General features: G+C 72.1%; 54 protein-coding genes and 1 pseudogene (1 of these 55 only partly in view). 39 read left to right on the forward strand and 16 right to left on the reverse strand.

Going from position 1 to position 55794, the window contains the following annotated elements; genetic code table 11:
• Positions 1-93 (reverse strand): annotated as a pseudogene (locus tag ABZW30_RS28595) (histidine kinase); the annotation flags it as partial.
• 43 nt (positions 94-136) lie between these two features.
• Here ABZW30_RS28595 and ABZW30_RS28600 point away from each other — a divergent pair.
• The 9 genes from ABZW30_RS28600 to ABZW30_RS28640 all read left to right on the forward strand — a co-directional run bounded on the left by ABZW30_RS28600 (position 137) and on the right by ABZW30_RS28640 (position 8174).
• Positions 137-1714, forward strand: coding sequence for a condensation domain-containing protein (locus tag ABZW30_RS28600; protein ID WP_355674081.1), 1578 nt, complete (start codon positions 137-139; stop codon positions 1712-1714).
• A gap of 12 nt (positions 1715-1726) precedes the next feature.
• Positions 1727-1939, forward strand: a complete 213-nt coding sequence (locus ABZW30_RS28605; RefSeq protein WP_355674082.1) for an MbtH family NRPS accessory protein — start codon at positions 1727-1729, stop codon at positions 1937-1939.
• 68 nt (positions 1940-2007) lie between these two features.
• Positions 2008-2670, forward strand: a complete 663-nt coding sequence (locus ABZW30_RS28610) for a response regulator transcription factor (RefSeq protein ID WP_355674152.1) — start codon at positions 2008-2010, stop codon at positions 2668-2670.
• 153 nt (positions 2671-2823) lie between these two features.
• Positions 2824-3549, forward strand: coding sequence for a hypothetical protein (locus tag ABZW30_RS28615; RefSeq protein WP_355674083.1), 726 nt, complete (start codon positions 2824-2826; stop codon positions 3547-3549).
• A gap of 122 nt (positions 3550-3671) precedes the next feature.
• On the forward strand, positions 3672-4874 hold the full coding sequence (locus ABZW30_RS28620) for a histidine kinase (RefSeq protein WP_355674084.1): 1203 nt from the start codon (positions 3672-3674) through the stop codon (positions 4872-4874).
• An 87-nt stretch (positions 4875-4961) separates the two neighbouring features.
• Positions 4962-5375: a hypothetical protein gene (locus ABZW30_RS28625; protein ID WP_355674085.1), complete on the forward strand. Its 414-nt coding sequence runs from the start codon at positions 4962-4964 to the stop codon at positions 5373-5375.
• 32 nt (positions 5376-5407) lie between these two features.
• Positions 5408-6310, forward strand: a complete 903-nt coding sequence (locus tag ABZW30_RS28630) for an ABC transporter ATP-binding protein (RefSeq protein WP_355674086.1) — start codon at positions 5408-5410, stop codon at positions 6308-6310.
• Positions 6307-7929: a hypothetical protein gene (locus ABZW30_RS28635; RefSeq protein WP_355674087.1), complete on the forward strand. Its 1623-nt coding sequence runs from the start codon at positions 6307-6309 to the stop codon at positions 7927-7929. Before ABZW30_RS28630 ends, ABZW30_RS28635 begins: the two co-directional genes overlap by 4 nt.
• Before the next feature lie 35 nt (positions 7930-7964).
• Positions 7965-8174, forward strand: a complete 210-nt coding sequence (locus tag ABZW30_RS28640; RefSeq protein ID WP_355674088.1) for a hypothetical protein — start codon at positions 7965-7967, stop codon at positions 8172-8174.
• 111 nt (positions 8175-8285) lie between these two features.
• Here ABZW30_RS28640 and ABZW30_RS28645 read toward each other — a convergent pair whose 3' ends face one another.
• Entirely contained in the window at positions 8286-8774 is a 489-nt protein-coding gene (locus ABZW30_RS28645; protein ID WP_188309827.1) for a hypothetical protein, read from the reverse strand.
• Between the two features lie 464 nt (positions 8775-9238).
• Here ABZW30_RS28645 and hemL point away from each other — a divergent pair, with 464 nt between their 5' ends.
• The 7 genes from hemL (at position 9239) to ABZW30_RS28680 (ending at position 16272) form a co-directional block, all read left to right on the forward strand.
• Positions 9239-10567, forward strand: coding sequence for a glutamate-1-semialdehyde 2,1-aminomutase (gene hemL, locus ABZW30_RS28650; RefSeq protein ID WP_355674089.1), 1329 nt, complete (start codon positions 9239-9241; stop codon positions 10565-10567).
• Between the two features lie 64 nt (positions 10568-10631).
• Positions 10632-11279, forward strand: a complete 648-nt coding sequence (locus tag ABZW30_RS28655) for a histidine phosphatase family protein (protein ID WP_355674153.1) — start codon at positions 10632-10634, stop codon at positions 11277-11279.
• 203 nt (positions 11280-11482) lie between these two features.
• Positions 11483-12097: a TlpA disulfide reductase family protein gene (locus tag ABZW30_RS28660; RefSeq protein ID WP_355674090.1), complete on the forward strand. Its 615-nt coding sequence runs from the start codon at positions 11483-11485 to the stop codon at positions 12095-12097.
• 35 nt (positions 12098-12132) lie between these two features.
• The gene (locus ABZW30_RS28665) at positions 12133-12867 is read left to right on the forward strand and encodes a cytochrome c biogenesis protein CcdA (protein WP_355674154.1); all 735 of its coding nucleotides are present in this window, start codon (positions 12133-12135) and stop codon (positions 12865-12867) included.
• A 2-nt stretch (positions 12868-12869) separates the two neighbouring features.
• Positions 12870-14609, forward strand: coding sequence for a cytochrome c biogenesis protein ResB (locus tag ABZW30_RS28670; RefSeq protein ID WP_355674091.1), 1740 nt, complete (start codon positions 12870-12872; stop codon positions 14607-14609).
• Positions 14610-14612: 3 nt separating this feature from the next.
• Positions 14613-15743: a c-type cytochrome biogenesis protein CcsB gene (ccsB, locus tag ABZW30_RS28675; protein ID WP_355674092.1), complete on the forward strand. Its 1131-nt coding sequence runs from the start codon at positions 14613-14615 to the stop codon at positions 15741-15743.
• A 121-nt stretch (positions 15744-15864) separates the two neighbouring features.
• Complete coding sequence (locus ABZW30_RS28680) at positions 15865-16272, forward strand: hypothetical protein (protein WP_355674093.1); 408 nt, start codon at positions 15865-15867, stop codon at positions 16270-16272.
• 66 nt (positions 16273-16338) lie between these two features.
• On the opposite strand, the gene ABZW30_RS28685 is transcribed toward ABZW30_RS28680, so the two are convergent.
• Entirely contained in the window at positions 16339-17415 is a 1077-nt protein-coding gene (locus ABZW30_RS28685; RefSeq protein ID WP_355674094.1) for a ScbA/BarX family gamma-butyrolactone biosynthesis protein, read from the reverse strand.
• 352 nt (positions 17416-17767) lie between these two features.
• On the opposite strand from ABZW30_RS28685, the gene ABZW30_RS28690 reads away from it, so the two are divergent.
• Positions 17768-18397 (forward strand): ScbR family autoregulator-binding transcription factor, encoded by a 630-nt coding sequence (locus ABZW30_RS28690; protein ID WP_355674095.1) that lies wholly within the window; start codon positions 17768-17770, stop codon positions 18395-18397.
• A 19-nt stretch (positions 18398-18416) separates the two neighbouring features.
• On the opposite strand, the gene ABZW30_RS28695 is transcribed toward ABZW30_RS28690, so the two are convergent.
• From ABZW30_RS28695 to ABZW30_RS28710, 4 genes are all read right to left on the reverse strand, one after another.
• Positions 18417-19034 carry a ScbR family autoregulator-binding transcription factor gene (locus tag ABZW30_RS28695; RefSeq protein WP_355674096.1) on the reverse strand — a complete coding sequence of 206 codons (618 nt, stop codon included), beginning with the start codon at positions 19032-19034 and terminating at the stop codon, positions 18417-18419.
• Positions 19035-19242: 208 nt separating this feature from the next.
• Positions 19243-19452, reverse strand: coding sequence for an acyl-CoA carboxylase epsilon subunit (locus ABZW30_RS28700; RefSeq protein WP_355674097.1), 210 nt, complete (start codon positions 19450-19452; stop codon positions 19243-19245).
• Between the two features lie 94 nt (positions 19453-19546).
• Positions 19547-21148 (reverse strand): acyl-CoA carboxylase subunit beta, encoded by a 1602-nt coding sequence (locus tag ABZW30_RS28705; protein ID WP_355674098.1) that lies wholly within the window; start codon positions 21146-21148, stop codon positions 19547-19549.
• Positions 21149-21599: 451 nt separating this feature from the next.
• Positions 21600-22049 carry a PLD nuclease N-terminal domain-containing protein gene (locus ABZW30_RS28710; RefSeq protein WP_355674099.1) on the reverse strand — a complete coding sequence of 150 codons (450 nt, stop codon included), beginning with the start codon at positions 22047-22049 and terminating at the stop codon, positions 21600-21602.
• Positions 22050-22143: 94 nt separating this feature from the next.
• On the opposite strand from ABZW30_RS28710, the gene ABZW30_RS28715 reads away from it, so the two are divergent.
• Positions 22144-23595, forward strand: coding sequence for a menaquinone biosynthesis decarboxylase (locus ABZW30_RS28715; protein ID WP_355674100.1), 1452 nt, complete (start codon positions 22144-22146; stop codon positions 23593-23595).
• Entirely contained in the window at positions 23592-24491 is a 900-nt protein-coding gene (gene mqnP / locus ABZW30_RS28720; protein ID WP_355674101.1) for a menaquinone biosynthesis prenyltransferase MqnP, read from the forward strand. The genes ABZW30_RS28715 and mqnP overlap by 4 nt, the downstream gene beginning before the upstream one ends.
• A 287-nt stretch (positions 24492-24778) precedes the next feature.
• On the opposite strand, the gene gcvH is transcribed toward mqnP, so the two are convergent.
• The 3 genes from gcvH to ABZW30_RS28735 all read right to left on the reverse strand — a co-directional run bounded on the left by gcvH (position 24779) and on the right by ABZW30_RS28735 (position 27295).
• Entirely contained in the window at positions 24779-25159 is a 381-nt protein-coding gene (gene gcvH / locus ABZW30_RS28725) for a glycine cleavage system protein GcvH (protein ID WP_355674102.1), read from the reverse strand.
• An 89-nt stretch (positions 25160-25248) separates the two neighbouring features.
• A complete protein-coding gene (locus tag ABZW30_RS28730) occupies positions 25249-26004 on the reverse strand; it encodes an alpha/beta hydrolase (RefSeq protein WP_355674103.1) in 756 nt (251 codons plus the stop codon).
• A 64-nt stretch (positions 26005-26068) separates the two neighbouring features.
• Complete coding sequence (locus ABZW30_RS28735) at positions 26069-27295, reverse strand: FAD-dependent oxidoreductase (protein WP_355674104.1); 1227 nt, start codon at positions 27293-27295, stop codon at positions 26069-26071.
• Positions 27296-27399: 104 nt separating this feature from the next.
• On the opposite strand from ABZW30_RS28735, the gene ABZW30_RS28740 reads away from it, so the two are divergent.
• Together ABZW30_RS28740 and ABZW30_RS28745 are read left to right on the forward strand one after the other, a co-directional pair.
• Complete coding sequence (locus ABZW30_RS28740; RefSeq protein WP_355674105.1) at positions 27400-28185, forward strand: TetR/AcrR family transcriptional regulator; 786 nt, start codon at positions 27400-27402, stop codon at positions 28183-28185.
• A gap of 17 nt (positions 28186-28202) precedes the next feature.
• Complete coding sequence (locus tag ABZW30_RS28745) at positions 28203-28571, forward strand: VOC family protein (protein ID WP_355674106.1); 369 nt, start codon at positions 28203-28205, stop codon at positions 28569-28571.
• Between the two features lie 97 nt (positions 28572-28668).
• Here the strand turns inward: ABZW30_RS28745 and ABZW30_RS28750 are convergent, their stop codons facing one another.
• The 3 genes from ABZW30_RS28750 to ABZW30_RS28760 form a co-directional block, all read right to left on the reverse strand.
• On the reverse strand, positions 28669-30747 hold the full coding sequence (locus ABZW30_RS28750; protein WP_355674107.1) for an LPXTG cell wall anchor domain-containing protein: 2079 nt from the start codon (positions 30745-30747) through the stop codon (positions 28669-28671).
• 255 nt (positions 30748-31002) lie between these two features.
• Entirely contained in the window at positions 31003-31719 is a 717-nt protein-coding gene (locus ABZW30_RS28755) for an MOSC N-terminal beta barrel domain-containing protein (protein ID WP_355674108.1), read from the reverse strand.
• A 71-nt stretch (positions 31720-31790) separates the two neighbouring features.
• Positions 31791-32531 carry a cyclase family protein gene (locus tag ABZW30_RS28760; RefSeq protein ID WP_355674109.1) on the reverse strand — a complete coding sequence of 247 codons (741 nt, stop codon included), beginning with the start codon at positions 32529-32531 and terminating at the stop codon, positions 31791-31793.
• 115 nt (positions 32532-32646) lie between these two features.
• Between ABZW30_RS28760 and ABZW30_RS28765 the strand changes: the two genes are divergently transcribed.
• From ABZW30_RS28765 to ABZW30_RS28790, 6 genes are all read left to right on the forward strand, one after another.
• Positions 32647-33330 carry a UbiX family flavin prenyltransferase gene (locus tag ABZW30_RS28765; RefSeq protein WP_355674110.1) on the forward strand — a complete coding sequence of 228 codons (684 nt, stop codon included), beginning with the start codon at positions 32647-32649 and terminating at the stop codon, positions 33328-33330.
• 119 nt (positions 33331-33449) lie between these two features.
• Positions 33450-33908: an Lrp/AsnC family transcriptional regulator gene (locus ABZW30_RS28770; protein ID WP_030055719.1), complete on the forward strand. Its 459-nt coding sequence runs from the start codon at positions 33450-33452 to the stop codon at positions 33906-33908.
• 3 nt (positions 33909-33911) lie between these two features.
• On the forward strand, positions 33912-34919 hold the full coding sequence (locus ABZW30_RS28775; protein ID WP_355674111.1) for a threonine/serine dehydratase: 1008 nt from the start codon (positions 33912-33914) through the stop codon (positions 34917-34919).
• A 152-nt stretch (positions 34920-35071) separates the two neighbouring features.
• Complete coding sequence (mqnE, locus tag ABZW30_RS28780; protein ID WP_355674112.1) at positions 35072-36235, forward strand: aminofutalosine synthase MqnE; 1164 nt, start codon at positions 35072-35074, stop codon at positions 36233-36235.
• A 537-nt stretch (positions 36236-36772) separates the two neighbouring features.
• Positions 36773-37576: a L,D-transpeptidase family protein gene (locus tag ABZW30_RS28785; RefSeq protein WP_355674155.1), complete on the forward strand. Its 804-nt coding sequence runs from the start codon at positions 36773-36775 to the stop codon at positions 37574-37576.
• Between the two features lie 121 nt (positions 37577-37697).
• Positions 37698-38645: a beta-ketoacyl-ACP synthase III gene (locus ABZW30_RS28790; RefSeq protein ID WP_355674113.1), complete on the forward strand. Its 948-nt coding sequence runs from the start codon at positions 37698-37700 to the stop codon at positions 38643-38645.
• Positions 38646-39019: 374 nt separating this feature from the next.
• Here the strand turns inward: ABZW30_RS28790 and ABZW30_RS28795 are convergent, their stop codons facing one another.
• Positions 39020-39667 carry a TetR family transcriptional regulator gene (locus ABZW30_RS28795; RefSeq protein WP_031063307.1) on the reverse strand — a complete coding sequence of 216 codons (648 nt, stop codon included), beginning with the start codon at positions 39665-39667 and terminating at the stop codon, positions 39020-39022.
• Positions 39668-40095: 428 nt separating this feature from the next.
• Here ABZW30_RS28795 and ABZW30_RS28800 point away from each other — a divergent pair, with 428 nt between their 5' ends.
• Positions 40096-42528 (forward strand): PQQ-binding-like beta-propeller repeat protein, encoded by a 2433-nt coding sequence (locus ABZW30_RS28800; protein WP_355674114.1) that lies wholly within the window; start codon positions 40096-40098, stop codon positions 42526-42528.
• 51 nt (positions 42529-42579) lie between these two features.
• On the opposite strand, the gene galE is transcribed toward ABZW30_RS28800, so the two are convergent.
• Positions 42580-43566, reverse strand: a complete 987-nt coding sequence (gene galE, locus ABZW30_RS28805) for a UDP-glucose 4-epimerase GalE (RefSeq protein ID WP_355674115.1) — start codon at positions 43564-43566, stop codon at positions 42580-42582.
• A gap of 223 nt (positions 43567-43789) precedes the next feature.
• On the opposite strand from galE, the gene ABZW30_RS28810 reads away from it, so the two are divergent.
• Positions 43790-44884, forward strand: a complete 1095-nt coding sequence (locus ABZW30_RS28810) for a trypsin-like peptidase domain-containing protein (protein ID WP_355674156.1) — start codon at positions 43790-43792, stop codon at positions 44882-44884.
• A 138-nt stretch (positions 44885-45022) separates the two neighbouring features.
• Here the strand turns inward: ABZW30_RS28810 and ABZW30_RS28815 are convergent, their stop codons facing one another.
• Positions 45023-46192, reverse strand: coding sequence for a sensor domain-containing protein (locus ABZW30_RS28815; protein ID WP_355674157.1), 1170 nt, complete (start codon positions 46190-46192; stop codon positions 45023-45025).
• Between the two features lie 342 nt (positions 46193-46534).
• Between ABZW30_RS28815 and ABZW30_RS28820 the strand changes: the two genes are divergently transcribed.
• The 10 genes in view from ABZW30_RS28820 to ABZW30_RS28865 are tightly spaced (at most 56 nt apart) and all read left to right on the forward strand, a layout consistent with a single transcriptional unit that may run on beyond the window.
• The gene (locus tag ABZW30_RS28820; RefSeq protein ID WP_355674116.1) at positions 46535-46951 is read left to right on the forward strand and encodes an NADH-quinone oxidoreductase subunit A; all 417 of its coding nucleotides are present in this window, start codon (positions 46535-46537) and stop codon (positions 46949-46951) included.
• Positions 46942-47580, forward strand: coding sequence for an NADH-quinone oxidoreductase subunit B family protein (locus ABZW30_RS28825; protein ID WP_355674117.1), 639 nt, complete (start codon positions 46942-46944; stop codon positions 47578-47580). Before ABZW30_RS28820 ends, ABZW30_RS28825 begins: the two co-directional genes overlap by 10 nt.
• The gene (locus ABZW30_RS28830) at positions 47577-48626 is read left to right on the forward strand and encodes an NADH-quinone oxidoreductase subunit C (protein WP_355674118.1); all 1050 of its coding nucleotides are present in this window, start codon (positions 47577-47579) and stop codon (positions 48624-48626) included. The genes ABZW30_RS28825 and ABZW30_RS28830 overlap by 4 nt, the downstream gene beginning before the upstream one ends.
• Positions 48627-48640: 14 nt before the next feature.
• On the forward strand, positions 48641-49582 hold the full coding sequence (gene nuoH / locus ABZW30_RS28835) for an NADH-quinone oxidoreductase subunit NuoH (protein WP_355674158.1): 942 nt from the start codon (positions 48641-48643) through the stop codon (positions 49580-49582).
• On the forward strand, positions 49579-50160 hold the full coding sequence (locus ABZW30_RS28840) for an NADH-quinone oxidoreductase subunit I (RefSeq protein WP_355674119.1): 582 nt from the start codon (positions 49579-49581) through the stop codon (positions 50158-50160). Before nuoH ends, ABZW30_RS28840 begins: the two co-directional genes overlap by 4 nt.
• A complete protein-coding gene (locus ABZW30_RS28845; RefSeq protein WP_355674120.1) occupies positions 50157-50897 on the forward strand; it encodes an NADH-quinone oxidoreductase subunit J in 741 nt (246 codons plus the stop codon). Before ABZW30_RS28840 ends, ABZW30_RS28845 begins: the two co-directional genes overlap by 4 nt.
• Positions 50897-51271 carry an NADH-quinone oxidoreductase subunit NuoK gene (gene nuoK / locus ABZW30_RS28850; protein WP_355674121.1) on the forward strand — a complete coding sequence of 125 codons (375 nt, stop codon included), beginning with the start codon at positions 50897-50899 and terminating at the stop codon, positions 51269-51271. The genes ABZW30_RS28845 and nuoK overlap by 1 nt, the downstream gene beginning before the upstream one ends.
• Positions 51268-53301, forward strand: a complete 2034-nt coding sequence (locus tag ABZW30_RS28855; protein ID WP_355674122.1) for an NADH-quinone oxidoreductase subunit L — start codon at positions 51268-51270, stop codon at positions 53299-53301. Before nuoK ends, ABZW30_RS28855 begins: the two co-directional genes overlap by 4 nt.
• A 53-nt stretch (positions 53302-53354) precedes the next feature.
• A complete protein-coding gene (locus ABZW30_RS28860; RefSeq protein ID WP_355674123.1) occupies positions 53355-54935 on the forward strand; it encodes an NADH-quinone oxidoreductase subunit M in 1581 nt (526 codons plus the stop codon).
• Positions 54936-54991: 56 nt separating this feature from the next.
• Positions 54992-55794: the 5' portion of an NADH-quinone oxidoreductase subunit N gene (locus tag ABZW30_RS28865; RefSeq protein ID WP_355674124.1), read on the forward strand. 766 nt of this gene lie beyond the right edge of the window; the window shows 803 of its 1569 coding nt (coding positions 1-803); its start codon is at positions 54992-54994; its stop codon lies off the right edge, out of view.

Here is a 55794-nt window from a genome sequence, read left to right on the forward strand (position 1 = left end):
GCGCAGCACGCCCAGCAGGCGGCGCATCTCGACCAGGGCCTGTCGTCCGGTGGAGGCGATCGTGCCGAGGGCCTCCTTCGCCTGCTGGGGGGAGTGGTACGAGCGGCACAGCGACACCGCCCCGACCCTGGTCAACATGTACGGGATCACCGAAACCACCGTGCATGCCTCCTTCGTCGCGCTCGACGAGGCCGGGGCGGCCGCGGCCGTCGGCAGCGACATCGGCACGGCCAGTCCGGACCTGGACTTCCGCGTGCTGGACGCCGGCCTGCGGCTCACCTCCAAGGACCTGTTCCGCCGGCCGACCGTCGCCGAGTTGGCGGACGGGCTGGAGCCCGGGCAGCCGGCTCCGGCGCCGTCCGGGACCGACCGGACGACGGAGCCCGCGCCGCTGACGCCGATCCAGCACCTCTACTTCGAGCACGTCCACGCCGACGGCGCGGCGGCCTTCAACCAGTTCGTCACCGTCGAACTCGCCGAGGCCCCGGACGAGTCGGCGCTGCGCACCACCCTGACGGCCCTGCTCGAACAGCACGACGCCCTGCGGATGCGCTTCGCCCGGCCCGACGGCCGCTGGTCGCAGCGGCGCACCGCCGAGGAGGACGCCGCCGGCACCGGCGCCGAGCTGCTGCGGGTGGTGGACCTCGCCGGGCTCCCGGACGCGGAAGCCGCGGTCGCCGCCGCGACCGGGCAGGCCCAGCACGGCCTGGACCCGGTCGAGCTCGGCGCGCGCGGCGGTTCGGTACGGGACTGGGCGCGCCGCTTCACCGCGCTGACCGCCGAGGGGCACTTCGACGGCGAACTCGACGGCTGGCAGCGGGTCTTCGCGCACGCCGGGCACCGGCTGCCGCAGGACGCCGACGGCCCCAACCCGGTCGCCGCGACCGGGGAGGTGCGGGTCCGGCTGGACGCCGGCGGCAGCGTGCTGTTCCACCCCTGGCGCATGCGGGTGCGCGCCGCGCTGGGGGCGCGCACCGCCGAACTGGAGTCACTCGCCCAACAGGCTCCGAACTTAACGGATTTGATCGAACTGTTGGGGCCGTCCCGGTGCGGCGAGGGCCAGATCACTTCGGCGGCGCTGCTGAGCAGGTTCACCCAGGTCGCGGTCCTGCCCTACTGGGCCGACATCAGGCCGCAGTTGGAGCGGGTGCGGGACGCCCGTGGCCGGATCGCGATCGCCCAGGGGGCGGAGCGGCCGCTGAGTGCCATCCACCCGAGGCTGCACTGGAACGCGCCGGTCCTCGAAGTCCGCGGCGGGCCGGACCGCGATGTCCACCTCAACGGCCGGGGGCTGGTGTTGAGCCCTTCGTTCTTCCTCAACGACCCGTCCTGCGTGTACATCGACGACGACCGTGAGGCCGGCGGGCCCGCCGTGGCCTTCCCGATCGGCTCGGCCGTCAAGCCCGGGCTCTGGGAGGCGTGGGAGCCGGGCGAGCAGGCGCTCGGGGCCCTGGTCGGGCACACCCGGGCCGCGGCGCTCCAGGCACTCACCGACAGCTGCACCACCGGCGAACTCGCCGAACGGCTGGGCATATCGCTGGCCGGAGCCAGCAAGCACGCGGCGGTCCTGCGCAGGGCGGGCCTGATCACCACCGCGCGCAACCGGAACACCGCACTGCACACCCTCACTTCGCTCGGCATGGCCTTGTTGCAGAGCCGCGAGCTCGCGCCGGTGCCGTTCCACAGCCACCAACGAACCGAGATCCCGGCCTGAGGAGGCGCAACCATGAGCACCCCCAACCCGTTCGACGACCCCGACGGCTCCTTCCACGTCCTGGTGAACGACGAGGGCCGGCACTCGCTGTGGCCGGTCTTCGCGGACGTGCCGGCCGGCTGGCGCACGGTCCTGGCCGACGCCGACCGTGAGGCCGCGATCGCCTACGTCAACACCAACTGGACGGACATGCGACCGGCGAGCCTGGCGGCCCAGCAGGGCTGACCGGGCCGGGGCTCCACCCGGCGGACCGGGATCATCCGGTCCGCCGGTGTATGCCAGAATTCCTGGCTGTGACCATTCGATTACTGCTCGCGGACGACCAGGAGATGGTCCGCCGCGGCATGCGGCGAATCCTTGAGAACCAGCCGGACATGGAGGTGGTCGGCGAAGCTGGGGACGGTGTCGCCGCCGTGCAAGCGGCGCGCCAACTCCGGCCTGACGTGGCGCTGGTGGACATCCGGATGCCGCGCATGGACGGTCTGGAGGTCGTCCGTCTGCTCGCCGGCCCCTCGGCGACGCCGCCGATCAAGGTCGTCGTCGTCACCACCTTCGATCTCGACGAATACGTGTATCCGGCGCTGCGCCACGGCGCCTCCGGATTCCTGCTCAAACGCTCGGGCCCGACGCTGCTGGTCGAGGCGGTCCGGGCCGCGATGGCGGGCGACAGCCTGATCAGTCCGTCCATCACGGTCCGGCTGCTCAAACACGTCACCGGCGTCCGGCCGGGCGGCTCGGCCATGGTCGAGTCGCTCACCGATCGGGAAGTGGAGATCGCCGGGAAGGTGGCCGAGGGGAAGACCAACTCCGACATCGCCGGTGAACTGTTCATCTCGGCGGGCACGGTGAAGACCCATGTGGCCAGCATTCAGCGGAAGCTGGGCGTCAGGAATCGGGTCGGAATCGCCGTGCGCGCTTTCGAGATGGGATATGCGACCGGTCGATTGGCAGAGTGAGGAATTCCTCCGGCCGACGGGTGCCGAAGAAATCACGGATCAGGGGTGGCCGGTCCGGTGCGCACACAGCACCGAAACGGCGAAAGGCATCCCGTGCTCAATCGACAAAGCGGAATCCGTCTGGATTCACTGACCGGTCTCCGGTTCCTCGCGATGATTCCGGTCTTCCTCTTCCACAGCTCACTGGAGGGAATCTTCAGCGACACTCAGGCGGACTGGGACTTCCTGAACGGTCTCGGCACCTCCGGACACGTCGCGGTCTCGGTGGCCCAGAACTTCGTCCACGACGACCGGCCGATGCCGCTCTTCGGGGTGTCGATCGACCAGTACTGGCTGGTGTACTTCTTCCCGCTGGCCCGCATGGTGGAGTGCCTGCTCGGCATGTCGCCGGCGCGGATCGTCCTGACCGACCGCTGGATCACCTGGATGCGGCCGTACGTGGCCGCTCCGCTCGTGGTGGTCGGCTACTGGGTCGGACAGCAACTGCCGTACCTGTACCGGATGAGCGCCGCCACCGTGATCCCGATCGCTCTGCTCACCGCCTCCCTCGCCGTCGCCGACATGGCCGGTCGGCGCACTGTGCCGAACCACCGCATCGTCGTCCGCCTCGGCGAACTCTCCTTCGCCTTCTACCTGTTGCACAACCTGGTGCTCAAGTACGGTCACCTGGTCCTGGGCGCCGTGGAGAAGGACGGGGACCTGGTCGGCCCCAACTGCGGCATGCCGGCCGGCATCGCACTCATCGTCGCCGCCTTCCTGCTGTCGCTGCTGCTGGCCTGGGTGATGAACGTCCTGGTGGAGCGGCCGGCCATCCGCCGCTGGTCCCGGCCCCGGCCCGTACCGGGGCCGGCGCCGACCCCGGTGGGCGGGACGGCGTGACCGCCCGCCCGGCCATTGTGCCGTCCGCACGCGTCCGAAAGATCTGTCGAACGGCAGCTGTCTGATCATCGGTCATCTGCACGGGGCCGCACCGGTCCTGCGTCGTGCGTAGGCTCGGCCCGGTGCAGACCGAACTGATGCCTGACTCGCATCGCCGTCGCGCGGTGTGCGCGACGGCGACGTTCCTGGTCGCGGCTCCGGCGGCGATCGCCCCACCGAGCGCGTGGATCGTGGCCCTCGTCGCCGTCCTGGCGATGGCGGTCGCGATCCTGCGCCGACCGCTGGTCCCGGTCTCCCCGGTCCTGGCGGCCGGCCTGGTCGCGGTGCTGTCGGTCGCCGCCGACATCGGCTACCCCGGCCGGCAGGGGCTCGTGCTGCCGTGGCTCCCGTTCGAGTTCGCGTCCATGCTGGTGCTGGTAGGGCGGGTGATCCGGCGGGCGGACGTCCGCCGCGCGGCGCTGGTCGGCTCGGCGCTGACCCTGGCGCTGATGGCGCTCCCACTGCGCTTCACCCTCCGGCTGCCACAGGCGGTGCTCGCGCCTTCCGTGGTCGCCGTCGCGATGGCGATGTTCCCGGCGGCCTGCGCCGTGGGCGTCGGGCTCTACCTGCGGGCGAACGACGACCGCCGGGCCCGCGCGGTCCAGCGGGCCCGCCGGGAGCAGCGGCTCGAAGTGGCGAGGGACCTCCACGACTTCGTCGCCCACGAGGTGACCGGCATCCTGCTGGAGGTGCAGGCGGCCCAGGTCAGCGCGTACGACGAGGAGCAGGTCAGGGAACTGTTGGACCGGCTGGAGGCGGCCGGCCTGCGAGCGCTGGACTCGATGGACCACACCCTGCAGGCCCTGCGCGACCCGGAGACGCCGGCTGCCGCCGAACCGCCGCCGACCAGGGTCCACGGCCTCGCCGACCTGCCCGAGCTGGTCGACCGCTTCCTGGCCTCCGGCCCGGTCGGCGGCGTACTCGACCTGGAGCCGGGCCTGGCCGGGACAGCGCCGCGGGAGATCGAGGACGCCGCCTACCGGGTCGTCCTGGAGGCGCTGACGAACATCCGCCGGCACGCCCCGAGCGCCGGCCGGTTGGACGTGGAGGTGGTCCGCACCCACGGACCCGCCCTGCGGGTCACCGTGACCGACAGCGGACGCCGGCGCGGCTCCGGCGGCCTGGCGGCCCGCCGTCCCGGTGGCGGCGGCACCGGCCTGGCCGCCCTGGCCGAGCGGGTCACCACCCTCGGCGGTGACCTGGCCGCCGGCCCGCACGCCGGGGGCTGGCGCGTCTGCGGCGTGCTGCCGCTGCGCCCCGACCCGCCCCGACCCGGCCGGGCCTGACCGGTCGGTCCAGCCGGGACGGCGACAGCGGCAATATCTGCCGAACGGCAGATGGCAGCGGGCCGCGGATCGGCGAAGCTCTCAACCGTGCCCAATCCCAGTCTCCCGGAGGAACCGGTGGTCTCGCGCAAGAAAGCCGCACCCGCCCTGCTCGCCCTCGCCGTCGCCGCCCTCATCCCGCTGACCGGCTGCGCCAAGGCCGGGGACGCCAAGCCCGAGGACAAGACCATCGAGTTCAGCGGCAAGTCCCTGAACGTCAAGTCGCACGGCATCCCCACCGACCTCGTCCCGGCCGACCGCAAGGACGTCAAGGTCACCCGCTGGTTCGACAAGGGCTCCAAGGTGGGTGACATCAAGGAGACCTGGCAGTTGGAGGACGGAACGCTCGAACTCCAGGCGCAGTGCACCGGCTTGGCCAACTGTGACGCCAAGTTCCGGGTGGAGGTCCCGCGCGGCGTCGCCGTGACGCGCGACGGCAAAGAGACGGATCTGAAGGGCTGAGACCGACCGGTCCGACGGGGAAGAAGACGACAATGCTCGAACTGATCGACATCACCAAGGTGTACAAGGGCGGCAAGCGCGCCGTCGACGGCATGACGATGCACCTGAACCCGGGCATGCTGGGCCTGCTGGGGCCCAACGGCGCCGGCAAGTCCTCGCTGATGCGGATCGTGTCCACGGTCACCAAGCCCACCAGCGGCCAGGTCCGCTACGAGGGGACCGACGTGGTCGCCAACCCGGACCGGCTGCGTCGCGAACTCGGCTACCTGCCACAGGACTTCGGGGTATACCCGAATCTGACCTCGCGGGAGTTCCTGTCCTACCTGGCGGCTGCCAAGGGCCTCTCCGCGCGCTCCGCCCGGGCCCGGATCGACGAGCTGATCCAGCTGGTGAACCTCACCGAGGCGGTCAAGCGCCCGCTCGGCAAGTACTCCGGCGGCATGCTCCGCCGGGTCGGCATCGCCCAGGCCCTGCTGGCCGACCCCAAGGTGATTGTGGTCGACGAGCCGACGGCCGGCCTCGACCCGGAGGAGCGAGTGCGCTTCCGCAACCTGCTCAGCGACCTCGCGGCCGACCGGGTGGTGATGCTCTCCACCCACATCGTCTCCGACGTCGAGTCGGTCGCCTCCGACATCGCCGTGGTCGCCCAGGGCCGCCTGCTGCGCCGTGGCGCCCCCGACGAGCTGCTCCGGGAGATCGACGGGCAGGTCTGGGAGGTCATGGTGGCCCCCGCCGAGGTACCGGCCGTGCAGGCCCGGCACGTGGTCAGCCGCATGGTGCGGACCGCGAACGGGGTGCGGCTGCGGCTGCTCGCCCCCGTCCCGCCGACCCAGGACGCGGTCCGGGTCTCGCCCGACCTCGAGGACGCCTACCTGGGCATCATCCACCGGCCCGCCGAGCGGACCCCGGCCGAGCAGCAGGCGATGCGGTGGTGAACGCGCGCGTGCTTGCCGGGCTGGCGGTCGGCGACTTCCGCGACCGGGTGCGTCGACCGGCGTACGCGGTGACCCTGCTGGCCGCGATCGGGCTCGGCTACCTGGCCGTCCCGAACGTGAACAGCACCTGGGTGATCATGGACGTCGGCGGCAACCGGGGCGTCTACAACAGCGCCTACGTCGGCGTGGTCACCGCCCTCGCCGGGGCGCTCTGGCTCACCTTCGGCGGCTTCTCCGTGGTGCGCAGCGGTATCGCGCGGGACGAGACCAGCCGGGTCGGCCAGATCCTCGCCGCCACCCCGCTGCGGACGTCGGGCTACCTGTTCGCCAAATTCCTGAGCAACCTGCTGGTGCTCGCCTCGATGACCGGCGTGCTGGCGGTCACCGCGCTGGTGATGCAGCTGGCCCGCGGTGAGAACCGCTCGGTCGACCCGGTCGCCCTGGTCGAGCCGTTCGTGCTGCTCTCGCTGCCGCTGATGGCGCTGACCGCCGCGGCCGCGATCCTGTTCGAGACGGTGCCGCTGCTACGGGCCGGCTTCGGGAACGTGGTCTGGTTCGTGCTGGCCCTGGTGATCTCGGTCGGCGGCCAGTCCGGCTCCGCGCCGTTCGGCGGCCTCGGTGTGCACCAGGTCGCGCAGTCGTTGAACGCGGCGATGGGGAACCAGCACCTGCAGTCCGCCGCGGGCGGGTTCAGCCTGGGACTGACCAAGGTGAGCAAGCCGTTGGGCACGTTCCTCTGGGACGGCTTCGACCCGTCCGGCGGCTTCGTCCTCGGCCGGGTGGTGCTGGTCCTGCTGGCCTGTGCCGTCGCCCTGCTGCCGACGCTCTGGTTCGGCCGGTTCGACCCGGCCCGCGCGGCCGGCTCGCTGGTCCCGGCCAAGGCGGCGGCGGACGGGGAGCCCGCCCCCGCGGCGGCCGATCCCTTCGGCACCGCCGGGCCGGAGCCGGCCCCGGCCGCCACCTGGTCCACTGCCCCGGGTGAGCTCCCGCAGACCGCGCCGACCCGGGCCGGAGCCTTCGGGCGCCTGCTGGTCGGCGAGGTGCGGATCCTGCTGCAGGGCGTCTCGCCCTGGTGGTGGGCGGTGGCCGGCGCGCTCACCGTGGCGGGCTTCGCGCTGCCGATGGAGACCGTGACCGGCATGCTGCTGCCCGGTGTCTGGCTGTGGCCGGTGCTGATCTGGTCGAGGCTGGGCAGCCAGCAGGTCGAGAACGGCCTGGAGGTGCTGCTGGGCGCCTACCCGTCGGCCCGGCGCAGGCTGCTGGCCGAGTGGGCGTCCGGGCTGGTGCTCACCGCGGTGATGGGCGTCGCCCCGCTGGTGCGGATGCTGGTGGCCGGTGACGGCCCGGGCGTGGTCTGCTGGTTCGGGGGCGTGCTGGTCATCCCCTCGCTCGCCATGTCGTTGGGTGTGCTGAGCCGCACCCACCGGGTCTTCCAGGCGATCTACCTGCCGATCTGGTACATCCTCGTCAACAACGTGGCGGCGCTGGACTTCATGGGCGCGGTCCGGGTGAACGGCAAGCCGGTCGGTCCCAGCCCGCTCCTGATCATGGCACTGTCCGCGGCGATGCTCGCGGTGGTGTTCCTGGTGGGGTCGGCCCGACGGAACGTCAAGGGATAGCCGGGTAGTCGATGTCCGAGCCGGAGGAGGGCGGCATGTGTGAGGCCCACGCCCGACGCATCGCTCGGCTGGAGTCCGAGATCGAGGAACTCCGCTCGGCCAACGACGTGCTGAGACGGGTCGCCGAGTTCCTCGCCCACCGGCCGTCCCGCTCCGGTCCGGTCGATCGGGCCGACCTCGGCCGCTCGCCCCGGTGGGTGGCTCCGGCCGACCGGACACCACATTCCACCGGCGGAGCCTGCTGACAGCAGGTTCCGGCCGGTCGCAGCGGTCCTCCCCCGCGCGGCGGCCACTGTGCGTACGGACGGCCTCCCCCCGGAAGCTGATGGGAGGGCAGGAGCGGTTCGGTGCCGCCGTTACGGCCAGACCAGGCAGTACAGCTGGTGCCCGGCGTCGTGCAGCCGGTTGGCGAAGTCCTGCCACTCGTGCAGCATGCTGTAGATCACGAAGGCGTCGCGCGGCCCGCGCCGGTCCGGGACGGTGGACCAGATGAAGGCGGCCGCGCCGAGCTCGGTCTCGTCGGCCTTGCGGAGCGGTTCGACCACGTTGTGCGGGAGCTGGACGACGGCGTAGTCGGGGTGCAGCACGACGAGTTCCAGCGGCGGGACCTGGTGCAGCGGGACGCCCTGGATGCCGGTGAGGACCATGGCGCTCATGGTCTCCGGCTTGATCTTGGTGGAGAGGTGGCCGGTGGGGGAGCCGCTGGTCTCCATCAGGTCGCCGAGCCGCCCCAGCGCGCCGAGTTCGCCGGCGTCCAGGCCGAGACCGCCCGGGCCGAGCGCGGTGGGGACTCTGGCGGCGGTGGCGCGGTCCGGTGCGCCGAAGTACTTGTACGTCACCCCCACGCGTCCCTCACCCCGCCTCTCGCCGCCGCGACGACCACGACCCGTACCCGCTCCCGTACCCCCGCGTGCGGCCTCGGCGGGCCTGCGGGAGCCCCCCGCGGCCTCGTCGTAGCCGTCCTGCGCCTCGGACACTCGGACCATCCTCACCGGAATTCGCCGGAATCGACAGACCCCCGCACGCCCGGCGTCCCTCCGGACGTGCTCCTTACCCGTCATGCGCCGCCGTACCCACTCGCGGGCCGTTACCCACTCGCGGCAGACAGCAGTCCTCTCCACACCCCTGCACACGACCGGAGTGCTCGCGCATTCTGTGTGCACAGTCTGACTGGTCCGTGCTCCGGGGCAGCCAGCGGCCCCGTCCGTACGGACAACCGTCACGGACAACCGTACAGACAACGGTGCCCGGATCATCGTTCCAGATGATCGGGCCGGACATGCAGAGCTCAAGGACACGATTTGAGACCATGTCTCCCGTGAGCTACCCCTACGAAGCCCCCCAGTCCCAGTCGCTGTTCGCTCGCGCCTCCGTGGTCACGCCCGGCGGCGTCAACTCCCCGGTGCGCGCCTTCCGCGCGGTCGGCGGCACGCCGCGCTTCATGGTGTCCGGCACCGGCCCCTACCTCACCGACGCCGACGGCCGTGAGTACGTCGACCTGGTGTGCTCGTGGGGTCCGATGATCCTCGGCCACGCGCACCCCGCCGTGATCGACGCCGTCCAGCAGGCGGTCGCCCGCGGCACCTCCTTCGGCACGCCCGGCCAGGGCGAGGTCGAGTTGGCCGAGGAGATCGTCTCCCGGATCGCCCCGGTCGAGCAGGTCCGCCTGGTCTCCTCCGGCACCGAGGCCACCATGTCCGCGATCCGGCTCGCCCGCGGTTTCACCGGCCGGGCGAAGGTCGTCAAGTTCGCCGGTTGCTACCACGGTCACGTGGACGCGCTGCTGGCCGCCGCCGGTTCCGGTGTGGCCACCTTCGGGCTGCCCGACACCCCGGGCGTCACCGGCGCCCAGGCCGGCGACACCATCGTGCTGCCGTACAACGACCTGGCCGCCGTCGAGCAGGCCTTCGCCGCCCACCCGGGCGAGATCGCCTGCGTGATCACCGAGGCCTCGCCCGGCAACATGGGCGTCGTCCCGCCGCTGCCCGGCTTCAACGCGGGCCTGGCCCGGCTCTGCCGGGACAACGGCGCGCTGTTCGTCTCCGACGAGGTGATGACCGGCTTCCGCGTCTCCAAGGCCGGCTGGTACGGCCTGGAGGCGGCGAACGAGGGCTGGGCGCCGGACCTGCTGACCTTCGGCAAGGTCATGGGCGGCGGCTTCCCGGCCGCGGCCTTCGGCGGCCGCGCCGACGTGATGGCGCACCTGGCCCCGGCCGGCCCGGTCTACCAGGCGGGCACCCTGTCCGGGAACCCGGTCGCCACCGCGGCGGGCCTGGCCCAGCTGCGCGGCTGCACCGACGAGGTGTACGCGAGGGTGGACGAGGTCGCCGCCGAGGTCTCCGGCCTGGTCTCCGAGGCGCTCACCAAGGAGGGCGTGGCGCACCGGCTGCAGACTGCCGGGAACATGTTCTCGGTGTTCTTCACCGAGGCTCCGGTCACGAACTACGACGAGGCCCGGACCCAGGAGGCGTACCGTTTCACCGCCTTCTTCCACGCGATGCTGGCCGAGGGCGTCTACCTGCCGCCGTCCGCCTTCGAGTCCTGGTTCGTCTCGGCGGCCCACGACGCGCGGGCGATCGAGCGGATCGCCGCCGCCCTGCCGGCCGCAGCGCGCGCCGCTGCCGCCGCCACGGCCTGAGTCCACCCCGAGTCCCAGGAGCAGTTGAGAAGTGAGCGCCAAAGAGATCACCGTCGTCCACCTGATGCGCCACGGTGAGGTGCACAACCCGGAGGGCGTGCTGTACGGGCGGCTGCCCGACTACCACCTGTCCGAGCTGGGCCGGGAGATGGCCGACCGGGTCGCCGAGGACCTGGCCGGCCGGGACATCACCCACGTGGTGGCCTCCCCGTTGGAGCGTGCCCAGGAGACCGCCGCGCCGATCGCCAAGGCGCACGGCCTGGACCTCGCGGTGGACGGCCGGCTGATCGAGGCGGAGAACGTCTTCGAGGGCAAGACCTTCGGCGTCGGCGACGGCTCGCTGCGCAACCCCGGCTACTGGAAGTACCTCACCAACCCGTTCAAGCCCTCCTGGGGCGAGCCGTACCTCGACCAGGTGGTGCGGATGATGGGCGCGCTCGGCGCCGCCCGGGACGCCGCCCGCGGGCACGAGGCGGTCTGCGTCAGCCACCAGCTGCCGATCTGGATCGTCCGCTCCTTCGTGGAGCGCCGTCGGCTCTGGCACGACCCGCGCCGTCGGCAGTGCTCGCTGGCCTCGCTGACCAGCTTCACCTTCGAGGGCGACCGGATCGTCTCGGTCGGCTACCGCGAGCCGGCCCGCGACCTGCTGCCGGCGCACCTGGTAGGCAAGGGCGGCAAGGGCAAGCCGGTGGGTAAGAGCTTCGGAGCCTGAGCTTCGGAGCCTGAGCTTCGGGGCCAGAGCCCGCGCGACCGCGCGCACGGGCCTGCGCCACCGCGCGTAAGTCCTGGGTAAGTATGGCTTCGGGCCACCCGGCGACCGCCGGGTGGCCCGCTTCCGTCGCAGGTCAGAGGGGGTGCGGCGCGCAAGGCAGGACCCCGGCGAACCGGCCTGGAACTCCATGCGAAACTTTTCACATGTCTGCCATGACGCGCCCCCGTCCCCGTGTCGCCGCAGCCGCTGCCACCGTCGCCGCCGCTGCGCTCGTCCTCACCGGCTGTTCCTCCTCGGGCTCGTCGAGCAGCGGTGAAGGCCAGGTGGGCTTCGTCACCGTCAAGGGGACCAACCTGTCGAAGGCGGACGCCGGCAAGCGCGGGGACGCGCCGGACATCACCGGGGAGACCCTGGAGGGCAACCAGGTCAAGCTCTCCGACTACCGCGGCAAGGTCGTGGTGCTGAACGTCTGGGGCTCCTGGTGCGGGCCGTGCCGGGCCGAGGCGAAGAGCCTGCAGACCGTCGCGGAGAAGTACAAGGACCAGGGCGTCCAGTTCCTCGGCATCAACACCCGGGACACCGACAAGACCAACGCCGTCCGCTTCGAGCAGGAGCAGGGCGTCACCTTCCCGAGCATCTTCGACGCGGCCGGGACCCAGCTGCTCAAGTTCCCCAAGGGCAGCCTCAACCCGCAGTCCATCCCGACCACCCTGATCGTCGACCGCGACGGCAAGCTGGCCGCCCGCGCCGTCGGCGGTACGACCGAGGACGCGCTGGAGTCGATCCTCCAGCCGGTGGTCGCGGAGCAGAAGCAGTGAGTGGGGCGCTGCAGCTCGCCGACACCACCTCGACCATGCAGAGCGGGGCGCTGCTGGTCGCGGCGCCGATCGCGCTCGCGGCCGGGCTGGTGTCGTTCTTCTCGCCCTGCGTGCTGCCGCTGGTGCCGGGCTACCTGTCGTACGTGACCGGCTTCTCCGCCGCCGACCTCGCGGACGCCCGCGGCTCGAAGCGCGGCCGGATGCTGCTCGGCGTGGTGCTGTTCATCCTCGGCTTCACCGCCGTCTTCGTCTCCACCGGCGCCCTGTTCGGCTTCTTCGGCCAGGAGCTGCAGGACTACAAGCGGCCGATCAGCATCGTGCTGGGCTCGCTCACCGTCGTGATGGGCCTGGCGTTCATGGGCCTGATCCCCGGCCTGAACATGCTGGAGGTGCGCTCGCACCGCCGTCCGGCCGTCGGCCTGCTGGGCGCCCCGATGCTGGGCGTGGTCTTCGGCGTCGGCTGGACCCCGTGCATGGGCCCGACCCTGACTGCCGTGCAGAACCTGGCCCTCAACCAGGCCGACGCCCAGCGTGGCGCGCTGCTGACCACCTTCTACTGCCTGGGCCTCGGCGTACCGTTCATCCTGGCCGCCGTCGCCTTCCGCCGGGCGCTGGGTGCCTTCGGGTGGGTCAAGCGGCACTACCCGCTCGTCATGCGGATCGGCGGCGGCATGCTCGTCGCGGTCGGTCTGCTGCTCGTCACCGGGATCTGGGACTCGATGATGAGCGAACTGCAGTCCTGGACCGCCGACTTCCGGATCGGAATCTGACCGTGAGCAAGACCACGACCGAGACCGAGCTGCCCCCGGCGCCGGACGACGCCGCCGCCGAGCGGCTCAGCACCGCGCCGGTCGAGTCCGAGGGCCCGACCGGCATAGGGGCGTTCGGCTGGGCGCGCTGGATGTGGCGCCAGCTGACCTCGATGCGGGTCGCCCTGATCCTGCTGTTCCTGCTGTCGCTGGCCGCCATTCCGGGCTCGCTGATCCCGCAGAACGGCCAGAACCAGTTCAAGGTGCAGACCTGGAAGGCGCAGCACACCACGGTCGCGCCGATCTACGAGAAGCTCCAGCTGTTCGACGTCTACAGCTCGGTCTGGTTCTCCGCGATCTACATCCTGCTGTTCGTCTCGCTGGCCGGCTGCATCATCCCGCGCACCTGGCAGTTCGTCGGCGTGCTGCGGGCCCAGCCGCCGGCCGCGCCGCGCAACCTCACCCGGATGCCGGTGCACGCGGCCTGGCGCACCGAGGCGGACCCCGAGATGGTCAACGCCGCCGCCCACCGGCTGCTGCGCAAGCGCGGCTTCCGGGCCAACCTGTCCGGCGGCGCGGTGGCCGCCGAGAAGGGCTACCTGCGCGAGGTCGGCAACCTGCTGTTCCACCTGTCGCTGTTCGCGCTGCTCGGCGGCTTCGCCTGGGCCAGCCTGGCCTCCGGCACCGGCGGCAAGCTGATGGTCGAGGGCCAGGGCTACTCCAACACCATCACCCAGCTCGACGACTTCACCGGCACGCGGTTCTACAACAACCAGGACCTCGACCCCTTCTACCTGAAGCTCGACGACTTCACCTCGAAGTTCCAGAACCAGGGCGACCAGATCGGCGCCGCCCGGGAGTTCACCGCGAACGTGGAGTACTACCAGGGCAGCGACGAGTCGAAGCTCAAGAAGGGCACGATCGAGGTCAACCACCCGTTGGAGATCGGCGGCAGCAAGGTCTACCTGATCGGCCACGGCTACGCCCCGGTCATCACCGTCCGCAACGGCAAGGGTGACGTGGTCTACCACGACGTCGTGCCGTTCCTGCCGCAGGACGCCAACCTGACCTCGACCGGCGTCGTGAAGGTCTCCGACTACGGCATCGGCCCGGACGGCAACAAGACCCAGCTGGGCTTCTCCGGCTTCTTCCTTCCGACGGCGCCGGTGAGCTTCGCGGGGACCGGCCCGGTCTCGCTGTTCCCCGGCGACGCCGAGCCCGAGCTGGTGCTGAACGCCTTCTCCGGCGACCTCGGCACCGACTCCGGCCTGCCGCAGAACATCTACCAGCTGAACACCCGCAAGCTCACCCAGATGAAGGTGGACGAGCAGCCCGCCAAGGCCCGGCTCAAGCCCGGCCAGGGCTGGACCCTGCCGGACGGCTACGGCAGCGTCACCTTCGAAGGCTACAAGCAGTGGGCGAGCTTCAACGTCTCGCACCGCCCGGGCAACGCGATCGCGCTGACCGGCGCCGTCCTGGCGATCCTCGGCCTGATCGGCTCGCTGTTCATCCAGCGCCGCCGGATCTGGGTGCGGGCGGTGGCCCTGCCGGGCGGCGGCACCCAGGTGGAGCTCGCCGGTCTGGGCCGCAGCGAGTCGGCGAAGATCGCCGAGGAGCTGGCCGAACTGGCGGTTGACCTCCAGGACGACGCCCCGGCGGCCGAGGACGAGAACGGATCCGCACCCGGGGAAGACGACCGGGCACCAGAAGATCACGCAGCAGAAGACCCCACAGCCCCTGCCGACCAGAACTCCAAGGAGTAGACGGTGCATCTCGCCTCGGGGGTCGACCCACAGCTGGCCGACCTCTCCAACAAGCTGATCTATTCGGCGATGGCGGTCTACACGATCGCCATGTTCGCCCACATGTTCGAGTGGACGTTCGGTAGCAAGGGCGCGGTCGCCGTCCGCTCCAAGGAGCAGTCGGGCAACCTGGCCGAGACCGTCGCCGCCGCGGAGCCCAAGGCCGCCAAGCAGGTCACCGTCACCGTGGCCGGGGCGAAGGGCGGCACCACCACGCTCACCCGCACCGTCCTGGCGGGCGAGGGCGCGACCGTCGTCACCGGCGGTCGCGGCGACGACGACGTGGACGGTCCGGGCGCGGCAGGCACCAGCGAGAAGGCCGACCTGGCCGGCCGCATCGCGGTCTCGCTGACCGTCCTGGCGCTGCTGCTGCACGGCGGCGGCATCGTCGCCCGCGGCCTGTCGGTGTCCCGCTGGCCGTGGGGCAACATGTACGAGTTCTCCTGCGCCTTCGCCTTCGCGATGACCGCCGCCTACCTGGTGCTGCTGGCCGCGAAGAAGAACGTCCGCTGGCTCGGCCTGCCGGTCACCGTCGCGGTGCTGCTGACGCTCGGCATCGCGACGCAGGTGCTGTACACCGACTCCGAGCAGCTCGTCCCGGCGCTGCACTCGTACTGGCTGGCGATCCACGTCTCCACCGCGATCATCTGCGGCGGCGCCTTCTACGCGGCGTTCATCGCCACGCTGCTGTACATCGGCAAGGACTCCTTCGACAGGCGCATGGCGGCCGGCCTGACCACCGGTCCGCTGGGCACCTCGGCGTCGATCTGGCGCCGGCTGCCCGCCGCCTCCACGTTCGACAAGCTGTCCTACCGGATCAACGCCCTGGTCTTCCCGCTCTGGACGTTCACCATCATCGCGGGCGCGATCTGGGCCGAGGCGGCCTGGGGCAAGTACTGGGAGTGGGACCCGAAGGAGACCTGGTCGTTCATCACCTGGGTCGCCTACGCCTGCTACCTGCACGCCCGCGCGACGGCCGGCTGGAAGGGCCGCAAGGCCGCGTACCTGGCGCTGGCGGCGTTCGCCTGCTGGCTCTTCAACTACTACGGCGTGAACATCTTCGTCACCGGCAAGCACTCGTACGCGGGGATCTGACCGGGGGCACCCACCCACCGGCCCGGCTTTCCGCAGGAGGTGGCCGGGCCGAGGTGCGACAGGGGTAGTTCGTGCCGGCCGTCCGTGCCGGTACGGGGAGGAACGAGGAGGAAATCGCGCAATGGAGTGCGACGAGGTCATGCTGACCGTCCGAATCAACGCCGCCGAGCAACTGCTGCTCCGCCGGCTCGCCCAGGGACACCGGAGCGACGTGTCCGAAGTGGTGGCCGACGCTCTGCTGGACATCATCCCCACGCTCAGCGCGCCGGGGGACGCCTACCGGCTGCTGAGCGCCCTCGCCACGCCCGCGCCGTGCGCCCTGACGGTCTGGCTGCCGACCGCGCTGGCCGACCTGCTGGTGCCCGGTGCGGCCCGGATCGCCCAGATCACCGACGTCCGGATCGAGTCCGCCAGCGCGGCACTGGGCGCTGCGCTGCGGCTCTGGCTGGCCCAGGACCCGGTCCGGCTGGCGGCCAACCTCAGTGTGATGCACGCCGGGCGGCGGCCGGCCGCGCTGGTGGCGGCGTAGGGCACGGCTCTCGGGTCCTGTCGGATCAGACCGGAAAGGATCCAGGGGCAGGCCCTGGGGGAGGGCTCAACTCGCCAGCGGCAGCCGGGTGCTGCCGAGGCCCGGGGTGGTGGGGCGGCCGTCGAAGGCGTCCCGCCGGACCGGCACCCGCGGGCCGTCGACCGGTTCGGTGAGCAGCCGGCACTCGGCCGCCGTCCGTCCGTCCTGGACCAACCGGACCAGGACGGGCGTGTGCCGGCCGTCCGGCGACTGCTCGCGCACCGCCCGGACGAAGCAGGGCCGGTCCAGCTCGATGTAGTGGTCGAAGGAGGTCACCAGCTCGACCGGCACCACCGGCTCGGGGTGGCGCAGCCGCTGGGCGGCCTGCCGGGCGGCCTCCAGCACCAGCATCTCGGGCACGTGGTCCGGCGCGTGGTCGAACAGCACCGGGTGCTCGGCGTCGGCCCGCAGCAGCCAGGTGTCCGGCCGCAGGGTCGGGCTGAGCACCACGTCCGCGGGCTCCGCCCGGCCGACGAGTTCGGGTGCGGCGGGTGCCGGCGGCCGCGGCGGGGTGGAGCCGGGTCGCCCGGGGCCGCGTAGCCGTTCGTACGAGGCGGGGGTGAGCACCCGCAGCTGGCCGGAGCCGTGGCCGATCCGCAGGCCGTCCCGGGTGATCTCGGCGTGGACCCGCAGCGAGGCCAGCCGACCGTGCCGCATCCGGACGTCCTCGCAGCCGACGGTCAGCATCAGCGAGGCGGGCCCGGCGGTGACGGCGAGGCCCGGCAGGCCCGCCTCGCCGAGCGCGTAGCCGAGGTCCTCCATGACGAAGTGGTGGTCGCGCGGCACCCCGAAGCCGGCGTGGCCGATCAGCAGTCCGGCCTGCCGGACGGTTTCGGCCATCAGCACCGGGTCGTGGTAGCGGTCCCCGGGCAGCCGGTAGAAGCCGTGCATCCGGGGCCACTGGGCGCCGAGCAGGAAGTCGTACGGGCCGGTGGCCTGCCAGCCGGTGAGGAAGACCTCGGACACCGAGGCGCGGTGCACCAGGTGCCGGGAGACGGTCCGGTCGTGGAAGTCGTAGCCGGAGTCGACGCCGTGGCCGAGGTGAGTGCCGGGGCCGGGGTGGGCGTACGGGCCGTCGGCGTCCGGCTCTACGATCAATGGCATGACTGGCCCCGTTCCAGGGTGTCGGTCGAGCGGCCGCTATGGACGCCCCACAGCAAAACATACATACCACCCGGTTTGTGTTCTGCGGCCGGGGTCACCCCCCGCCGCATCACCCGGCCCGGCCACGCTACCTGGCCTCTGGGCTGCGGGAATGCCCGAAACGGGGGAGGGCAGACCTTGGGCGGGGGTCGGCCCCGCTGGACGGCGGGGTCGACAAGGGCGCTAGATTAGATACCAACTATGCGGTTTTGGCGGATGCCGTCCGCATGCGAGGCGCCGCCCCCCACCGAGGGCGAGCCGACAGCAGCCGGACGGGGCGGGGGAGCGCGTCCGGCCGAGTCCGGAGGGGTCAGTGGTCAAGCAGGAACGCGCGGGGCGGACCAGGCAGGCCGTGTTGCTCGCTGCGGCGGACACCTTCGCCCAGGTCGGCTTCGAGGCCGCCAGCCTGGTCGACATCAGCCGCCGGGCCGGGGTGAGCAAGGGCGCCCTCTACTTCCATTTCGTCTCCAAGCAGGCCCTGGCCGACGGTGTCCGGGCCGCCGCCGGGCGGGAGGTCGGCTCGGCCGCGCTGCGCGCCCTGCGCGCGGAGGGTCCCGCCGTCCAGGGGCTGATCGACTTCTCGCACGAGCTGGCCCGGCTGCTGCGCGAGGACGTGGTGGTGCGGGCGGGTGTCCGGATCGGCCGCCCGGGGCCGCGTCAGGGCGGTGCCCCGGACGCCGCCGCCCCGCCCGGCGACGCCACCTGGCGCAGCCTCACCGCCGTCGTCCACCGGCTGCTGGACCGCGCCGCCGAGGCCGGCGAGCTGCGCCCCGGGGTGGACCGGCGGGCCTGCGCGGAGTTGCTCGGCTCGGTGGCGGCGGGCCAGGTGCTGCTGGCCGCCGAGGAGGTCGGCCGGCCCGCGCGGGAGGCCGTCCGCCGGCTCTGGGCGGCGGCGCTGCCGGCCCTGGTGGCGGCGGAGCGCTGCCCGGGCTACCGGACCTGAGGCTTTCGGGAGGCGGTCTTCAGGAGGCGGCGCGCTCGGCCACGCTCAGTCGGGCGAGCGCGTGCGGCTGCACCAGCCCCGGCAGCAGCAGCGTCCACAGGTGGGCGATCCGCTGGATCAGGTCCCGCCGGTCGGCCAGCACCTGGGAGCTCAACTGGATCCCGGTGACCGCCCCGGTGATCACCCCGGAGGCCGCCGCCAGGTCGATCCCCGGGTGGAGCTCCCCGGCGTCCCGGGCGCGCTGCAGCAGCTCGCGGACCAGGTCCATCCAGCCCTGGTAGGCGGCGATCTGCGGCTGGGTGAAGCTGCCGTGCTCGATCGTCAGCCGGATGCTGCCGCGCACCAGGGGGTCCTCCTGGAGCGCGTGCGCGAAGGCGTACGCGAGGTCGATCAGGGTCTGCATCGGGCTGTCCGAGGAGGGCTCCCAGGAGGCGATCCAGGCGCCCTGGCCCTCGATCACGGCGAGCGCCAGCTCCTCCTTGGAGTGGAAGTGGAAGTACAGCGCGCCCTTGGTGACGCCGGCCCGGTCCAGGATCTCGGACATCGTGGCGGCGGCGTAGCCCCGTTCGTCGAACACCTCGGCCGCTGCGAGGAGTACCGCCTGGCGGGTCGCCAGTGCGCGGGCCTGCCTGGCCATCGCAGCCTCCCTGGAAAGTTCTCTACCTCGGCAGCGGCCGATCCTATGGGGGGCCGACGGGGCGACGGGCGCATACCGTCCAGTAGGTATTCTATCGAGCCGCTTCGCATCCGACCGGACGGGCGGACACGGCGTGCGGACGCCGACGCGAACGCCCCGACGGCCACCCACCCACCCGGGTGGCCGGCCGTCGGGAGGCTCCGGACCGTCAGGCGGCCTGCTGCCAGCTGACCGGCGAGTAGTAGGCCGGGCGGCGCTCCAGGCGCTGCCAGTTGGCGATCGGCTCGACCGGGGCGATGGCGGCGGCCTGCTGGGCCGCGGCCGCGCGGGCCAGCAGAACGGCGGTGAGGGCGGCGAGTTCCTCGTCGGAGAGGCTGCCGTGGACGATGCGGACGAGGGGTTCGGCGGAAGCGGTCATGTTCTGGTTTCTCCCCCGGTGAAAAGTGGTGTGTGGTGTCGCTCGGTACGGCCTGCTGCTTGCTGCGTCGTGCGGGTGCTACGTCGTGCAGGTGCTACATCGGCGGGTTGCCGTGCTTGCGGCTGGGCAGGTCGGCGTGCTTGGTGCGGAGCATCGCGAGGGCGGCGGCGATCACCTGGCGGGTCTCGGCCGGGTCGATGACGTCGTCCACGAGGCCGCGCTCGGCCGCGTAGTACGGGTGCATCAGCTCGCTCTTGTATTCCTTGATCTTCTGGGCGCGCATGGCGTCCGGGTCCTCGGCGCCGTTGATCTCGCGGCGGAAGATGACGTTGGCGGCGCCCTCGGCACCCATCACCGCGATCTCGTTGGTCGGCCAGGCGTAGGACAGGTCCGCACCGATGGAGCGGGAGTCCATGACGATGTAGGCGCCGCCGTAGGCCTTGCGCAGGATCAGCGAGATGCGCGGCACGGTGGCGTTGCAGTACGCGTACAGCAGCTTGGCGCCGTGCCGGATGATGCCGCCGTGCTCCTGGTCGACACCGGGCAGGAAGCCCGGGACGTCCAGCAGGGTGACCAGCGGGATGTTGAAGGCGTCGCACATCTGGACGAAGCGTGCGGCCTTCTCACTGGCGTTGATGTCCAGCACGCCGGCCAGCGACTGCGGCTGGTTGGCGATGATGCCGGTGACGTGGCCGTCGATCCGGGCCAGCACGCACAGCACGTTGGTGGCCCAGCGCTCGTGGACCTCCAGGTACTCGCCGTGGTCGACGATCTCCTCGATCACCTTGCGCATGTCGTACGGGCGGTTGCCGTCGGCGGGCACCAGGTCCAGCAGGCTGTCGTTGCGCCGCTCGACCGGGTCCTCGGTCATGACCGGCGGCGGCATCTCGCGGTTGTTCTGCGGCAGCAGCGACAGGAGGTAGCGGACCTCCTCGATGCACGACTGCTCGTCGTCGTAGACGAAGTGCGAGACGCCCGAGACCCCGGCGTGCACGTCGGCGCCGCCCAGGCCGTTCTGGCTGATCTTCTCGCCGGTCACCGCCTGGACCACGTCCGGGCCGGTGATGAACATCTGGGAGGTCTCGCGGACCATGAAGACGAAGTCGGTCAGCGCGGGCGAGTACGCGGCGCCGCCGGCGCACGGGCCGAGCATCACCGAGATCTGCGGGATGACACCCGAGGCCTTGGTGTTGCGCTGGAAGATGCCGCCGTAGCCGGCGAGGGCGGTGACGCCCTCCTGGATGCGGGCGCCGGCGCCGTCGTTCAGCGACACCAGCGGGGCACCGGCCGCGATGGCCATGTCCATGATCTTGTGGATCTTCTGCGCGTGGGCCTCGCCCAGCGCGCCGCCGAAGATCCGGAAGTCGTGCGCGTAGGTGAAGACGGTGCGCCCGTGCACGGTGCCCCAGCCGACGATCACGCCGTCGGTGTGCGGCTTCTTGGCCTCCAGGCCGAAGCCCTGGGCGCGGTGTCGGCGCAGCGGCTCGACCTCGTGGAAGGAGCCCTCGTCCAGCAGCAGCTCGATGCGCTCGCGGGCGGTCAGCTTGCCCTTCGCGTGCTGGGCCTCGGTGGCCTTCTCGCTCGGGCCGCGTCGCACCTTCTCGCGGAGCTCGTGCAGCTCGGCGACTCGCCCGCGGGCGTCGACCGGGACCTCGGGGACCTCGCCGCCGACCGGCGCCTCATGCACAACCGTCATCTCGAACCACTCCAAGGGTGAGGGAACTGTCCGACAGCCGACGTCTGCTGTACCCCCAGCTGCGAATCACTTTCTTCACTTATGACTGTACGAGGGGCCGTGCACTGGTTTCGGCGTCGATTCCGTACAAGGTCGAGTTCGTTTAGCTGTCAGGCCTGCACAGAAGCGGTCGCCTCTAAGTCTTAGCGCTCGGTGTCTGTTCGAATACTGGGGGTTGTCGGCCAGCTGATGGTCCGATGATCTGAGCATGAAGAAAAGCGCAGGTCAGGGCTGTCTCTCAACAATGTAGGGCGCGCATCTTGTGCGCTGCTCAAGCTCGGCTCAAGTTCGGCACGGCGATGGGGCCGGCCCGTGCTGGAGGGCCCGCAGTCGTAGGGAAGCGCCAAAAACGTCGGAGCCCACCCGAGGAGTCCCGGGTGGGCCGTCCGAGGGAGTGGCCCACCCGCTCCGATCAGCTCTTTCGGCCGTCCTCCGGCTCGTCCCCGCCGCGCAGTTCCTCCTCGCGGCGACGCAGATCGGCCTCCCACTGCCTGAGCATGTCCTCGTGCTCCTTGTCGCTCTTCTTCAAGGAGCCGCTCTTCGGGGCGTCGCCCTGCGCGGAGTCGCCCTTCAGGGAGGCGAGGAACTCGGGGTCGTCGTCCGGCGCCAGCGGACGCCCGCGGCGCGGGGCGTCGGCCGGCTGCCCCGGGTACCCGCCCGCCGCGCCGGCCCGCAGGAGGCCGCGCTGCTTGCCGGCCACCAGCCAGGCGATCGGGCCCAGCGGCGGGAAGAGCAGCACGATGATCAGCCAGATCGGCTTCGGCAGGTGCTTCACCTCGTCCTCGGGGGTGACCAGGCAGTCGATGAACGCCCACACCCACAGCGCGAGCGGAAGGACGATGGTCAGAAGAATCCTCAGCACGGCTGCGATCTCCCCCCGGCGACGGCGGTAGTGACGGGCGCCTCCCGGGGCCCTTGACGCAAGCCAGGCTATCGGGTGGCGGATACTGACAGGCATGGCATACGACGATCTCCGCTCGTTTCTCCGGGCCCTCGACCGCGAGGGCGACCTCAAGCGCATCAAGGCGGAGGTGGACCCCCACCTGGAGATCGGCGAGATCGTCGATCGGGTGCAGAAGGCCAAGGGCCCGGCGCTGTTGTTCGAGAACGTCAAGGGTTCGTCGATGCCGCTGGCGATGAACGTCTTCGGCACCGAACGCCGCCTGGCCAAGGCGCTCGGCCTCAAGGGGCCGGATGACATCTCCGAGAAGATCGCCGGCCTGCTCAAGCCCGAACTGCCGCAGGGCTTCACCGGCCTCCGGGACGCCTTCGGCAAACTCGCCTCGATGGCGCACGTCCCGCCCCGGCACGTGAAGGACGCCCCGGTCCAGGAGGTCGTGCTCACCGGCGACGACGTCGACCTGGACGAGCTGCCCGCCCTCTTCACCTGGCCGCTGGACGGCGGCTCCTTCTTCAACCTGGGCCTCACCCACACCAAGGACCCCGACAGCGGCATCCGCAACCTCGGCCTCTACCGGCTCCAGCGGCACGACCGCCGCACCATCGGGATGCACTGGCAGATCCACAAGGACAGCCGCAACCACGCCGCCGTGGCGGCCAAGCGCGGCGAGCGCCTCCCGGTCGCGATCGCCTTCGGCTGCCCGCCGGCCGTCACCTACGCGGCCACCGCGCCGCTGCCCGGGGACATCGACGAGTACCTCTTCGCCGGCTTCGTCGCGGGCGAGCGGGTGCGGATGGTCGACTGCAAGACCGTCCCGCTCCAGGTCCCGGCCGACGCCGAGGTGGTGCTGGAGGGCTGGCTGGAGCCCGGCGAGATGCTCCCCGAGGGCCCGTTCGGCGACCACACCGGCTTCTACACCCCGCAGGAGCCGTTCCCGGCGCTCAAGATCGACTGCGTGACGATGCGCCGCCGTCCGATCCTGCAGTCCATCGTGGTCGGCCGCCCGCCGACGGAGGACGGCCCGCTGGGCAAGTTCACCGAGCGCTTCTTCCTGCCGCTGCTGAAGATCATCATCCCGGACATCGTCGACTACGACCTGCCCGAGGCCGGCGGCTTCCACAACTGCGTGATCGTCTCGATCGACAAGAAGTACCCCAAGCACGCCCAGAAGACGATGCACGCCATCTGGGGCGCCCACATGATGTCGCTGACCAAGCTGATCATCGTGGTGGACGCCGACTGCGACGTGCACGACTACCAGGAGGTCGCCTGGCGCGCCTTCGGCAACGTCGACTACAGCCGGGACCTCACCGTCGTCGAGGGCCCGGTCGACCACCTCGACCACGCCTCCTACCAGCAGTTCTGGGGCGGCAAGGCGGGCATCGACGCGACCCGCAAGCTGCCGGAGGAGGGGTACACCCGGGACGGCGGCTGGCCGGAGATGGTGTCCTCGGACCCGGCGACGGCCGCGCTGGTCTCGCACCGCTGGAAGGAGTACGGGCTGTGAGCAGCACCGCTGCCGTTGAGGCCCCGGGGCGTACGAAGGCCTTCCTGCGCCTGGTGATGATCGAGCACTCGGTCTTCGCCCTGCCTTTCGCCTACATCGCCGCGCTGACGGCCATGTTCCTCGCCGACAAGCGGGTGCACTGGGGCGAGCTGTTCATCGTCACGGTGTGCATGGTCGGCCTGCGGACCTTCGCCATGGCGGCCAACCGGATCATCGACCGCGAGATCGACGCCCGGAACCCGCGCACGGCTTCGCGTGAACTGGTCACCGGGGCCGTGTCGTTGAAGACGGCGTACGTCGGGTCGGCCGTGGCGCTCGTGGTGTTCCTCGGCGCGGCGGCCATGCTCAATCCGCTGTGCCTGGCGCTCGCGCCGGTCGCCGTGGTGCCGATGGTGGTCTACCCGTACGGCAAGCGGTTCACCGACTTCCCGCAGGCGATCCTGGGCATCGCCCAGGCGATGGGACCGGTGGGCGCCTGGCTCGCGGTGACGGGCGGCTGGTCCTGGGAGGCCGTGGTTCTGGGCGTCGCGGTCGGCATCTGGATCGGCGGCTTCGACCTCATCTACGCCTGCCAGGACGTCGAGTCCGACCGCGAGAACGGCGTCGGCTCGCCGCCGGCCCGGTTCGGCGTGCCGGCGGCGATCTGGGGCGCGCGGGTGTGCCACGTCCTGACAACGCTTCTGTTGGGCTGGTTCGCGGTGCTCACCGACGCCGGTGTGGCGTTCTGGATCGGCCTTGCGGTCGTCGCGGGCGCATTCGTGTACGAGCACACCATCGTGAAGCCGAACGACCTGTCGAAGCTCAACCGCGCGTTCTTCCAGACGAACAGCTTCGTCGGCGTTTCGCTGTTCTTCTTCGCGCTCGTGGACCTGGTCATTCGCGGCCTCGGAATCTGAGTCCCACAAGGTCGCCGCCTGCGCCGAATCCGTCGCCCCGGGTGCCTGTCGTCGAGCCCGGCAACGGTCCCGTCGAAGGGGAGTCGCACCCATGGCGAAGGCTCTCGACCCGACGGGTGCGCCGCGCAGGTTCCACGGCGAGGAGCTGAAGAGGCTCCGCGAGGCGGCCTGGCTTGCCCGGGAGGGGCTGGGCAAGCCGAGCCCGATGGCGCGGATCCGCTCCTTGCCGGCCTCCCGGCCGTCCTCGGGCGGGTGCCCGAGGGCGGCCGGGGCTCGCCACGGCGCTCTCAATCGATGTAGGCCTCGTACTGGGCGGCCGTGAGGAGGCCGTCCAGCTCGCCGGCCTTGGTCATCGCGAGCTCGATCATCCAACCGTCGCCGTACGGGTCGGTGTTGACCAGCTCGGCATCACTGATCAGCTCCTCGTTCACCCGGGTGACCGTCCCGGAGACCGGGGCGTAGAGCTCGCTGACCGACTTGACGGACTCCACCGAGCCGAAGGCCTGTTCGGCCTCGCGCTTGGCGCCGACCTTGGGGAGTTCGACGAAGACGATGTCGCCGAGCTGTTTCTGCGCGTAGTCGGTGATGCCCACGCGGGCCGTCTTCCCCTCGACCAGTACCCACTCGTGGTCCTTGGTGTACTTGAGGTTCGCCGGGACGTCGGCCATGGAGACCTCCTCGGTGCTGATGGTCCGTCGGTTACGTGGAGGATCCTGCTACAGGCCCCCGCCTCCCGCGGTGACCGCCACGCCACCCGTCAGTTGTGCAGGAAGCCCTCCAGCGCGGACGCCAGCGCCACCGGGGCCTCGTACATCGGGTAGTGCCCGCTGCCGCCGAGCTCCTCCAGTTCGGCGTTGGGGTAGTGGGTGAGCCAGGTGCCGCGCATCACGTCGGTGGTCAGGGCGAGGTCGTGCTCGCCGACGATCACCTTGACCGGCACCGGGTTCCCGCTGATGCGCCCCGACAGGTCCGCCGTGGCCCAGTCCCGGACGTAGCCGCCGAAGGCCTCGGTGGTCGACAGCCGCAGGGACTGGTCGACCATGCGGTCGAGCCAGACCCTCCCTGCCCGCTGGCCGGTGACCAGGTCGAGGATCGCGTAGCGCTTCTCCCGGTCCTCGGCGGCGCCGTAGAAGAGCGACTCGCCGGCCTCGTCCAGCGGGTACGACCCGGCCGGCACCGGGGCGAGGCCGACCAGCTTGCGTACCCGCAGCGGTGCCTCGGCGAGTACCTGCTGGGCGGCCTTGCCGCCCATCGAGTGGCCGACCAGCGAGAAGCGGTCCCAGCCGAGTTGGTCGGCGAGGGCGAGCGCGTCGGCGGCGATCTCGGCGAGCGTGTACGCGCCGGGGACGTCCTTGCGCTCGCCGTAGCCGCGGTAGTCCAGGAAGGCGTAGCTGAAGGCCTTGCCGTCGAGGTAGTCGAGGAAGGGGCCCCAGCCCGCGCTGGTGCCGAACCAGTCGTGCAGGACCAGGACGCGGTGGTCGCCGGCGCCGGTCAAGCGGTGAGGGATCGTCATGCCATCCGTCGTTCCCCTGAAACCGCCCGCCCGAACGGCCGGTTCGTTGCCGGTGGGCCGTCCGTCACGCGGCCGGTCGCCGCGCGAAGTCCGGTGCGTGCTCCGGCCGCGGACCGAGCGCGATCATCCGCGAGATGCCGGTCCGCACGGCCGGAACGTAGCGGGCGAGCAGTGCGAACTGGACGGGCGGGCCGACCCGGCGGCCGCTGAGCACCGGGGTGAACATGACGCCGTGCAGGATCCGTTGCATCCGCTGCATGATCACGGTGGGCCGCCGGCGCCGCCGCTGCACCCGGGCGAGGGCGGCAGGCGTCGGTCGGCCGTGCCGCAGCGGCTCGGCGAGCAGGGTGGCGGCCGCGACGGCGTCCTGGATGGCGAGGTTGATGCCCACCCCGCCGGCCGGGGACATCGCGTGGGCGGCGTCGCCGATCAGCAGCAGCCCGTCGGTGTACCAGCGGCGGAGCCGGTTGAGCTTGACGTCGAGCAGGTGGACGTCGTCCATGCCCGCCAGCCGGTCGACCCGGTCGGCGTACTGGGGCATCAGCCGGGCGATCCGCTCGCGGAAGCGCTCGATGCCCTCGGCGCGCCGCTGCGCGTCGGCCCCCTTGGGCAGGAAGTAGGCGATCTGGAAGTAGTCGTCGCGGGTCAGGCTGAGCGCCATCTCGCCGTGTCCGAAGCCGGGGGCGAGGTTGGGCGGCGCGGCCTGCTCGTTCGCGTGCCGGGGCAGCCGGAACCACCAGACGTCGAAGGGCACCGGGTACTCCTCGGGCTCCAGCCCGGCCTCCCGGCGCAGGGTGGAGTGCCGGCCGTCGGCGGCGACGGTGAGCGCGGCCCGGATCTCGCCCTCCTCGCCGTCCCGGGTGCGGTAGCGCACGCCGACCACCCGGCCGCCCTCCCGGATCAGCCCGGTCGCCTCGGTGTTCATCCGGAGGGTGAAGGTGGGCTCCTGCTGGGCCTGCGCCACCAGGAAGTCGAGCAGGTCCCACTGCGGGACCATCGCGATGTAGTTGTACGGCGCGGGCAGCTTGTCGAAGGCGCTCAGTGCGACCTGCCCGACGCCGGGCACCGGTACCACCATGTTGCCGAGCCGGCTCTGCGGCAGGGCGGCGAACTTCCGGCCCAGGCCGAGTTCGTCCATCAGTCGCACGGTGGACGCGTGGACGGTGTCGCCGCGGAAGTCGCGCAGGAAGTCGCCGTGCTTCTCCAGCACGGTCACCTCGACGCCCGCCCGGGCGAGTATCAGGCCCAGCACCATCCCGGCCGGTCCGCCTCCGGAGACGACGACGCTCATGGCTCTCTCCCCTCGATCCCTGATCCCCTTGCGACCCCTGCATGGAACTCGCATATATAGAGTCTCTGGAACCGTCTCATGTGTCAAGTAGTACGATGCTCCACGTGAAGGATCTGGTGTCGGCCGCGCTCACAGCGGCGAAGGAACGGGGGCAGGACGTCGCGGACGTCCCGTTGACGGCGATCGCGGCGGCGGCCGGCATCTCGCGCAGCACGCTGCTGCGCAGGCTCGGCGGTTCCCGGGCGCCACTGGACGAAGCGGTCCGGCAGGCCGGTGTCGACCCGGGCGGACGGCCGCCGGTACGGGAGCGCGCGATCGAGGCGGCCGCCCACCTGGTCTCCGAGCGCGGCCTGGGCGGAGTCACCCTGGACGCGGTGGCGGACCGCGCCGGATGCTCGCTGCCCAGCCTGCACACCGTCTTCGAGGGCCGGGACGGCCTGCTCGCCGCCGTCTTCGTGCAGTACGGCCCGCTGCCGGACCTGGAGGCGCTGGCGGCCGACCCGCCCGAGCGCCTGGAGGACACCGTCCGGGCGCTCCACCGCACCTTCCTCGCCGCGTTCGCCGGCGAGCCGCGGATCATCCCGGCGGTCTTCGCCGACCTGTTCGGCCGCCCGGACGGCCCCGCCGCCCGGATGATGGCGGCCAACCTGCCGCCGATCATCGACAGCCTCGGCCGCCTGCTGCTGCCGCACGTCGAGGCCGGACGACTGCGGCCGCTGCCGCTCCCGGTGCTGGTGCAACTGCTGCTCGGCCCGCTGCTCAACCACGTCCTGCTGCGGCCGGTGCTCGAACCCGTCCTCGGCGACGGGCTGCCCTCGCTGGACGAGACCTTCGAGCTCTTCGCCGACGCCTACCTGCGGGCGGTCACCCAACCCGGCCCGGCCGGGTAAAAACCCTGAGGAGAACCGTGATCGGCAAACTGCAGTGCCTGGTGCTCGACTGCCCGGACCCGGCCGTACTCGCCCGCTTCTACGCCGGCCTGCTCGGCGGCGAGGTCGACCGCCCGGACCCGCGCTGGTCACTCGGCGCGGGCTGGTCCACCCTGCACCTCGACGACGGCACGGTGCTCTGCTTCCAGGCCGTCACCGACTACCGCCCGCCCCGCCCGGCCGACCCCGAGCACCCGCAGCAGGCGCACCTGGACATCGACGTGCCGGATCTCGACGCCGCCGAACCCGAGGTGCTCGCCCTCGGCGCCGTACGGCTGCGCGACGTCGGCCGGTGGCGCGTCTACGCGGACCCGGCCGGCCACCCCTTCTGCCTGATCCGCGGTTAGGGCCTCTCCCAGGGCCCGTCCTGGGCCTCGGAGAACGCCGAGCCCCGGCCCCCGGACAGTGCCGGGGAGCCGGGGCTCGGTGAGTAGCGGGTGGGAATCAGGCGTTGCGGCGGCGGCGCGCGAAGAACACCGCGCCGATGCCGCTGGCGAGCAGCGCGGCGGCGCCCGTCAGGGACTGCAGCATGCCGCTCGAACCGGTGTGGGCGAGCTCGCCGCCGGCCAGCTGGGTGGTGTCGGTGGTGCCAGTGGTTCCGGTGGTGCCGGAGTCGCTGCCCGAGGCGGTGGTGAAGCCGGCCTTGACGGCGGTCGCGGTGCCGTTGTTCGTGCTGCCGGCCGGGGCGGCGGTGAGCTCGATCGTGGTGCCCTGCGGGCCCGAGGCGGTGGCGTTGTCGGTGCCCTCGTTGACGGCCGCGACCGGGTTGACGAAGGTCTGGCCGACCGCGGCCCCGGCGGTGTAGGCGAGGCGCACGTGCTTGGTGGTGCTGCCGTTGGCCGCCAGGGGCTCGGTGCCGAACCGGTAGCTCACCGGGCCGCCGGACTGCCGGGCCGGGGTGGAGGTGACGTCCTGCCAGCTGCCGTCGGCCTTCTGCACCTGCAGGGTGCTGTGGGCGTCCGCGGACAGGATGGGGGTGACCTTGTCGAAGGCGGAGGCGCTCGGGTTGCCGACGGTGACGTCGAACTCGGCCGGGGCGCCGCCGATCACCGCCGTGGTCGGCGCGTTCTTCAGCTCGACGGCCAGGGACTTCACCGCGACGTCCTTGGTGGTCTCGGCGACGGGGGTGTTCTCGGCCGGGTCCACGACGGCGGAGTAGAGCTTGATCGACCCGTTGTACCCGTTGAGGTCGTTGTTGCCCGGGGTGGCGAGGCGCAGCTGGAGGGTCTTGGTGGCGCCGGGGGCGACGGTCAGGCCGGTGACCTGGCCGGTGAAGTTCCAGGTCCGGTCGCCCAGGGCCTGGGCCAGCTCGATCGGCTTCCAGGTGCCGTCGGCGTCGCGGTACTCAAGGGTGACCGCGCCGTGCTGGCGGAAAGCGGCGTTGGCGGCGTTGAGCCTCAGGGTGAACGGCGCCTCGGTGGTGCCGGGGTTGGTGACGGTCTCGGTGAACTCGACGGGCGCGCCGCCGAGGCCGACCGACGCCGGCTCCTGCACCGACAGGGTCGGGGTGGTGGAGACCGGGGCGGCGGTGACCTTGATCTGGACGTACTGGGGGCCGACGACGGAGGGGGCGTGTCCGCTGCCGGTGTCGAGCACCGCCTGCGGGTGGATGTAGTCGGTGCCGAGCGGGGCGTCGGCGGTGTAGGCGAGCCGGACGTGCTTGGTGAAGGTCTCGCCCGGCGCCATGTTCCGGTCGTCCGCGAGGTGGTAGGTGACCCGGTCGGCGACCGTCGGGTTGGTGCCGGGGGTGCCGGTGAGGTTCTGCCAGCCGCCGTCGGCCTTTCGGACCTGGAGGGTGCTGTGCTTGTCGGCCTCGATGATCTTGTCGACGTTGGTGTAGCCGGAGGCGCTGCGGTTGCCGATGGTGACGTCGAACTCGACCGGGGCGCCGCCGGCGACGGCGGTGGTGGGGGCGTCCTTGACCTGGAGGGTGATGGCCTTGGCGGCGACCTGCTTGGCGCTCTCGACGAGGACGGCGCCGTCCTGGTCGAGCACTGCGGAGTTGAGCGTGACGGTCGAGTCCACGTTGGACCAGTAGGCCGCGAGCTCGGTGGTGAGGCGCAGCTGGACCGTCTTGGTGGCGCCGGCGGCGACGGTCAGGCCGGAGACCGTGTCGGTGACGGGCTTCCAAGTGCCGTCCGCGTCGCGGTAGTCGACCTTGATGGCGTTCGGCGCGGCCGGGCCCGCGCCGCTGGTGGTGATCTTCAGCTTGTACGTGGCCTCGGTGGTGCCGGGGTTGGTGACGGCCTCGGTGAACTCGACCGGCTCTCCGCCGCGGCCGACCGACGCCGGCGCGTCGACCTGCAGCGACGGCTTGTCGGCCGTGGCCTTGGCGGTCGGGGTGGCGGTCGGGGTGGCGGTCGGCTCGGCGGTCGGGGTGGCGGTCGGCGTGGCCGAGGCGGTGGCGGCGGCCGGGGCGTCGGCGGCGTAGGCGGCCGGGGAGGCGACCACGGCGCCGGTGGCGATCAGCACGCCCAGGGTGGCGGCGGTGAGGACGGTGGAGCGGGAACGACGTGCACGCACGACAGACATTCTGAATACCCCCCAGGGTGTTCCACCAGCAGCGTTGTGCCGCTGGTCGATCAGCACGGTAGTTGGTCGGATCCGAGGTCCGGGGTGGTGTCCCCGGCGTCGCCTTCGGTCCGCTCCGGCGGGCTTCCCCGCCGCTCACTCACATAGACGTGTGGGGCCCATGGGGGTTGCAGGTGGGTTCGAAGTTTTTTCCGGAAATCTTTGAGAAGGCCCTGACCTGCGGTTTTACTCCGAAGCCGCCCCGGCTCAGTCCAGTGCCAGCCGGTCGCCCAGTCGCAGCCGCCCCGGGGCGGCGACCTCGGCGAGCGCGTCGAGGCGGCCGTCGTGGGCGTGCACGATCGCCTTGAGGATCTCGGGGGCGTGCGGCAGCCCGGGTTGCGGGGCGCCGGTCATCGCGCAGCGCTCGCTGGGGGTGACGAAGGCGAGCCGGGCGCTGTCCGGGGGCTCGGCGCGTGCCTGCCGGCCCAGCCAGCCGTCCTCGACGAAGGGCGGGGTGCCGGGCGGGGTGCGCAGCACGATGTTGGGGCGGAAGCGGCGCTCGTCGACCACGGTGAGGGGGACGGCCTCGCGGGCCCAGTCCAGGGTGGCGGTGGTGAGCACGCTGACCGGCAGCCGGTCGAAGTGCGAGACGGCGTCCTCGCGGGCGAGTTCGACGTCCTCGCGTTGGAGGTAGGCGCGCAGGAAGGAAGTGGGGCGGTCGACCGGGCGGCCGAGCGGGTCGAACAGCTCGGGGCCGTCGATCCGGCGGCCGAGGCGGGCGGAGAGCCGGAGCAGGCCGTCCATCCGGCGGAAGCGGCGGGTGTTCTTGCCCGAGCCGAGCTTTCCGGCCCGGTCGCGGACGGCGTAGAGGCGGTCGCCGGCCAGGCCGCGCACGTCCACCTCGACGGAGTCGAGCCGCTCGCCGCCGGTGGATTTCACGGGGTAGCGCCAGAGTCGCTCGATCACTCCGATGATCTCAGCCATGGCCGGACAGCCTACTGGCGCCATCGGGGGATGGTCTAGACCAAGTCCCGCGTCAGGGCGGGCCCATGAGTTCAGCCCAGCCGGGCCACCGCCCGTACCGGAGCACCGTCCGCCGCCACCAGTCGCAGCGGGAACAGCGAGACCTCCACCGGTCGGCCCGCCTCCTGTGCCTCCAGCAGCGCCCGCAGGTCGGTCAGGTTCTCGGCGATCACCCCGCCGCCGTCCGCCCCCAGCAGCACCCGGTGGGCGGCCAGCGTCGGTTCCTCGGCGGGCTGGTCGTGCTCATCGGTGAGGTCGGCGAGCAGTGCGGCCACCGCCGGGTCGCCCGGGCCCGGGTCGGGGGTGGGGTCGACGCTCAGCGCGTCCACCCCGACCGTCCGCACCCCGGCGGCGACGATCGCCTCGGCCGCCTCGGCGGTCAGGCCGGGGTGGGCGAGGTAGGCGTCGGTGCCCCAGTGCCGGGCCCAGCCGGTGGCCAGCAGCAGCACGGAACCGTCCCCGCAGCGCTCCAGAGCGGGCGCCAGCAGCTCGGGGGTGACGGCCGCCCGGGGCTCCAGTCCGCGCAGGTCGGCCACCACGGCCGACCCGGTGAACCGCTCCAGCGGCAGCCCGTCCAGGGTCGGCCAGGTGACGTCCACGTGGTACGGCGCGTCCACGTGCGTTCCGGACTGTGAACCGAGGTGCAGGGCCAGCACGTTCACCCCGGCCGTCGCGGTGGTGAGCGCGGGCTCCAGCAGTACGGCCGGATCGCCGGGGTAGACCGGCATCGCGGTGGTCACCTGATGGGTGAGGTCGACGAGGGTCACTGCCATGCCCCCATCCTCCCAGGGGGCGCGCGCTCCGGGACCCGTTCCGCCCCGCCCGGGCGGCGACCTCCGGGACATGCCCCGGCCGGAGCCGCAGGTGAAGCCGGGATAGAAATGCCCCATGGGAACTGCGAAGCGTCAGCCGTGGGTGGTCGGGGTCTCGGGAGCGTCGGGGACGCCGTACGCGGCCTCGGTGATCCGGGCGCTGCTCGCCGCAGGTGAGGCGGTGGACCTGATCGTCAGCCGGGCCGCCCGGCTCACCATCCTGGACGAGACCGGCATCTCCTTCCGGGACGCCCACTGGCGTGCCGACCTCGCACAGTGGCTGGGCGTGGAGGGCCCGGACGACGGCCTGGACGACGTCCGCTACTGGTCCGCCGGGGACTTCGCGGCCGGCCCGTCCAGCGGCTCGTACCCGGCCAAGGGCATGCTGGTGGTGCCCGCGACCACCGGCGCGGTGGCCGGGATCGCGCTCGGTCTGAGCAAGGACCTGCTGCAGCGGGTCGCCAGCGTCACCCTGAAGGAGCGTCGGCCACTCGTCGTCTGCGTGCGCGAGACACCACTCAACGGGGTGACGTTGAAGCACTTGGTGGAGCTCGACGCGCAGGGCGCGGTGGTGCTGCCCGCTTCGCCGGGCTTCTACGCCGGCGGCTCAACCGTGCGCGAACTCGTGGATTTCGTGGCCGGCCGGGTGCTGGACGCCGTGGGCGTGCCGCATTCCCTGTACCTGCGCTGGGAAGGGGAGTTGGGGGCGGCGGCCCGCAAGGCCGACGGCGGGGAGGACGTTCCGGCTGAGGGGGAGTAAGGAGAGCGAGGGCGGGAGAGTATCTTCTCTGCGATATCCGGGTCGGTCAGCGCACGGCGCCTTTGAATCCGGATAATGATCTGTGGGTCTGGTGAGGTTCGGAAGGACGCGGACGGTATATGGACACGGTGGACAGACAGCTCATCCAGGCGCTCCGGGAGAACGGCCGTGCGTCCTACGCCGAGCTGGGCCGACTGGTCGGACTCTCCGGCCCGAGCGTCACGGACCGCATCAACCGCCTGGAGCAGGCCGGGGTCATCACCGGCTACCGGGCGACGGTCAACCCGGCCTCGCTCGGCTTCGGCGTCACGGCCCTGATCGGCCTTCAGCTCACCGACGCCGCCGATCACGAGGACGTCGCGTTCCGGCTGAAGGACCTCAACGAGGTCGAGGACTGCTGGTTCATCGCGGGTGACGACTCCTACATGCTCAAGGTCCGGGTGGCCGACGTGGCCGGCCTGGAGTCGGTGGTGAAGCGGATCTCGGGCACAAAAGGCGTGGCCCGGACCCGCACCACCGTCGTACTCTCCACGAAGTGGGAAAACCGGGTGAGTGAGCTTCCTCCTGTAGGAGAGTGACGTATGGCACTGGTCGGTCTGGAGGAGCTGCGCGCTGCTCGGCAGCGGATCGCGGGGGTGGCCGTGCGCACCCCGCTGGTTCCCGCCCCCTGGGCGGCCGAGGGGGAGCGGCGGCTCTGGCTCAAGCCCGAGAACCTCCAGCCGACCGGGGCCTTCAAGACCCGCGGCGCCTACAACCGGCTGGCCGCGCTCACCGGGGAGGAGCGCTCCCGCGGCGTGGTCGCCCAGTCCAGCGGCAACCACGCGCAGGCGGTGGCGTACGCGGCGCAGCTGCTCGGCATCAAGGCCGTGATCGTGATGCCGGACACCTCGCCCGCGGTGAAGGTGGAGGCCACCCGCTCGTACGGCGCCGAGGTGATCCTGGTCGCCCCGGCGGAGCGGGACGCCCTGCCCGCCAGGCTGGCCGAGGAGCACGGCTACGTCTGGGTGCCCCCGTACGACGACCCGTTCATCATCGCGGGCCAGGGCACGGTCGGCCTGGAGATCGCCGAGGACGCCCCGGCCGAGCTGGACACCGTCCTGGTGCCGGTCAGCGGTGGCGGCCTGATCGGCGGGACGGCGGCCGCGCTGAAGCTCACCCGCCCGGGCATCCGGGTGATCGGCGTGGAGCCGGAGCTGGCCGCCGACGCGCAGGCCGGCCTGCGGTCCGGGCGCCGGGTGGAGTGGCCGGTCGCCGACACCTACCGGACCATCGCGGACGGGCTGCGCACCCCGTCGGTCGGCGTGCTGCCGTACGAGCACATCGTCACCTACGTGGACGACATCGTGACCGTCACCGAGGACGAGATCCGCGCCACCGTCGCCCTGCTGGCCCGCCGCGGCCGGCTGGTCGCCGAGCCCTCCGGCGCGGTCGCCCCGGCCGCGTACTTCCACCGCGCCGCCGAGACCGGGGGGCAGACGGTCGCGGCCGTGGTCAGCGGCGGCAACATCGAACCGGCACTGCTCGCGGAGCTGCTCTCGGAGCGCCCCGAGCCGAAGGGCGCACCGGTGCCGAAAGTGACGAGCGACTAGCGACGAAGGAGCGCCGGAGCGTGGGGGCGCCTCCCGGCCGCCAGGCTGGGGGAGAACGTCGGCAGCGGGGCAGAGCGGCCCGGAGGCGAGAGGGCGAGTGACGTAACCTCGTTCCGGCAACGAATCGAATGTCGGAGGAGGCGGGGCACCGCATGGACGCAGGGCTCAAGCGCGAGCTGGAGGCGAAGGTCTACGCGGGTGAGCGGCTGACCCGCGAGGACGGGATCGCGCTCTACGAGAGCGACGACCTGGCCTGGCTGGGCGGGCTGGCCCACCACGTGCGGACGCGGAAGAACGGCGACGTCGTCCATTTCAACGTCAACCGCCACCTCAACATGACCAACGTGTGCAACGCGTCCTGCGCGTACTGCTCGTTCCAGCGCAAGCCGGGCGAGAAGGACGCCTACACGATGCGCATCGAGGAGGCCGTCCGCCTCGCCAAGGCGATGGAGGTCGAGTCCCTCACCGAGCTGCACATCGTCAACGGCCTGCACCCGACCCTGCCCTGGCGCTACTACCCGCGCTCGCTGCGGGAGCTGAAGGTGGCTCTGCCGAACGTCTCGCTGAAGGCCTTCACCGCCACCGAGATCCACTGGTTCGAGAAGATCAGCGGCCTGTCCGCCGACGAGATCCTGGACGAGCTGATCGACGCCGGCCTGGAGTCGCTGACCGGCGGCGGCGCGGAGATCTTCGACTGGGAGGTCCGCCAGCACATCGTCGACCACGACACCCACTGGGAGGACTGGTCGCGGATCCACCGCCTCGCCCACGGCAAGGGCCTCAAGACGCCCTGCACCATGCTGTACGGCCACATCGAGGAGCCCCGCCACCGGGTGGACCACGTGCTGCGGCTGCGTGAGCTGCAGGACGAGACCGGCGGCTTCCAGGTCTTCATCCCGCTGCGCTACCAGCACGACTTCCACGACTCCAAGGACGGCGTCGTGCGCAACAAGCTGATGGCCCGTACCGAGATGGCCACCGGTGCCGAGGCGCTGAAGACCTTCGCGGTCTCCCGGCTGCTGTTCGACAACGTTCCGCACGTCAAGGTCTTCTGGGTGATGCACGGCGTCGCCACCGCCCAGCTGGCGCTCAGCCACGGCGCGGACGACATGGACGGCTCGGTGGTCGAGTACAAGATCACCCACGACGCGGACAACTTCGGCACCCCGAACAAGCTCGGCCGCGAGGACCTGCTGGGCCTGATCCGGGACGCCGGCTTCCGCCCCGTCGAGCGCAACACCCGCTACGAGGTCATCCGCGAGTACGAGGGCCCGGACCTGATGCGCCGCGAGGCCCCGCAGGCGATGCGCCTCTGACCTGCGACTTCCCCGCCGCCCGGGCCGTGCTTCGGCCCGGGCGGCGGCGTCTTCACGGCTCCCGCACGCGACCCGGGTTTACCAACGGGTACGGCGTTTGGCAGGATCGACGGCATGTCCGGTTCTCATCGCGCCACCGAGTACCCGCCGTACGAGCCGACGCAGGAGCCGGCGCACGGGGTGCCGCAGCAGTCGCACGAGGCGCCGTACAACGCCTACGAGTCGTACCAGCAGCCGGTCCGGCAGGACCACTACGGCGGGTACCAGCAGGCCCCGCAGGCCGCTGACGGGTACTTCGAGGCGTACGACCAGCCGTTCCAGTCGTACCCGGCCGAGCCGGAGCCGATGGACCGGGCGCAGGCGTACCAGGCGCAGGCGTACCAAGAGCCGACGTACGAGCAGCCGCTCTACGAGGAGCCCGCGCCGGTCGCACCCCTCGCCTCCGTCACCCCCGCCGCGGCCCCCGCGCCGGGCGGCCGGGCCGCTGCCCGGGGCCGGCGGCGCAAGGCGAAGCAGAAACGTCACGGCAAGGCCGTGATGGCCGGCACCGCCCTGTTGGTCGCGGCCGCCGCCGGCTGGTACACCGTCGGCCAGGACGACGCCAAGCCCGGCATCACGGCGGCCGACGGCCCCGGCCCGGAGGGCGTCAGCAAGCCCGACCAGCCCGCCCCCGCCGCCGTCCGGGCCGCCGCCGACCGGCAGTCCGCGACCCCGGCCGCCGGCCGCAGCGAGACCCGCCCGGACGGCTCGCTGGCCGCGATACCCGGCCTCGGCGCCGCCTTCACCGCGAAGATCCCGGCCGAGACCACCCAGGTCGTGGTCGCCTCCGGCGCCGACAAGAACACCGACAAGAACACCGTCGTCCTGTGGACCCGCACCCCCGAGGGCCGCTGGCTGGCCGGCGAGACCTGGAACGGCCACAACGGCAAGAACGGCTGGACCGCCGACCACAACGAGGGCGACCTGCGCAGCCCGATCGGCGTCTTCTCGCTCACCGACGCGGGCGGCCACAACGCCGACCCGGGCAGCAAGCTCCCGTACGACAAGGACCCGAGCTTCGTGGTCTCCGGCACCGGCTTCTTCGGCGACCAGCTGGCCGGCTCCTTCGACTACGTGGTCGCGATCAACTACAACCGGGTCCCCGGCAACTCCCCGCTCGACCCGCGCCGCCCGATGGGCGCCAAGAAGGGCGGCGGCATCTGGCTCCACGTGGACCACGACGGCCCCACCCACGGCTGCGTGTCGATCCCCGAGGACAAGATGGCCCAGCTGATCCGTACCCTGGATCCGGCCGCCCATCCGGTCATCGTGATGGGCGACGCCACCACACTGGCGGCCTGACCTCGGCATACGCCGACCCAGGCGCCGCAACACCCCTTGTCGATCTCCTACAGATCACCGGTGCGGATCCTGTAGCCGGTCACGCCCGGCTGACCAGCCGGTAACCCGGTTCCATGGCACTATGAGCGGTTCGCGCATCGTGGCACTCGGCCACTACCAGCCCCCCAAGGTTCTCAGCAACGACGACCTGGCGGCGCTTGTCGACACCGATGACGAGTGGATCCGCACCCGGGTGGGCATCCGCACCCGGCACATCGCCGAGGGCGAGACCCTGGTCGACCTCGCCACCGAGGCCGCGCAGAAGGCACTCGCCAACAGCGGTCGCACGGCCGACGACATCGACCTGGTCGTGGTCGCCACCTGCACCGCGATCGAGCGCAGCCCCAACACCGCCGCCGCGGTGGCCGCCCGGCTCGGCGTGCGCTCGCCCGCCGCGTACGACATCAACACCGTCTGCTCGGGCTTCTCCTACGCGCTGGCCACCGCCGACCACGCGATCCGGGCCGGTGCGGCCCGCCGCGCGCTGGTGATCGGCGCCGAGCGGATGTCCGACACCCTCGACTGGACCGACCGCTCCACCTGCGTGATCTTCGGTGACGGCGCCGGCGCCGCGGTGGTCGAGGCCCAGGAGGAGGGCGCCGAGCCCGGCATCGGCCCGGTGGTCTGGGGCTCCGAGCCGGAGAAGGGCGACGCCGTGGTGATCACGGGCTGGGACCCGGTGATCAGCCAGCAGGGCCAGTCGGTGTTCCGCTGGGCCACCACCCAGCTCGCCCCGCTCGCCAGGAAGGCCTGCCAGCAGGCCGGGATCGACCCCTCGGAGCTGAAGGGGTTCGTCCCGCACCAGGCCAACCTGCGGATCATCGACGCGATCGCCAGGAAGCTGGGCCTCGGCGACGCCGCCGTGGTGGCCCGGGACGTGGTCGACTCCGGCAACACCTCGGCCGCCTCGATCCCGCTCGCCTTCTCCAAGCTGGTCGAGCGCGGCGAGCTCTCGCCGGGCGACCCGGTGCTGCTCTTCGGCTTCGGAGGCGGCCTCGCCTACGCCGGCCAGGTCGTGCGCTGCCCGTGACTCGCCCGCTCGCCTGCGGGCGCTCCTGACCCGACGCCGGCGCGCCCTGCGGCTCGGGGCGGGGCCGTGACTCGCCCGCTCGCCTCCGGGCGCTCCTGACCCGACGCCGACGGTCGTCGCTCCCTCGTTCCTCCGTCGCTCCTCCCTTTCGGCGTCGGCGCGCCCTGCGGCTCGGGGCGGGGCCGGAACGGACCGCAGAAACGAAGAATGCCGGTGGGCGGGCACCCTGTGTGAGGGGGGCCCGCCCACCGGCATGTCTGGCGCGCGTGCGGTACGTCGGCGGACCTCCCCCGAGGACACGGCCGCCGTCCATCGTTCCCCGGACAGGAGGCCGGGGCTGCGCGCGGAGCGGATGGTGGATCGAACGGATGGTTTTACTTGGGCGCCTTCTTACCGGTGACGCCCAGGTACACCAGGGGAGCGAGGTTGGGCTTGAGGTCCTTGACCTTGACGCCCCAGGAGGTGAAGGCCTTCTGGTGCTCGGCCGCCGAAGCGAGCAGCGAGACCAGGGCCCCGGCGACGGCGTTCGGGTCGAGCGACTTGTCGGCCTGACCCTTCGCCTGGAGTTCCTTGACGGCCTCCGCGAGCGGCTTGGCGACCGCGTTGAGGACGGTCATGCGGATCTTGAAGAACCGCTTGTCCCCTTCCGCGGCACCGAGCGTGACCACTCGGAGAATGGCGTCGTTCTTGCGCCAGAAGGCGAGGAATCCGTCGACCAGTTCTTCCGAAGTGGTCGGTCCGGACTTCCCTGCCCAGGACTTTCCGGCCACCAGCTCTTTGAGGGTGTCGGCGTCCTTGGCCATTTCCTCTGCGATTTCGAGGACTGCGCCCTCGACATCCGGGAAGTACTGGTAGAAGGTCGCGGGGGAGGTACCCGCCATACGGGCGACGTCGATGACCTTGACGTCCCGATAGGGCGACGTGCTGAGCATCTCACGGAGGCAGTCGAGCAGCTTCTGCCGCGTCTCCTGTCCGCGTCGCCCGGCGACGCGACCGTCGACGGTGCGAACTTGTCCTGTCATGCCGTCAGCTTACCGTGGCACGATCTTGGCGCGATTCGGTGATGCGATTATTGCTCCGCCTGGGGGTTGCTATAGCGGCATGAACCACTTCGGACGGATATTCACCGGGCCTCGAAGGCGCTGTTGAAGCCCCCCCGTGTGCTTTTGACCCCATAGCGTGACGGCGAGTCCGCTGAGGGGTGGTCGGGTGACAGGGCGTGACCGTCGATGAGGGGTGAAGAACGGACGGTCCGTGCCCCGGGGCGCAAGCCGCTGTTGGAGCGGGCGTCAGAATCCGGCCGTTCCGTCATCCCTGACCAGGGAACCGTCGTGGCTCGCCCGCCCGCCGGGCCTCTCCGGGCGGGGGAGGTTGGAGATGCGCCGGGCGGCATTGGAGAATCGGGACCGGCACCACGCGGCGGGTGCGGAAACGGGGAGGTGGCAGCGGAGTGGACCAGCTGACGGCGCACGATCCGAGGCGGATCGGGCCCTTCGAGGTGCTGGGGCGACTCGGCGCGGGTGGGATGGGACTGGTCTACCTGGCGCGTTCCGCGTCCGGGCGCCGGGTGGCCGTCAAGACCGTCCGGGGGGAACTGGCCGAGGACGAGCTGTTCCGGGTCCGCTTCGCGCGGGAGATCGCGGCCGCCAAGACGGTCGGCGGCTTCTACACCGCGGCCGTGGTGGACGCCGACGCGGACGCCCGGGTGCCCTGGCTGGCCACCGCGTACATCCCGGCGCCCTCGCTGGAGGACCTGGTCGAGGAGTGCGGCCCGCTGCCGGTGGAGGCCACCCGCTGGCTGGTCGCGGGCATCGCCGAGGCGCTGCAGTCCATTCACGGGGCCGGGCTGATCCACCGCGACCTCAAGCCCTCCAACGTCCTGGTGGTCGAGGACGGCCCGAAGGTGATCGACTTCGGCATCGCGTCCGGGGTCTCCAGCACCCGGCTCACCATGACCAACGTCGCGGTCGGCACCCCGGCCTACATGTCCCCTGAGCAGGCCCGGGACAGCCGGACCGTCCGGGGCGCCAGCGACGTCTTCTCGCTCGGCTCGCTGATGGTCTTCTGCGCCACCGGGCACCCGCCCTACCGGGGCTCCAACCCGGTCGAGACGGTGTTCCAGCTGCTGCGCGAGGAGCCGGACCTGTCCGGCATGCCGCCGGAGCTGATGGACCTGGTCCGCGCCTGCATGCAGCAGGCCCCCGAGCGCCGGCCGACCCCGGCGCAGATCCAGACCGAGCTGGCCCCGCACCTGTTCTCCCGGGACGACGCCGCCGGCGAGGCCGGCGACTGGCTGCCCGCCAACGCGCTGGAGCTGATCGAGCGCAAGCGCGGACGACGCCCGAGCGCGCCGCCGCCCCGCCCGCACTCCGGCCCGGTCGAGCCGCAGCCGCCGCACCCGCAGTCGCCGCACCCGCAGGCCCCGGTGCCGCAGCGGCCGCAGATCCCGCCGCAGCACCCCGGCCTGGACGACCCGCGCACCCATCCGGGCGTGCGGCACGCGCCGCCGCCGTCCGGGCCGGTGCACAGCGTGCCGCGCCCCGGGCAGGCCTCGGACGCCGAGATCCCGACCGCGAAGATCCCCTCCAAGAACAAGCACCGCGCGCCCACCGGCGGGGTCCCCGTCGATGTGCAGCTGTCCGGCGCCTCGGTGCGGATAGGCCCGGGGCCGCGGGCCGAGCACGAGCAGCCCCGCCCGTCCACCGCCCCGGCCGAGACCGACTGGGTCCGTCGGGCGGCGACCCCGCCCCCGCCGGCGGCCCCGGTACCGACCCCCGCCCCCGCCCCGGCCGCCCGCTGGCGCCCCTGGCGGTTCCGGATGTCCAACGACGTCTGGGGCACCCCGGTGGTCGCCGACGGCACGCTCTTCGTCTCCAGCTTCGAGGTGCACGCGCTGGACATCGCCTCCGGCGAGCGCCGCTACAAGACCCGGGACGTCGCCTGGGCGCTCGCGGTGGACGCCGGCCGGGTGCACGCCGCCGACGGCCCGCACCTGTACACCGTGGACGTCGCGGACGGCACCGAGCGCTGGCGCACCTCGCTGGACGGCTGGGTCTACTCGCTCTCCGCCGCCGACGGCGTGCTCTGCTGCGGCGTCCGCGGCGGCGGCGTCCAGCTGCGCGCGGCCGCCACCGGCGCCGAGCTGTGGCGCGCGGACGACGCCCAGCAGGACTACGAGAACCCGCAGTCCGGCCCGGTCCTGGTGGCCGGCGCGGCCTACTACTACGGCGCCGGGCGGCTGCGCTGCGTGGACCCGCGCGGCGCGGGCCTGCGCTGGTCCTTCCCGGTCGGCGAGGACGTGCCCTCGCACCCGGTCGAGCGCGGCGGCGTGCTGTACGTGACGGCCGGCACCCGGGTGTACGCGCTGGACGCGGCCAGCGGGACCGAGCGCTGGCGCTTCGAGGCCCCGGTGGTGCTGTTCACCCCGCCCTCGCTGGATGCCGACGCGGTCTACGTGGCCGACTACCTGGGCACGGTCTACGCGCTGGACGCGGCCACCGGCCTGGACCGCTGGCGCGGGGTCACCGGCAGCCGCCAGGGCGCGGAGCCGGTGGTGCTCGGGGACGGCATGGCGCTGGTGGGCAGCCGTGAGGTGCTGTACGCCTTCGAGACGGCGACCGGCCGGGAGCGCTGGCGCTACACCGCGCGCGGCGAGATCGTCGGCTCCCCGGCGGTGGCCGACGGCCTGGTGCACCTGGGCAGCCGGGACCACTCGCTGCACACCCTGGACCTGGCGACCGGTCAGCTGCGCTGGGAGCTCGGCACCAAGGGCGAGCTCACCGGCTCCCCGGTGGCGGTCGGCGGGCGGGTCTTCGTCGGCTCCAAGGACCGCTGCGTGTACGCGCTGGACGCCTACTACGGCACGGCGGTGCCCGCCCGCTGAGCGGGGCGGACACCGCCGTGCCGGTGGTACCGCGGGCCTGGGCCCGGGCGATCAGGCCTTACGGGCCTCGGGGTGGCGGCTGCACCAGCCCTCCCACGCGGAGGAGACCATGGCCTCCACGTCGTGGCCCGCGCTCCAGCCCAGCTCGCGCTGGATCAGGTCGGCGGAGGCCACCACCCGGGCCGGGTCGCCGGGGCGGCGCGGGGCCACCTTGGGGGTGGTGTCGTAACCGGTGACCTTGCCGATCACCTCGATCATCTCCTTGACGCTGACGCCCTCGCCGCGGCCGATGTTGAGCACCAGCGAGGTCTCGCCGGCCGGGTCGGCGGCCAGCCGCTTGGCGGCCGCCACGTGGGCCGAGGCGATGTCGGAGACGTGGATGAAGTCGCGGACGCAGGTGCCGTCCGGGGTCTGGTAGTCGTCGCCGAAGATCAGCGGGGCCTCGCCGGCAGTGAGCCGCTCGAAGACCATCGGGATCAGGTTGAACACCCCGGCGTCGGAGAGCTCGGGCGAGGCGGCGCCGGCCACGTTGAAGTAGCGCAGGGCCACGGTGGACATCCCGTGGGCCTTGCCGGCTGCGGCGACCAGCCACTCGCCGGCGAGCTTGGTCTCGCCGTACGGGCTCATCGGGTCGCACGGGGTGGACTCGGTGACCAGGTCGACGTCCGGCATGCCGTAGACGGCGGCGGAGGAGGAGGACAGGAAGCGCTTGACGCCGCCCTCGGCCGCGGCCTCCAGGACCGTCTGCAGGCCGATCATGTTCTCGCGGTAGTAGAGGAACGGCTGCTCGACCGACTCGCCGACCTGCTTCTTGGCGGCGAAGTGCAGGATGCCCTCGATGCCGTGCTCGCGGATCGCGGCGTCCAGGGCGGCCCGGTCCAGGGTGGAGCCCTCGATCAGCGGGACGCCGGCCGGCACCCGGGAGGCGTCGCCGGTGCTGAGGTCGTCCAGGACGGCGACGCGCTCGCCGGCGTCGAGCAGCTGACGGACGACGTGCCCGCCGATGTATCCGGCACCGCCGGTGATCAACCAAGTCATGCGGCAATCCTAGGCGTCTGCCTTCTGGCGTCCTTCGCGGGCGAGTCGGGTCGGCCATTCTGGACAAATCGGTGAAATGCTGACAAAGATTCCCGTGCTCTCACACCCGCGCCCCTCGGCGTGGTGACGAATCGGAGGCAGCCAGGTGAGCCGCAAGAAGGAACACGACCGCCCGCTGCCGGCCCGGCCCAGGCCGTCCGGGCCCGGACCGGCTCACCGTCGGCTGCTCGCCCAGGGCGCGGTCGCCGTGCTGACGGCGCTGGCGCTGGCCGGCTGCAGCAACTCGTCCTCCTCTTCCTCCGCGTCCTCCCCGGCGGTGTCCGGCGTCTCCTCCGTCGCCACCAAGCAGGCCTCCTCCGCCCCCGCCACCCAGCCGGGCGGCGGCAACCAGCTGCAGGACGCCTACCAGAAGGTGATCGCCGACGTACTGCCCTCGGTGGTGCAGATCGTCACCGGCGAGAGCCTCGGCTCCGGGATCGTCTACGACGACAAGGGCGACATCGTCACCAACGCCCACGTGGTCGGCTCCGCGAGCACCTTCACCGTCACCCTCGCCAGCAGCACCAAGGCGCTGGACGCCACCCTGGTCGCCAGCTACCCCGACTCCGACCTCGCGGTGATCAAGCTCAACAGCCCGCCGAGCGGCCTCAAGCCCGCCACCTTCGGCGATTCGAGCAAGGTCGAACTCGGTCAGATCACCCTCGCCATGGGCAGCCCGCTCGGACTCGCCAGCAGCGTCACCCAGGGCATCGTCTCGGCCACCGGGCGGACCGTCACCGAGCCCCAGGGCGGTGGTTCGCCGGGCGCCACCATCGGCAACATGGTGCAGACCTCGGCGGCGATCAACCCGGGCAACAGCGGCGGCGCGCTGGTCAACCTGGACAGCCAGGTGATCGGCATCAACACCCTCGCCGCGGCCGAGCCGCAGGCCAACGGCGCGGCCGCCCCCGGCATCGGCTTCGCCATCCCGGCGTCCACCATCACCAGCATCACCGATCAGCTGATCAAGCAGGGCAAGGTCACCAACTCCGGCCGGGCCGCCCTCGGCGTCACCGCCCGGACCAGCTTCAACCAGCAGTACCAGCCGACCGGTGCGGTGATCGTGGCGGTCAGCCCGGGCGGCGCGGCCGCCGCGGCGGGGCTGCGGCCCGGTGACGTCATCACCAAGATCGACGACACCCCGGTCGACTCGCTGAACGCGCTCACCACCGCGCTCGCCTCGCTCACCCCGGGCAGCAAGGTCACCGTCACCTACACCCGGGACGGCAACGGTCAGACCGCCGACGTCACGCTCGGCACGCTGCCGACCAGCTCCTAGGCCAGGTCTGAGCTCCGGTGCGCCGTCGGCCCGCACGCCGCGCAAGGGCTCCGCGGGCCGGCGACCCGTACCGGACCGGCGCCGGGACCCCGTCCACCGCCTCGACGGGGTCCCGGCGCCTCTCGGTCTCTCAGCCGCTCAGCGGCGGGCGGCGCGGGTGCGCCAGGGCAGCTCGACGGTGACGGTGGTCGGGCCGCCCTCCGGGCTGTCCACCACGAACACCCCGTCCACCGCCCGGATCCGCTCGGCCAGCCCGGCCAGCCCGCTGCCCGGGTACGGCGCCGCGCCACCCCTGCCGTCGTCCTGGACCAGCACCATCAGCTGGTGGTCCGAGCGCCAGACCTCGACCGAGGCGGTGCGGGCGCCCGCGTGCTTGGAGACATTGGTCAGCAGCTCGCTGACGGTGAAGTACGCGATGCCCTCGACCGCCGAGTCCGGGCGCTCGGGCTCGCCGTCCGCCCCGGTCAGGTCGACGTTCACCTTCACCCCGCCGGGCACGGTGCAGCGGGCCGCGACCGCGGACAGCGCCGCGTCCAGGCCGCGGTCGGTGAGCACCGCCGGGTGGATGCCGCGGGCCAGGTCGCGCAGCTCCTGCAGGGCCAGCTTCACCTCGCCGTGCGCGTTGTCGACCATCCGGGTCGCGACCGCCATGTCCTCCTCGGAGTCCACCTCGCGCAGCCGCTCCTTGGCCATGCCCAGGTCCATCGCCAGCGCGACCAGCCGGGCCTGGGCGCCGTCGTGCAGGTCACGCTCGATCCGGCGCAGGTCGGCGGCGGCGGTGTCGACCACGGTGCCGCGGTCGTCCTCCAGCTCGCGCACCCGCTCGGCCAGGGCGCCGGGGAAGAGCAGGGACTCGACCAGGATCCGGTCGACCGCCGCCGTCGCGCGCACGACCCAGGGCAGCACCGGCCACAGCACGACCACCGAGACCAGGGACAGCGTGAAGCTGAGGATGCCCCAGGGCAGCATCAGCACGTTGTAGAGCGCCGAGCGCCAGTTCAGCAGGTCGGTGAGGTGGGCGATGGTGAAGGCGACCGTCCCCGGGCGGCGCGGGCGCACCGGCTCCGGGTCGGCGATCGCGGAGCCGTACGCCGAGCGCGCCCGGCGCCGGCCCAGCCCGCCCAGGGCGCGGGAGGCGGCCAGCCCGCCGGCCAGCAGCGGCAGGCCGATCACCGTGATCGACAGGGCCAGGCCGATCGAGAGCGTGGTGACCGCGAGGACGAAGCCGGCGATGCCGAGCGGCAGGTTGAGCATCAACCGGCCGACCTGCCGCCACATCCGCGCACCGTACAGCGGTGGGCGCTCCATCCGAGCGTCCTGCTCCTTGATGGCGTCCACGGCGCGGCGGTGCAGCGGCTTCATCGGATCATCCGTCCCTGTCGGTCGAGCTGGTGGACCAAGCTTCCCGAACCGGCGACCGGGGGGCCATGGGGGTGATGCATCTTCCGGGCCGGGGGTTATCCCCACCCCCTGCCCCGGCTCCCGGCCGCGCATCCCGATGTCCACCGGATGTCTTGCGGAGCGGGCAGGGTTCGGGCGGATCCGAGCCGTCCCCTTAGACTCACGCATTGGTCATGGTTAAGAACGTGCGAGTAAAAGTCGTAGAACTGTCTTGAGGGGCGGGTTCGCGGCCGAGGTGGAGGCGAAGGCATGGAGGGGCAGCAGGTGGCTGCCGTCGCGGCCGACCCGGCGGTCGGCAGCGGCTACTTCGACGCGTACGCCGCGATGGGCCTGCTGGCCGTCATCGGCGTGCTCTTCGTCACCGTGGCGTTCACCGCCAATCGGTTGCTGCGGCCGGTGGTGTACTCGCCGGAGAAGCTCCTCGCCTACGAGTGCGGCGTGGACCCGGTGGGCGAGGACTGGGCGCACACCCAGATCCGCTACTACGTGTACGCCTTCCTGTACGTGATCTTCGCGGTCGACGCGATCTACCTGTTCCCGTGGGCGACGGTCTTCGCCACCGCCGGGTACGGCGCCGGAACGCTGATCGAGATGTTCCTCTTCATCGGCTTCCTCGCGGTCGGGCTGCTCTACGCCTGGAAGAAGGGCGTTCTGGAATGGACGTGACGCACAACCACTCGCACGGCGCGCAGGGCGGTCCCGTCCCGCTCGGCCTGCCGGACCCGTCCCGCCCCGGCGCCGTCGAGCGCCGCGGCATCGGCCCGCTCGCGCGGCTCGCACCCGACCCGGTCAAGGTCGTGCTCAACTGGGGTCGCCGCTACAGCCTCTGGTGCTTCAACTTCGGCCTGGCCTGCTGCGCGATCGAGTTCATCGCCGCCTCCATGGCCAAGCACGACTTCATCCGGATGGGTGTCATCCCGTTCGCGCCCGGGCCCCGTCAGGCGGACCTGATGATCGTCTCCGGCACGGTCACCGACAAGATGGCGCCCGCCGTCAAGCGTCTCTACGAGCAGATGCCCGAGCCGAAGTACGTCATCTCCTTCGGCGCCTGCTCCAACTCCGGCGGCCCCTACTGGGACTCGTACTCGGTGACCAAGGGCGTGGACCAGATCATCCCGGTCGACGTCTACGTGCCCGGCTGCCCGCCCCGGCCCGAGGCGCTGCTCCAGGGCATCCTCAAGCTGCAGGAGAAGATCGCCGCCGAGTCCCTGCCCGACCGCTACACCGCGCCCGCGGCGGCGCTGCGCCGTCCGTTGGTGGCGGGGCCGGGTTCTCCGGAAGGGGGAGCCTCGTGACTTCCGTCGAGCAGTGCGCGGCGTCGGTCGGGGAGTGGGCGACCGGCGCCGAGGCGTACGGGCTGATCACCGTCGACGTCCCGGCCGAGCGCTGGATCGAGGCGCTCACCAACGCCCGCGACGTGCTGGGCCTGGCGTTCTTCGACTGGCTGAGCGCCGTCGACGAGCTCGCCGAGGGCTTCTCCGTGGTCGCGCACCTGGCCGCCGCCGAGGCGCCGGGCGTACGCCACCTCGCGCTGCGCACCCGGGTGCCGCGGGACGGGGCTGCGCTGCCGAGCGCCGTCCAGGTGTACGCGGGCGCCGCCTGGCACGAGCGCGAGACCCACGAGATGTTCGGCATCGACTTCCCCGGCCACCCCTACCTGGCCACCCTGCTGCTGCCGGACGGCTTCGAGGGGCACCCGCTGCGCAAGGAGTTCGTGCTCGCGGCGCGGGTCGCCAAGGCCTGGCCGGGTGCCAAGGAGCCGGGCGAGTCGGACCACGGCGACGGGCCGGCCCGACGCAAGATGCAGCCGGCCGGTGTGCCGGACCCGAACGAGTGGGGCCCGCTCAAGGGCACCCTGCCGCCGGTGGCCGAGCGGCCCGCGCGCGGTGCGCGGGCGGCGGGCGCGGCGGGGCGGACGCCCCGGGCGGCCGCTGGTGCCGCCGGTGCCGCCGGTGCCGCCGGTGCCGAGGGCGCGCCGGCGGTGCGGGCGGACCGGCCCCGGCGGACCCGGTCGGTGTCCGAGGGGTCGGCGAGCCAGTCGGGTGCCGAGGCCCCCGCAACCGCCGGGACTCCGGCCGCTCCGGCCGAGGGCGCCCCGCCCGTGCGCGCCGACCGGCCGCGACGTACCCGGTCGGTGTCCGAGGGCTCGGTCAGCCAGCCGACCGGCGAGCCGGCGGCCGAGCCCGCCGCTCCGGCCCGGCCCCGGTCCTCCGACGCGCCCTGGCACAACCCGGTGCCCGCCCACGACGAGAAGCCGTCGGACGGGAAGCCGGGCGAGCCGGGAGAGCAGAAGGACGAGACCTCGGCCGGCGCGGCCGACCAGGACGGAGACGGCGCGTGAACCTGCTCGACACGATGCTCCGCTGCGTCGCCACCCTCGTCGTCTTCCTGGTCCTCCCGCTGGTCATCGGCCAGACCGAGCACAAGGTCATGGCGCACATGCAGGGCCGGCTCGGCCCGATGTACGCGGGCGGCTTCCACGGCTGGGCGCAGCTCGTCGCGGACGGCGTGAAGTTCGCGCAGAAGGAGGACATCGTCCCCGCCGGGGCGGACCGCCGGATCTTCCAGCTGGCGCCCGCCGTCTCGCTGCTGCCGTACCTGTTCGTGCTGCTGGCCGTCCCGGTCGGCCCGAACGGCTTCGTCGGCCAGGCGATCGACGCCGGTCTGTTCTTCGTGCTGGCCGTGATGGGCGTCGGCGTGATCGGCAAGTTGATGGCCGGTTGGGCCTCGGCGAACAAGTTCTCGCTGCTCGGCGGTCTGCGGACGGCCGCGCAGCTGATGTCGTACGAGCTGCCGATGGTGCTGGCGGCGGCCTCGGTGGCGATGGCCGCCGGCACGCTGTCGCTGCCCGGGATCCTGGACGCCTGGCAGTGGTACTGGCTGCCGTGGCAGATCATCGGCGCCTTCGTGTTCTTCACGGCCGGCCTGGCCGAGCTCCAGCGGCCGCCGTTCGACATGCCGGTCGCCGACTCGGAGATCATTTTCGGCGCGTACACCGAGTACACCGGCCTGCGCTTCGCGCTGTTCCTGCTGTCCGAGTACGCGGGCGTCCTGGTGGTGTCCGCGCTGACGGCGGTGCTCTTCCTGGGCGGCTGGCACGGGCCGATGTCGGGCCAGCTCGGCTGGCTCTGGATGCTCCTCAAGACCTTCGCGCTGGCCTTCGTGGTCATCTGGCTGCGGGTCACCTACCCGCGTCTGCGCGAGGACCAGCTGATGCGCTTCGCGTGGGTGGTGCTGATCCCGCTCGCGCTCGTCCAGCTGGCCCTCACCGGCATCATCAAGGTGGCGATCTCATGAGTTTTCCCGGTGTCGGCCTTGCCAAGGGGCTGGCCGTGACGCTGCGGACGATGACCAAGAAGAGCGTCACCGCGCAGTACCCCGACGTGCAGCCGGTGCTGCCGCCGCGTTCGCGCGGCGTCATCGCGCTGCTGGAGGAGAACTGCACGGTGTGCATGCTCTGCGCACGCGAGTGCCCGGACTGGTGCATCTACATCGACTCCCACAAGGAGACGCTGCCGGCCGCCGAGCCGAACGCCAGGGCCCGCACCCGCAATGTGCTGGACCGCTTCGCCATCGACTTCTCGCTCTGCATGTACTGCGGGATCTGTATCGAGGTGTGCCCCTTCGACGCGCTGTTCTGGTCGCCGGAGTTCGAGTACGCGGAGACCGACATCCATGAGCTGACCCACGAGCGGGAGAAGCTGCGCGAGTGGATGTGGACCGTCCCGGCGCCGCCTGCGCTGGACCCGGCGGCGGAGGAGCCCAAGGAGATCGCCACCGCGCGCAAGGCGGCGGACAAGCTGGCGGCGGCCGCCGCTGCCGCTTCGGAATCGGAAGAGAAGACTGCTTCCCATGAGAAGGGGGGCGACGCATGAACGCCGCTGCCACGCTTCTCGCGGCGACCGGTTCGTTGGAGCCGGCCGCCCGTTCGTTCCTGTCCCCGACCGGCCAGGAGATCGTCTTCCTGCTGGTCGGCATCGCGGTGCTCGGCTCGGCGGTCGTCGCCGTGACCACCAAGCAGCTGGTGCACGCCGCGCTCTGGCTGGTGGTCGCGCTCGGCGGGCTGGCGGTGGAGTTCCTGCTGCTCACGGCCGAGTTCATCGCCTGGGTGCAGGTGCTGATCTACCTGGGCTCGGTGGTCGTCCTGGTGCTGTTCGGACTGATGCTCACCAAGGCGCCGATCGGGCGCTCGCCGGATGCCGACTCCGAGAACCGCTGGGTCGCCCTGGTCGTGGCACTGGCCTCGGCCGGGACGCTGGTGACGCTGGTCGTCGACGCCTTCCGGACCTCCTGGATCGACCTCGGCCAGGGCGGCGGCTCGGCCTCCGTCACCGGGGCCAGCCTGTTCCGGCACTGGGTGCTGCCCTTCGAGGCGCTGTCCGTGCTGCTGCTGGCGGCGCTGGTCGGCGCGATCGTGCTGTCACGCGGGTCCCAGCGGCGGGTGCCGGTGCCCCGGGCGGGCAAGGTGCGCGCCGGGCGGCCGGTCGGGTCCAACGGGACGGTCGCCGCGACCGCGCCGCGTACCGCCCCGGAGGCCATCGCCTCGCCCGCGTCCTCTGCGTCCTCTGCGTCGTCCGCGTCGCCCGCGTCGTCCGCGTCGGAGGAGAGCTGATGCACCTCGCCTACCCCGTCGTGCTCGCCGTGCTGCTGTTCAGCGTCGGTGTGTACGGCGTACTCGCCCGGCGCAACGCCGTCCTGGTACTGATGTCCGTCGAGCTGATGCTCAACGCCGTCAACCTCAACCTGGTCGCCTTCGACGCCTGGCTGCGCGACTCGCTGCACGCCGGGCAGGCGCTCACCCTGTTCACCATCACCGTCGCCGCCGCCGAGATCGGGCTGGGGCTCGCCATCGTCCTGCTGCTGTTCCGGGCCCGGGGCACCGCGGACATCGACCGGGCCACCGCGCTCGGCGACCCGGCCGAGACGCTCCCCGTCGAGGAGGCGCCGAACGGAGCCGAGGCGCTGAAGGGCCAGGCCGCCGCATGAACCTCGCCCTGCCCGTCCTCGTCCCCGCGCTGCCCGCGCTCGGCGCCGCCGCCACCCTGGCCGTCGGCCGGAAGGCGCCCGGGCTGGCCCGGCCGCTGGCGATCGTCCCGGTCGCCGTCTCGGCCGTGCTCGCCCTGGTGGTCGCCCTCCAGCTCGGCACCGGCCAGACCCTGGACGCCGCCACCCGGCTCACCCCGACCGGCGGCCCGGACATCGCGCTGGCCGTCCACCTGGACGGCTTCAGCTCGCTGATCTCCGTGCTGGTCGGCCTGGTCGCCACCTGCGTCCAGGTGTACTCGACCGCGTACCTGAAGTCGGACCCGCGCTATCCCTCGTACGCGGCGCTGGTCTCGCTGTTCACCGCCGCGATGTTCCTGGTGGTCTACTCGGGCGACCTGATCGTGCTGCTGGTCGGCTGGGAGGTCATGGGTGTCTGCTCGTACTTCCTGATCGGCCACCACTGGGAGACCGCGGACGCCCGTTCGGCCTCGCTCAAGGCCTTCCTGGTCACCAAGCTCGGCGACGTGCCGTTCCTGTTCGGGATCTTCCTGCTCGGCGCGGACGCCGGCAGCTTCCGGATCCCGGACGTGCTGGCGGCCGCGGGTGAGGGCAGGCTCGGCCATCCGACGCTGACCGCCCTGCTGCTGCTCGCCGGCGTGGCCGGCAAGAGCGCGCAGTTCCCGCTGCACACCTGGCTCCCGGACGCGATGGCCGGTCCGACGCCGGTCTCCGCGTTGATCCACGCGGCCACCATGGTCGCGGCCGGCATCTACCTGGTCGCCCGGCTGATGCCGGTGTTCCTGCTGTCGGGTGCGGCACTGGTCGTGCTCGCGGTGATGGCCGCCGTGACGATGATCGGCTCGGCGCTCTGCGCGCTCGCCCAGGACGACCTGAAACGGGTACTCGCCTACTCCACCGTCGGCCAGCTCGGCTACATGGCCGGCGCGCTGGCCAGCGGCGACCGCGAGGCGTCCGTCTTCCACCTGGTCAGCCACGGCGCGTTCAAGGCGCTGCTGTTCCTGGCCGCCGGTGTGGTGATCCACGCCGCGCACACCAACTCGATCTCCGCGATGTCCCGGATCCCGGGGCTGCGCAAGCGGGTGCCGGACGCCTACTGGACGATGGGCATCGCGCTGATCGCCTTGGTCGGGCTGCCGCTGCCGCCGTTCTCCGGCTTCTTCAGCAAGGAGGCGGTGCTGACCGCCGCCGAGCACGCGGCCAAGGGCGAGGCGCTGACCAACGGGCTCGGCCCGGCCTCGGCGGTGCCGCAGGCGGCCGGGTGGATCGTGCTGATCTCGGCCGCGCTCACCGCGCTGCTCACCGGCGCGTACGCGACCCGACTGTTCCTGCTGGCCTTCCACAGCCCGGTGGGCGCGGCTGTGCCGGCTGTTTCGGCCGACCACGAGGCCGACGCACCGTACTCGCCCGAGCTGGACGAGGCCGACCCGGCCACCGCTGAGCCGCCCGCGATGCGCTGGCCGCTCTGGGTGCTGGCCGTGCCGACCATGGGCTTCGGCGTCGCCGGGCTGTTCCCGGACGCGCTGCCCGCGCTGCTGGACGGTGGCTCGCTGCGTCCCTCCGGGGTCACCGCCGTCACCGGCAGTGGGCTCGCCCTGGTCGGTGTGCTCGCGGCGTACGGCGCCTGGCGCTCGGCGACCGCGCGGGTGGCCACCGGCCGTCCTGCTCCGGCCGGCTTCGCCCGGGTGCCCGCGCAGGCCGGAGCCCCGGCCGCGGAGGTGATCGTCGCCGACCCCGGGCGCACCCTGCTCGGCCCGCTGTTCGGCCCGGCCCGGCACGGCTTCGGCGTGGACCGGCTGTACCACGTACTGTTCGTCCGCCCGGTGGTTGCCGCCGCCCAGCTGGTCCGCTTCCTCGACCGCGAGGTCGTCGAGGGTTACGTCCAGGGCAGCGGGATCGGCGCCAACCTGCTCGGCCGGGCCGTCCGGCTCGCGCAGACCGGCAACGCGCAGACCTACCTCAGCGCCCTGCTCGCCGGCGTCGTCCTGCTGGCCGTCCTGGTGGCGGTGTAGCCGGTGCAGCTGTCCTCCACCCCCGTTGTGCTTACCGCCGCTAGGAGCCCCCGATGAACGCGGTCCTCATCGCCCTCCTGGTGCTGCCACTGCTCGGCGCCGCGCTCACCCTGGCGCCGGTGTTCGGGCCGGACCGGGCCGTCGCCGATCGGCGGGCGCTGCGGCTGAACACCGTCGCCACCGGCGTGGTGTTCCTGCTCGCCGTCGCCCTCGCGGCCGGCTTCGACCACGACGAGCCCGCCCGGATGCAGGCCACCACCGACGTGTCCTGGATCCCGGCCCTGCACGTACGCTTCCACCTCGGCGTGGACGGCGTCTCGCTGCCGCTGATCGTGCTGACCGCGCTGCTCACCTTCCTCTGTGCGCTGTACTCGGAGAAGCGGCTGCCGGGCGGGGAGGTCCGGGGCGGAGCCCCTGATGAGCGCAGCCCGTCCGCGCAGGCCTTCGTCGGGCTGTTCCTCCTCCTCGAAGTCGGCATGCTCGCCACCTTCGCGGTGCTGGACCTCCTGCTCTTCTTCCTGGCCTTCGAGATCGTGCTGATCCCGATGTACTTCCTGATCGCCCGTTGGGGGAGCGGCGCGAAGGTCCCGGCCGCCAACCGGTTCATCCTCTACACGCTGCTCGGCTCGGCCGTGATGCTGCTCGGCTTCCTGCTGATCGGCAGCAAGGCCGGCACCTTCGACATGCAGGCCCTGGCCGCCGGGCACGGCAACGGCCTGAGCCACACCACCCAGGTGATCGCCGCGCTGGCGATCATGGTCGGGCTCGCGGTCAAGGCCCCCGCCTGGCCGCTGCACAGCTGGCTCCCCGACGCGCACACCGCCGCCCCGACGGTCGGCTCGGTGCTGCTCGCCGGTGTGCTGCTGAAGATGGGTACGTACGGTCTGGTCCGCGTCCTCCTCCCGGTCGTGCCGGACGGCACCGCGACGCTCGCCCCCTACCTGGGCGCCTTCGCCGCCGTCGGCATCATCTACGGCTCGCTGGCCTGTCTGGCGCTGGCCCGCCCCGGATCCAAGGGCGACCTCAAGCGCCTGATCGCGTACTCCTCCGTCGGCCACATGGGCTTCGTACTGCTCGGCATCGCCTCCCTCACACCGGTGGGCGTGAACGGCGCGCTGTTCGCCAACATCGCCCACGGTCTGATCACCGGTCTGCTGTTCTTCCTCGTCGGAGCGATCAAGGACCGCTACGGCACGGCGGACCTCGACACCCTCTCCGGCACCACCGGCGCGGCCCTGTACGGCCGGGCGCCCCGGATCGGCGCACTGCTCGCCTTCGCCGCCGTCGCCAGCCTCGGCCTGCCCGGCCTGGCCGGCTTCTGGGGCGAGGTGCTCGCCATGTTCGGCGCCTTCCACCCGGCCGACGGCCTGTCGCGCCCCGCCTTCGTCACCTACATGGTCCTGGCCGGCCTCGGCACCCTCCTCACCGCCGCGTACCTGCTGATCGTGGTCAGGCGCGTCTGCATGGGTGACCCCGAGCAGCCCGCACCGGTGGCCGAACTGGCCGACCTGCGGCCGTACGAAGCCGTCAGCTGGACGCCGCTGGCCGCGCTCACCCTGCTCGCCGGCCTCTGGCCCGCGCTCCTGCTCGGCCTCTCCGACCCCGCCGTCAAGCACCTCCTCGGGGGTGGCTGACCGTGCTCGCAGCCCACACCGCCGCACTCGGACCTCACTCCACGGGGCAGCACACTGTGACCTCCCTCGCCGTAGCCAACCCGGGCAGCCTGATCCAGTCCGTGGACTGGGTGGCGATCGCGCCCCCGCTGATCGCCGCCGTGGCGGCCCTCGCCGTCCTGGTCACCGATCTGTTCCTGCCCGAGCGGCACAAGAAGTGGCTCGGCCGCCTCACCGCGGCCGGACTCGCCCTCGCCCTCATCGCACTCCTCCCGCTCACCGGCGGATCGCCCCGAGCGACCTTCTGTGCGCAGAACGTAACAGGTGGCACTGACAGCGCTGGTTGCTCGTACGTCGCCGACCACTTCGCCCTGGTGTTCCAGCTGCTCGCCCTGGGCGGCGCGCTGATCGCCGCGCTGCTGTCGATGCACACGGTGGACGACGCGGCATCCACCAGCGGCTCCGCCGCGGGGCTCCCCCGCGGCGAGTACTGGTTCCTGCTGCTCTCCAGCGCCACCGGCGCCGCCCTGCTGCCCGCCTCCCGCGACCTCGCCACCATGGTGATCGCCCTGGAGGTCGCCTCGCTGCCCGCCTTCGCCCTGGTCGCGCTGCGCCGGGACGGCCGGGGCGCGGAGGCCGCGCTCAAGTTCTTCGTCTCCTCGGTGACCGCGACCGCGGTGATGCTGCTCGGCATCGGCTTCGTCTACGCCGCCGGCGGCAGCCTGCACCTCGGCGCCGTCGCCCAGGGCCTGGAGCACGCGCCCGGCCGGCTCAAGCCGTTGGCCGAGGCGGGGGCCGTGCTGACCCTGGTCGGCTTCGCCTTCAAGGTCGCCGCCGTCCCGTTCCACTTCTGGGTGCCCGACACCTACACCGGCGCCCC

This window comes from Kitasatospora sp. NPDC004669 (genome assembly GCF_040609455.1).
Lineage (GTDB): Bacteria > Actinomycetota > Actinomycetes > Streptomycetales > Streptomycetaceae > Kitasatospora.

What these genes read in the sequence shown, in the direction of transcription:
- ABZW30_RS28600 (WP_355674081.1), top strand. Translation starts at nt 137, where the DNA reads ATGTACGGGATCACCGAAACCACCGTGCATGCCTCCTTCGTCGCGCTC.
- ABZW30_RS28605 (WP_355674082.1), top strand. Translation starts at nt 1,727, where the DNA reads ATGAGCACCCCCAACCCGTTCGACGACCCCGACGGCTCCTTCCACGTC.
- ABZW30_RS28615 (WP_355674083.1), top strand. Translation starts at nt 2,824, where the DNA reads ATGATTCCGGTCTTCCTCTTCCACAGCTCACTGGAGGGAATCTTCAGC.
- ABZW30_RS28630 (WP_355674086.1), top strand. Translation starts at nt 5,408, where the DNA reads ATGCTCGAACTGATCGACATCACCAAGGTGTACAAGGGCGGCAAGCGC.
- ABZW30_RS28640 (WP_355674088.1), top strand. Translation starts at nt 7,965, where the DNA reads ATGTGTGAGGCCCACGCCCGACGCATCGCTCGGCTGGAGTCCGAGATC.
- hemL (WP_355674089.1), top strand. Translation starts at nt 9,239, where the DNA reads ATGTCTCCCGTGAGCTACCCCTACGAAGCCCCCCAGTCCCAGTCGCTG.
- ABZW30_RS28655 (WP_355674153.1), top strand. Translation starts at nt 10,632, where the DNA reads ATGCGCCACGGTGAGGTGCACAACCCGGAGGGCGTGCTGTACGGGCGG.
- ABZW30_RS28660 (WP_355674090.1), top strand. Translation starts at nt 11,483, where the DNA reads ATGTCTGCCATGACGCGCCCCCGTCCCCGTGTCGCCGCAGCCGCTGCC.
- ABZW30_RS28665 (WP_355674154.1), top strand. Translation starts at nt 12,133, where the DNA reads ATGCAGAGCGGGGCGCTGCTGGTCGCGGCGCCGATCGCGCTCGCGGCC.
- ABZW30_RS28680 (WP_355674093.1), top strand. Translation starts at nt 15,865, where the DNA reads ATGGAGTGCGACGAGGTCATGCTGACCGTCCGAATCAACGCCGCCGAG.
- ABZW30_RS28685 (WP_355674094.1), bottom strand. Translation starts at nt 17,415, where the DNA reads ATGCCATTGATCGTAGAGCCGGACGCCGACGGCCCGTACGCCCACCCC.
- ABZW30_RS28695 (WP_355674096.1), bottom strand. Translation starts at nt 19,034, where the DNA reads ATGGCCAGGCAGGCCCGCGCACTGGCGACCCGCCAGGCGGTACTCCTC.
- ABZW30_RS28700 (WP_355674097.1), bottom strand. Translation starts at nt 19,452, where the DNA reads ATGACCGCTTCCGCCGAACCCCTCGTCCGCATCGTCCACGGCAGCCTC.
- ABZW30_RS28705 (WP_355674098.1), bottom strand. Translation starts at nt 21,148, where the DNA reads ATGACGGTTGTGCATGAGGCGCCGGTCGGCGGCGAGGTCCCCGAGGTC.
- ABZW30_RS28715 (WP_355674100.1), top strand. Translation starts at nt 22,144, where the DNA reads ATGGCATACGACGATCTCCGCTCGTTTCTCCGGGCCCTCGACCGCGAG.
- gcvH (WP_355674102.1), bottom strand. Translation starts at nt 25,159, where the DNA reads ATGGCCGACGTCCCGGCGAACCTCAAGTACACCAAGGACCACGAGTGG.
- ABZW30_RS28730 (WP_355674103.1), bottom strand. Translation starts at nt 26,004, where the DNA reads ATGACGATCCCTCACCGCTTGACCGGCGCCGGCGACCACCGCGTCCTG.
- ABZW30_RS28735 (WP_355674104.1), bottom strand. Translation starts at nt 27,295, where the DNA reads ATGAGCGTCGTCGTCTCCGGAGGCGGACCGGCCGGGATGGTGCTGGGC.
- ABZW30_RS28755 (WP_355674108.1), bottom strand. Translation starts at nt 31,719, where the DNA reads ATGGCTGAGATCATCGGAGTGATCGAGCGACTCTGGCGCTACCCCGTG.
- ABZW30_RS28760 (WP_355674109.1), bottom strand. Translation starts at nt 32,531, where the DNA reads ATGGCAGTGACCCTCGTCGACCTCACCCATCAGGTGACCACCGCGATG.
- ABZW30_RS28765 (WP_355674110.1), top strand. Translation starts at nt 32,647, where the DNA reads ATGGGAACTGCGAAGCGTCAGCCGTGGGTGGTCGGGGTCTCGGGAGCG.
- ABZW30_RS28770 (WP_030055719.1), top strand. Translation starts at nt 33,450, where the DNA reads ATGGACACGGTGGACAGACAGCTCATCCAGGCGCTCCGGGAGAACGGC.
- ABZW30_RS28775 (WP_355674111.1), top strand. Translation starts at nt 33,912, where the DNA reads ATGGCACTGGTCGGTCTGGAGGAGCTGCGCGCTGCTCGGCAGCGGATC.
- mqnE (WP_355674112.1), top strand. Translation starts at nt 35,072, where the DNA reads ATGGACGCAGGGCTCAAGCGCGAGCTGGAGGCGAAGGTCTACGCGGGT.
- ABZW30_RS28785 (WP_355674155.1), top strand. Translation starts at nt 36,773, where the DNA reads ATGGCCGGCACCGCCCTGTTGGTCGCGGCCGCCGCCGGCTGGTACACC.
- ABZW30_RS28790 (WP_355674113.1), top strand. Translation starts at nt 37,698, where the DNA reads ATGAGCGGTTCGCGCATCGTGGCACTCGGCCACTACCAGCCCCCCAAG.
- ABZW30_RS28795 (WP_031063307.1), bottom strand. Translation starts at nt 39,667, where the DNA reads ATGACAGGACAAGTTCGCACCGTCGACGGTCGCGTCGCCGGGCGACGC.
- galE (WP_355674115.1), bottom strand. Translation starts at nt 43,566, where the DNA reads ATGACTTGGTTGATCACCGGCGGTGCCGGATACATCGGCGGGCACGTC.
- ABZW30_RS28815 (WP_355674157.1), bottom strand. Translation starts at nt 46,192, where the DNA reads ATGGAGCGCCCACCGCTGTACGGTGCGCGGATGTGGCGGCAGGTCGGC.
- ABZW30_RS28820 (WP_355674116.1), top strand. Translation starts at nt 46,535, where the DNA reads ATGGAGGGGCAGCAGGTGGCTGCCGTCGCGGCCGACCCGGCGGTCGGC.
- ABZW30_RS28825 (WP_355674117.1), top strand. Translation starts at nt 46,942, where the DNA reads ATGGACGTGACGCACAACCACTCGCACGGCGCGCAGGGCGGTCCCGTC.
- nuoH (WP_355674158.1), top strand. Translation starts at nt 48,641, where the DNA reads ATGCTCCGCTGCGTCGCCACCCTCGTCGTCTTCCTGGTCCTCCCGCTG.
- ABZW30_RS28840 (WP_355674119.1), top strand. Translation starts at nt 49,579, where the DNA reads ATGAGTTTTCCCGGTGTCGGCCTTGCCAAGGGGCTGGCCGTGACGCTG.
- ABZW30_RS28845 (WP_355674120.1), top strand. Translation starts at nt 50,157, where the DNA reads ATGAACGCCGCTGCCACGCTTCTCGCGGCGACCGGTTCGTTGGAGCCG.
- nuoK (WP_355674121.1), top strand. Translation starts at nt 50,897, where the DNA reads ATGCACCTCGCCTACCCCGTCGTGCTCGCCGTGCTGCTGTTCAGCGTC.
- ABZW30_RS28855 (WP_355674122.1), top strand. Translation starts at nt 51,268, where the DNA reads ATGAACCTCGCCCTGCCCGTCCTCGTCCCCGCGCTGCCCGCGCTCGGC.
- ABZW30_RS28860 (WP_355674123.1), top strand. Translation starts at nt 53,355, where the DNA reads ATGAACGCGGTCCTCATCGCCCTCCTGGTGCTGCCACTGCTCGGCGCC.